Source organism: Pseudomonas taiwanensis DSM 21245 (assembly GCF_000425785.1).
Lineage (GTDB): Bacteria > Pseudomonadota > Gammaproteobacteria > Pseudomonadales > Pseudomonadaceae > Aquipseudomonas > Aquipseudomonas taiwanensis.
In genome coordinates, this window is sequence record NZ_AUEC01000027.1 from 1 (window position 1) to 56,069 (window position 56,069).

At 62.2% G+C, this 56,069-nt stretch carries 53 protein-coding genes and 1 pseudogene; 17 read left to right on the top strand and 37 right to left on the bottom strand.

Translation table 11 applies throughout. The features are described from left to right. Both H620_RS25770 and H620_RS0112990 read right to left on the bottom strand, forming a co-directional pair. The coding region (locus tag H620_RS25770) for a hypothetical protein (protein ID WP_155950784.1) at positions 1 to 215 on the bottom strand (215 nt) is incomplete at its 3' end. 442 nt (positions 216 to 657) lie between these two features. Beyond that, on the bottom strand, positions 658 to 4,944 hold the full coding sequence (locus H620_RS0112990; protein WP_027907469.1) for a DEAD/DEAH box helicase: 4,287 nt from the start codon (positions 4,942 to 4,944) through the stop codon (positions 658 to 660). A 160-nt stretch (positions 4,945 to 5,104) separates the two neighbouring features. On the opposite strand from H620_RS0112990, the gene H620_RS0112995 reads away from it, so the two are divergent. Then, the gene (locus tag H620_RS0112995; RefSeq protein ID WP_023379001.1) at positions 5,105 to 5,518 is read left to right on the top strand and encodes an NUDIX hydrolase; all 414 of its coding nucleotides are present in this window, start codon (positions 5,105 to 5,107) and stop codon (positions 5,516 to 5,518) included. Here the strand turns inward: H620_RS0112995 and metR are convergent. Beyond that, positions 5,502 to 6,419 carry a transcriptional regulator MetR gene (metR, locus tag H620_RS0113000; protein ID WP_023379002.1) on the bottom strand — a complete coding sequence of 306 codons (918 nt, stop codon included), beginning with the start codon at positions 6,417 to 6,419 and terminating at the stop codon, positions 5,502 to 5,504. The two genes, H620_RS0112995 and metR, sit on opposite strands and share 17 nt — an antisense overlap. A 197-nt stretch (positions 6,420 to 6,616) precedes the next feature. Between metR and H620_RS0113005 the strand changes: the two genes are divergently transcribed. Beyond that, positions 6,617 to 7,612, top strand: coding sequence for an alpha/beta fold hydrolase (locus H620_RS0113005; RefSeq protein ID WP_023379003.1), 996 nt, complete (start codon positions 6,617 to 6,619; stop codon positions 7,610 to 7,612). A 21-nt stretch (positions 7,613 to 7,633) separates the two neighbouring features. Here H620_RS0113005 and H620_RS0113010 read toward each other — a convergent pair whose 3' ends face one another. From H620_RS0113010 to H620_RS0113040, 7 genes are all read right to left on the bottom strand, one after another. Next, entirely contained in the window at positions 7,634 to 7,969 is a 336-nt protein-coding gene (locus H620_RS0113010; RefSeq protein WP_023379004.1) for a GlpM family protein, read from the bottom strand. Between the two features lie 25 nt (positions 7,970 to 7,994). Next, positions 7,995 to 9,323, bottom strand: a complete 1,329-nt coding sequence (gene aauR / locus H620_RS0113015) for a two-component response regulator AauR (protein ID WP_023379005.1) — start codon at positions 9,321 to 9,323, stop codon at positions 7,995 to 7,997. Further along, positions 9,320 to 11,224, bottom strand: coding sequence for a two-component sensor histidine kinase AauS (gene aauS / locus H620_RS0113020; RefSeq protein WP_023379006.1), 1,905 nt, complete (start codon positions 11,222 to 11,224; stop codon positions 9,320 to 9,322). Before aauS ends, aauR begins: the two co-directional genes overlap by 4 nt. A gap of 72 nt (positions 11,225 to 11,296) precedes the next feature. Continuing rightward, positions 11,297 to 12,031 carry an amino acid ABC transporter ATP-binding protein gene (locus H620_RS0113025; RefSeq protein WP_023379007.1) on the bottom strand — a complete coding sequence of 245 codons (735 nt, stop codon included), beginning with the start codon at positions 12,029 to 12,031 and terminating at the stop codon, positions 11,297 to 11,299. Beyond that, on the bottom strand, positions 12,028 to 12,699 hold the full coding sequence (locus tag H620_RS0113030; RefSeq protein WP_023379008.1) for an amino acid ABC transporter permease: 672 nt from the start codon (positions 12,697 to 12,699) through the stop codon (positions 12,028 to 12,030). The genes H620_RS0113025 and H620_RS0113030 overlap by 4 nt, the downstream gene beginning before the upstream one ends. Next, on the bottom strand, positions 12,700 to 13,446 hold the full coding sequence (locus H620_RS0113035) for an amino acid ABC transporter permease (protein WP_023379010.1): 747 nt from the start codon (positions 13,444 to 13,446) through the stop codon (positions 12,700 to 12,702). It abuts the gene before it with no gap. Between the two features lie 132 nt (positions 13,447 to 13,578). Further along, a complete protein-coding gene (locus H620_RS0113040) occupies positions 13,579 to 14,496 on the bottom strand; it encodes a glutamate/aspartate ABC transporter substrate-binding protein (RefSeq protein ID WP_023379012.1) in 918 nt (305 codons plus the stop codon). 335 nt (positions 14,497 to 14,831) lie between these two features. Between H620_RS0113040 and H620_RS0113045 the strand changes: the two genes are divergently transcribed. Continuing rightward, complete coding sequence (locus H620_RS0113045) at positions 14,832 to 19,223, top strand: NEL-type E3 ubiquitin ligase domain-containing protein (RefSeq protein WP_027907470.1); 4,392 nt, start codon at positions 14,832 to 14,834, stop codon at positions 19,221 to 19,223. Between the two features lie 54 nt (positions 19,224 to 19,277). Here H620_RS0113045 and glpD read toward each other — a convergent pair whose 3' ends face one another. From glpD to H620_RS0113065, 4 genes are all read right to left on the bottom strand, one after another. Next, complete coding sequence (gene glpD / locus H620_RS0113050) at positions 19,278 to 20,813, bottom strand: glycerol-3-phosphate dehydrogenase (RefSeq protein ID WP_023379015.1); 1,536 nt, start codon at positions 20,811 to 20,813, stop codon at positions 19,278 to 19,280. A gap of 172 nt (positions 20,814 to 20,985) precedes the next feature. Then, the gene (glpR, locus tag H620_RS0113055) at positions 20,986 to 21,741 is read right to left on the bottom strand and encodes a DNA-binding transcriptional repressor GlpR (RefSeq protein ID WP_023379017.1); all 756 of its coding nucleotides are present in this window, start codon (positions 21,739 to 21,741) and stop codon (positions 20,986 to 20,988) included. A 177-nt stretch (positions 21,742 to 21,918) separates the two neighbouring features. Further along, a complete protein-coding gene (gene glpK / locus H620_RS0113060; RefSeq protein WP_023379018.1) occupies positions 21,919 to 23,418 on the bottom strand; it encodes a glycerol kinase GlpK in 1,500 nt (499 codons plus the stop codon). A gap of 64 nt (positions 23,419 to 23,482) precedes the next feature. Next, on the bottom strand, positions 23,483 to 24,334 hold the full coding sequence (locus H620_RS0113065; RefSeq protein WP_023379019.1) for an MIP/aquaporin family protein: 852 nt from the start codon (positions 24,332 to 24,334) through the stop codon (positions 23,483 to 23,485). 303 nt (positions 24,335 to 24,637) lie between these two features. On the opposite strand from H620_RS0113065, the gene ybaK reads away from it, so the two are divergent. Continuing rightward, positions 24,638 to 25,108, top strand: a complete 471-nt coding sequence (gene ybaK / locus H620_RS0113070; RefSeq protein ID WP_023379020.1) for a Cys-tRNA(Pro) deacylase — start codon at positions 24,638 to 24,640, stop codon at positions 25,106 to 25,108. 96 nt (positions 25,109 to 25,204) lie between these two features. Here the strand turns inward: ybaK and H620_RS0113075 are convergent, their stop codons facing one another. Beyond that, complete coding sequence (locus H620_RS0113075) at positions 25,205 to 26,314, bottom strand: ABC transporter ATP-binding protein (RefSeq protein WP_023379021.1); 1,110 nt, start codon at positions 26,312 to 26,314, stop codon at positions 25,205 to 25,207. Beyond that, positions 26,311 to 27,231, bottom strand: coding sequence for an ornithine carbamoyltransferase (gene argF / locus H620_RS0113080; protein ID WP_023379022.1), 921 nt, complete (start codon positions 27,229 to 27,231; stop codon positions 26,311 to 26,313). Before argF ends, H620_RS0113075 begins: the two co-directional genes overlap by 4 nt. Before the next feature lie 362 nt (positions 27,232 to 27,593). Between argF and H620_RS0113085 the strand changes: the two genes are divergently transcribed. Both H620_RS0113085 and grxD read left to right on the top strand, forming a co-directional pair. Continuing rightward, complete coding sequence (locus tag H620_RS0113085) at positions 27,594 to 29,702, top strand: molybdopterin oxidoreductase family protein (RefSeq protein WP_023379023.1); 2,109 nt, start codon at positions 27,594 to 27,596, stop codon at positions 29,700 to 29,702. Positions 29,703 to 29,793: 91 nt separating this feature from the next. Beyond that, the gene (gene grxD, locus H620_RS0113090; RefSeq protein ID WP_010952251.1) at positions 29,794 to 30,129 is read left to right on the top strand and encodes a Grx4 family monothiol glutaredoxin; all 336 of its coding nucleotides are present in this window, start codon (positions 29,794 to 29,796) and stop codon (positions 30,127 to 30,129) included. Between the two features lie 57 nt (positions 30,130 to 30,186). Here grxD and bfr read toward each other — a convergent pair whose 3' ends face one another. Together bfr and H620_RS26485 are read right to left on the bottom strand one after the other, a co-directional pair. Beyond that, positions 30,187 to 30,660 carry a bacterioferritin gene (gene bfr / locus H620_RS0113095; protein WP_023379024.1) on the bottom strand — a complete coding sequence of 158 codons (474 nt, stop codon included), beginning with the start codon at positions 30,658 to 30,660 and terminating at the stop codon, positions 30,187 to 30,189. Positions 30,661 to 30,861: 201 nt separating this feature from the next. Further along, positions 30,862 to 31,083, bottom strand: a complete 222-nt coding sequence (locus tag H620_RS26485) for a bacterioferritin-associated ferredoxin (RefSeq protein WP_023379025.1) — start codon at positions 31,081 to 31,083, stop codon at positions 30,862 to 30,864. 213 nt (positions 31,084 to 31,296) lie between these two features. Here H620_RS26485 and H620_RS0113100 point away from each other — a divergent pair, with 213 nt between their 5' ends. Beyond that, positions 31,297 to 31,899 (top strand): peroxiredoxin, encoded by a 603-nt coding sequence (locus H620_RS0113100; RefSeq protein ID WP_023379026.1) that lies wholly within the window; start codon positions 31,297 to 31,299, stop codon positions 31,897 to 31,899. A gap of 126 nt (positions 31,900 to 32,025) precedes the next feature. On the opposite strand, the gene rnt is transcribed toward H620_RS0113100, so the two are convergent. Next, positions 32,026 to 32,637 carry a ribonuclease T gene (gene rnt / locus H620_RS0113105; protein WP_238346502.1) on the bottom strand — a complete coding sequence of 204 codons (612 nt, stop codon included), beginning with the start codon at positions 32,635 to 32,637 and terminating at the stop codon, positions 32,026 to 32,028. 59 nt (positions 32,638 to 32,696) lie between these two features. Further along, positions 32,697 to 33,743: a dihydroorotase gene (pyrC, locus tag H620_RS0113110; protein ID WP_027907472.1), complete on the bottom strand. Its 1,047-nt coding sequence runs from the start codon at positions 33,741 to 33,743 to the stop codon at positions 32,697 to 32,699. Between the two features lie 130 nt (positions 33,744 to 33,873). Here pyrC and H620_RS0113115 point away from each other — a divergent pair, with 130 nt between their 5' ends. Then, positions 33,874 to 34,839 carry a flagellar protein MotY gene (locus tag H620_RS0113115; protein WP_027907473.1) on the top strand — a complete coding sequence of 322 codons (966 nt, stop codon included), beginning with the start codon at positions 33,874 to 33,876 and terminating at the stop codon, positions 34,837 to 34,839. A 132-nt stretch (positions 34,840 to 34,971) separates the two neighbouring features. Then, positions 34,972 to 36,189 carry an argininosuccinate synthase gene (locus H620_RS0113120; protein WP_023379030.1) on the top strand — a complete coding sequence of 406 codons (1,218 nt, stop codon included), beginning with the start codon at positions 34,972 to 34,974 and terminating at the stop codon, positions 36,187 to 36,189. A 73-nt stretch (positions 36,190 to 36,262) separates the two neighbouring features. On the opposite strand, the gene H620_RS0113125 is transcribed toward H620_RS0113120, so the two are convergent. Beyond that, positions 36,263 to 36,721, bottom strand: coding sequence for a hypothetical protein (locus H620_RS0113125; RefSeq protein WP_023379031.1), 459 nt, complete (start codon positions 36,719 to 36,721; stop codon positions 36,263 to 36,265). Positions 36,722 to 37,077: 356 nt separating this feature from the next. Here H620_RS0113125 and H620_RS0113130 point away from each other — a divergent pair, with 356 nt between their 5' ends. Next, on the top strand, positions 37,078 to 37,704 hold the full coding sequence (locus H620_RS0113130; protein WP_027907474.1) for a response regulator transcription factor: 627 nt from the start codon (positions 37,078 to 37,080) through the stop codon (positions 37,702 to 37,704). 45 nt (positions 37,705 to 37,749) lie between these two features. Here the strand turns inward: H620_RS0113130 and H620_RS0113135 are convergent, their stop codons facing one another. From H620_RS0113135 to metG, 8 genes and pseudogenes are all read right to left on the bottom strand, one after another. Further along, positions 37,750 to 37,929 carry a PA3496 family putative envelope integrity protein gene (locus H620_RS0113135; protein WP_023379033.1) on the bottom strand — a complete coding sequence of 60 codons (180 nt, stop codon included), beginning with the start codon at positions 37,927 to 37,929 and terminating at the stop codon, positions 37,750 to 37,752. A 105-nt stretch (positions 37,930 to 38,034) separates the two neighbouring features. After that, positions 38,035 to 38,673, bottom strand: coding sequence for an endonuclease III (gene nth, locus H620_RS0113140; RefSeq protein ID WP_023379034.1), 639 nt, complete (start codon positions 38,671 to 38,673; stop codon positions 38,035 to 38,037). Continuing rightward, positions 38,670 to 39,197 carry an Rnf-Nqr domain containing protein gene (locus H620_RS0113145; protein WP_023379035.1) on the bottom strand — a complete coding sequence of 176 codons (528 nt, stop codon included), beginning with the start codon at positions 39,195 to 39,197 and terminating at the stop codon, positions 38,670 to 38,672. Before H620_RS0113145 ends, nth begins: the two co-directional genes overlap by 4 nt. After that, complete coding sequence (locus tag H620_RS0113150) at positions 39,190 to 39,792, bottom strand: RnfABCDGE type electron transport complex subunit G (protein ID WP_027907475.1); 603 nt, start codon at positions 39,790 to 39,792, stop codon at positions 39,190 to 39,192. Before H620_RS0113150 ends, H620_RS0113145 begins: the two co-directional genes overlap by 8 nt. After that, positions 39,789 to 40,757, bottom strand: a complete 969-nt coding sequence (locus H620_RS0113155) for an RnfABCDGE type electron transport complex subunit D (protein ID WP_027907476.1) — start codon at positions 40,755 to 40,757, stop codon at positions 39,789 to 39,791. The genes H620_RS0113150 and H620_RS0113155 overlap by 4 nt, the downstream gene beginning before the upstream one ends. Positions 40,758 to 40,767: 10 nt before the next feature. Next, a pseudogene (gene rsxB, locus H620_RS25775) lies at positions 40,768 to 41,589 on the bottom strand (electron transport complex subunit RsxB); the annotation flags it as partial. Further along, a complete protein-coding gene (locus H620_RS0113165) occupies positions 41,586 to 42,134 on the bottom strand; it encodes an Rnf-Nqr domain containing protein (RefSeq protein ID WP_027907477.1) in 549 nt (182 codons plus the stop codon). The pseudogene rsxB and the gene H620_RS0113165, both read right to left, overlap by 4 nt. A gap of 70 nt (positions 42,135 to 42,204) precedes the next feature. Continuing rightward, positions 42,205 to 44,244: a methionine--tRNA ligase gene (metG, locus tag H620_RS0113170; RefSeq protein ID WP_027907478.1), complete on the bottom strand. Its 2,040-nt coding sequence runs from the start codon at positions 44,242 to 44,244 to the stop codon at positions 42,205 to 42,207. Positions 44,245 to 44,399: 155 nt separating this feature from the next. Here metG and apbC point away from each other — a divergent pair, with 155 nt between their 5' ends. Further along, positions 44,400 to 45,494: an iron-sulfur cluster carrier protein ApbC gene (apbC, locus tag H620_RS0113175; protein ID WP_027907479.1), complete on the top strand. Its 1,095-nt coding sequence runs from the start codon at positions 44,400 to 44,402 to the stop codon at positions 45,492 to 45,494. Between the two features lie 189 nt (positions 45,495 to 45,683). Here apbC and H620_RS0113185 read toward each other — a convergent pair whose 3' ends face one another. Next, a complete protein-coding gene (locus tag H620_RS0113185; protein ID WP_003254922.1) occupies positions 45,684 to 45,893 on the bottom strand; it encodes a cold-shock protein in 210 nt (69 codons plus the stop codon). Between the two features lie 329 nt (positions 45,894 to 46,222). Between H620_RS0113185 and dcd the strand changes: the two genes are divergently transcribed. Next, positions 46,223 to 46,789, top strand: a complete 567-nt coding sequence (dcd, locus tag H620_RS0113190) for a dCTP deaminase (RefSeq protein ID WP_008096785.1) — start codon at positions 46,223 to 46,225, stop codon at positions 46,787 to 46,789. 97 nt (positions 46,790 to 46,886) lie between these two features. Next, on the top strand, positions 46,887 to 47,114 hold the full coding sequence (locus tag H620_RS0113195) for a hypothetical protein (RefSeq protein ID WP_023379042.1): 228 nt from the start codon (positions 46,887 to 46,889) through the stop codon (positions 47,112 to 47,114). 21 nt (positions 47,115 to 47,135) lie between these two features. On the opposite strand, the gene H620_RS0113200 is transcribed toward H620_RS0113195, so the two are convergent. From H620_RS0113200 to H620_RS0113225, 6 genes are all read right to left on the bottom strand, one after another. Next, entirely contained in the window at positions 47,136 to 48,251 is a 1,116-nt protein-coding gene (locus H620_RS0113200) for a succinylglutamate desuccinylase/aspartoacylase family protein (protein ID WP_023379043.1), read from the bottom strand. Between the two features lie 107 nt (positions 48,252 to 48,358). Next, positions 48,359 to 50,800, bottom strand: a complete 2,442-nt coding sequence (locus H620_RS0113205; RefSeq protein WP_027907480.1) for a penicillin acylase family protein — start codon at positions 50,798 to 50,800, stop codon at positions 48,359 to 48,361. 231 nt (positions 50,801 to 51,031) lie between these two features. Next, complete coding sequence (locus H620_RS26490; RefSeq protein ID WP_023379046.1) at positions 51,032 to 51,232, bottom strand: SEC-C metal-binding domain-containing protein; 201 nt, start codon at positions 51,230 to 51,232, stop codon at positions 51,032 to 51,034. Positions 51,233 to 51,239: 7 nt separating this feature from the next. Then, entirely contained in the window at positions 51,240 to 51,716 is a 477-nt protein-coding gene (locus tag H620_RS0113215) for an LEA/WHy family protein (protein ID WP_023379047.1), read from the bottom strand. A gap of 2 nt (positions 51,717 to 51,718) precedes the next feature. Further along, positions 51,719 to 52,195: a YchJ family protein gene (locus H620_RS0113220; RefSeq protein WP_027907481.1), complete on the bottom strand. Its 477-nt coding sequence runs from the start codon at positions 52,193 to 52,195 to the stop codon at positions 51,719 to 51,721. Positions 52,196 to 52,197: 2 nt separating this feature from the next. After that, entirely contained in the window at positions 52,198 to 52,692 is a 495-nt protein-coding gene (locus tag H620_RS0113225; RefSeq protein ID WP_027907482.1) for a DUF6231 family protein, read from the bottom strand. A 159-nt stretch (positions 52,693 to 52,851) separates the two neighbouring features. Here H620_RS0113225 and H620_RS0113230 point away from each other — a divergent pair, with 159 nt between their 5' ends. The 4 genes from H620_RS0113230 (at position 52,852) to H620_RS0113245 (ending at position 55,476) form a co-directional block, all read left to right on the top strand. Then, a complete protein-coding gene (locus H620_RS0113230) occupies positions 52,852 to 53,544 on the top strand; it encodes a PA1041 family peptidoglycan-binding anchor lipoprotein (protein ID WP_023379059.1) in 693 nt (230 codons plus the stop codon). 88 nt (positions 53,545 to 53,632) lie between these two features. Next, positions 53,633 to 54,352, top strand: a complete 720-nt coding sequence (locus H620_RS0113235; protein ID WP_027907483.1) for a PA1041 family peptidoglycan-binding anchor lipoprotein — start codon at positions 53,633 to 53,635, stop codon at positions 54,350 to 54,352. Positions 54,353 to 54,449: 97 nt separating this feature from the next. Next, on the top strand, positions 54,450 to 54,725 hold the full coding sequence (locus tag H620_RS0113240; RefSeq protein ID WP_023379061.1) for a DUF1145 domain-containing protein: 276 nt from the start codon (positions 54,450 to 54,452) through the stop codon (positions 54,723 to 54,725). Next, positions 54,718 to 55,476 (top strand): hypothetical protein, encoded by a 759-nt coding sequence (locus tag H620_RS0113245; RefSeq protein WP_023379062.1) that lies wholly within the window; start codon positions 54,718 to 54,720, stop codon positions 55,474 to 55,476. The genes H620_RS0113240 and H620_RS0113245 overlap by 8 nt, the downstream gene beginning before the upstream one ends. Positions 55,477 to 55,535: 59 nt before the next feature. On the opposite strand, the gene H620_RS0113250 is transcribed toward H620_RS0113245, so the two are convergent. Beyond that, positions 55,536 to 56,000, bottom strand: a complete 465-nt coding sequence (locus H620_RS0113250; protein WP_027907484.1) for a CopD family protein — start codon at positions 55,998 to 56,000, stop codon at positions 55,536 to 55,538. Positions 56,001 to 56,069: the final 69 nt, after the last annotated feature.

The window sequence follows — 56,069 nt, forward strand, 5'->3', positions numbered from 1 at the left end:
CCGCGAAGGTTGGCGTGCAGGTGGCCTTCGAGGATTTCCAGGAACACCGCGCCCAAGTTGGCCCGGGGGTTGCGCCGCAGCTTCTGTCGGGTCAGGTGCAGCACCGGCCGCAGCACCATGCGCGCCCGTACCAGCTCGGCGATATCGAGCAGCGCATCCACCAGGGCGAAGGCGTTGGCCACAACCGGCACCGAAGCTTCGAGGTGATAACGCACCGATTGCAGGTCGAGCAGACCGCAGCTGATGTCCTGAAGCCACTGGTCGACGGCGGCGGCAGCGGCACCGAGGTCTTCGCGCAGCAGGGTTTCCAGCGGGGCGATGGCGATCTGGACCTCGCGCTCGGACAGCGCGGACCCGGGGGAACCTTAGGGCATTTGGCAGGCCTTCCTGGTCGGGAAATCCGAGAAGGCCAAAGGGTATGAGTGGGGTTACCTGACTAGGTGCCAGGCAAATTCGACCCGTACTGTAGGAAAGATCGACTTGCACCCATCAGTGCGTGTGTATCAATCTCGGCGGTCGCGCGCGTCTGCCACTGACGTGACTGGCCAAAAACAAACGTAGGAGCGAGCCTTGCTCGCGATGCGCCGCGCGGGCGGCGCTCGATCTCCTAGGCGCAGAAACCTCATCCTGGTGCCCGTAGCCCCCCCTGAATCCCAGTCAACCCCCACCCATGTCACGCAACAGCTTCTGCTTCCAAACCGCCTGCTCCCCTGCTACCCCCTCCACCAGGTAGCTATAACGCCCAGCCACCCGCGCCGCCACCGGCACGCCATCGCGATAAAGTAGACGGTTACCCGCGACCGCGGGCACTTTCACCCCAGGAAGCAACGTCCCGATCAGGTTCAGCGGGTCGCTGGCGCTGATGACGATCAGCGACCCATCCAGTGCTCTACGCCTTACCTGGCGCAGCAAACCGATCGCTTCCGGCAAGGCGAATTGCTCACCCGCCAGCCCGGCAATGAAGCGTCCCCCCCGAATCTCCCCTCGCGCCTCCAGCCGGTGATAGCAACGCAGCAGTTCACGCCAGGGCGGCAGCACATCGCTTTCCCGCTCCAGCAGCCGCCAGCAGATCACCCCATAGCGGCGCAGCAGCGCGCGGGCGACGTGTTCTGTACGCTGGCCTTCGTCCACCGGGCCACTGCCTCTGCGCAGCAACGCCCAACGTCCGGCATGGGCCATGCTGCTGGATAGCGGTGAGTGGCCGCGGCGGCTGTTGCGCGATGCGCGTTTCGCCGCCGGAGTGATAAGGCTGCGCAACCCGGTGAAGCTGTCGGCGCTTACCAGTCCGGCTCCCACCAGCTCCTGCAAGGCAGCTTCCAGCTCGCTGGGCAGCAGATGGGCCTCCACGACCAGTTCGTCGAAGAACAGTGCACCCTGCGCGCGCAGCGCCTCCAAGACCCGTTGCGCCCGCCCGCCCAGTGCTTGCGCTGCAGGCTCGGGGGCCAAGCTGCGCCACAGGTTCATGTGCTCGCGTGGCAGCAGGACCAATGGCGTACTGGACAAGGTGTTGCTCGCCGTTGTCGTGGCCAGTCGGCTCCAGGCGAACTGCCCGCTGCGACAGGCATCGTCGAGCCAGTGCGGGCTGTAATCCTTGATCCGTGCAGGTAGCAGCTCTGCTTCCCATGCCCCGGCAGCGCTGGGGAAACCTTGCAGTTGGGCCAGCACATGGGCCACGGCCTGCGGGCCGCGCAGGCGTTCATCCGCTGCCAGGTGCTGCCAGTCGAACAGAAAACGCATGAAGTCCTGCAAACTGACCGGCTCGATCTCCCGACGCAGGCGTTTGACCGTGTAACGATGGATGCGCGCAAGCAGGTGCCGCTCACACCACTGCGGTTCGTCCACCCCAGGAGTGAAGTGGCCGCGCAATACGTAGCCCTCTCTTTCCAGGCGGGCTAGCGCCTGCTCGACGTCAACAGGGCGCTGGCCCAGCGGCGCGGCGATCTGGGCCACGGTCTGAGGCCCGTAGCCACTCAGGCGGGCACGTAGCAGCTCGCTCAATGCGTTGTCCGGGTCGATGCCCTGGTCGAAGCCCGGCAGCACGTCCAGCGCCGGCTCCAGGGGGGATGCCGGATAGAGCGCCCGCAACAGGCTCAGGCGCTCACGCGCCAGCCAGAGTTTCGCTGCGGTCAGGCGCATGGCTCGTCCGGCCTTGGCGAGCTGGCGCAGCAGCAAATCCCAGCTGGGGTTGGCCTGGACCTCTTCCTGGCCGATGGCGCCCAGGCTCATCAAGGCTTCATGCATCTCGTCGGCATTGCCCGGTCGTGGCCATGCCTCGTCCTGTACGCTGACGATCGCATCGGCGTCCAGCGCGCCGAGGTCATCGCGGCTGTTCACCGCGTTCCAGCGCCGGTTGAGCACCGCCTGGGTGCGCCGCTCTTCCAGCGGGGCATCGTCGAGGAAGGCATACGGCCTGGCATTGAGAATCGCCGAGGCCAGCGGCGAGGGGGTCGGCAGGTCACGGCTGAGCAAGCGTACCTCGCCGCTTTCGATGCGTCGCAGCAAGGCCAACCAACCTTCGCTGTCCATGGCCTCATGCAGGCAATCGTCGAGGGTTTGCTCTACCAGCGGGTGATCGGGTATCTGCCGCTCGCCGACGATGTTCTCCAGGCAAGCGATCTGGTCGGGAAACACCGAGGCAATCAGGTCTTCACTTTTCATCCGCTGGATCTGAGGGGCTACTTTGCGGCCGCCGACAAAGCGCGGCAGGGCCAGGGCCACCGATGCTGTCCAGCGCCAGCGCACGCCGAATAAAGGGGCATCGAGCAAAGCCTGGACCAGCATGTGTTCGGCGCTGCGGCTGGACAGGTAACGCCATACGTCGTCGAGCTCGAAGCTGTGGCTGGTGGACAGCGACAGCACGATAGCGTCTTCGCTGGCCGCTGCCTGCAACTCGAAATTGAAGGTGCGGCAGAAACGCTTGCGCAGGGCCAGGCCCCAGGCGCGGTTGATCCGGCTCCCGTAAGGCGCGTGGATGATCAATTGGGTGCCGCCCGACTCGTCGAAGAAACGCTCCATCACCAGGGTCTGCTGCGAAGGCAGGGCGCCCAGCACCTGACGGGTACGGCCCAGGTAGTCGAGTAGCTGGCTGGCGCAGGCTTCGTCCAGTTCGAAGGTGGACTGCAGCCATTGCAGCACTGGCGGGAAATCGCCACCACTCATTGCCAGGCGTTCGTCGACCCGGGCTTGCAGGCGGGCAACCGCGGCAGACAACTCATCGCTGCGGCCCGGCGCCTCGCCGAGCCAGAATGGAATGGTCGGTGGCAGGCCATGGGCGTCTTCGACACGTACTCGCCCAGGTTCGACCCGCAGAATGCGGTAAGAGGCATTGCCTAACTGGAAGATGTCGCCAGCGATGCTCTCGACGGCGAAGTCTTCGTTGACGCTACCGATGTTCAGCGCCTGAGGTTCGAGCAGCACCGCATAGTCGGCGGTTTCGGGGATGGTGCCGCCACTGGTCAGCGCGGTGAGCTGGCTGCCCCGGCGCCCGCGCACCGTGCCACTGACCGCGTCGCGGTGCAGATAGGCGCTGCGCACGCCCTGTCGGCCGTTGTAGCCATCGGCGAGCATGCGCAACAGTGCTTGGTAATGGCCCTCGTCGAGTTCGGCGTAGGGCGTGGCTTTGCGCAGCATGTCGAACAGCGCGGACTCCGCCCAGGGCTGGTTGCTCACTTCCGCGACGATCTGCTGGGCGAGTACGTCCAGGGGCGCTTTGGGGACTCGCAGTTCATCCAGGTCTCCCCGGCGCACGCCGTCGAGCAGGGCCACGCACTCGATCAGCTCGTCCCGTGACGTGGGAAACAGCCGCCCCTTGGGCACGCCATCGACCTGGTGCCCGGATCGGCCGACGCGCTGCAGGAAGGCGGCGATCGAGCCGGGTGAGGCGATCTGGCACACCAGATCGACGTCGCCGATGTCGATGCCCAGCTCCAGCGAGGCGGTGGCCACCAGCACTTGCAGATCGCCGGCCTTGAGCCGTTGTTCGGCGGCCAGGCGATACTCCTTGGCCAGGCTACCGTGGTGCGCGGCCACCGCATCGTTGCCCAGGCGCTCGCCGAGGTGACGGGTCAGGCGCTCGGCCAGGCGCCGTGTGTTGACGAAGATCAGCGTGGTGCGGTGTTCGCGGGCCAGTTTGGCGAGACGATCGTAGACCAGGCCCCAGGCATCGGTGGACATCACCGCCTCCAGGGGAACCGGTGGTACCTCCAGTGCCAGGTCACGCTGGCGTACGTGGCCGACATCGACGATCGCACAGGGGCGCCCATGCCCGACCAGAAACTGCGCCACCCGCTCGACCGGTCGCTGGGTCGCCGACAAGCCGATCCGCCGCAGCGGTCGCCCGGCCAGCGCCTCCAGTCGCTCCAACGTCAATGCCAGGTGGCTGCCGCGCTTGTTGTCGGCCAAGGCGTGGATTTCATCGACGATCACCGTGTGCACACTGGCCAGGCCTGCGCGGCCCGAGGCCGAGCCCATCAGAACGTACAGCGACTCGGGTGTAGTCACCAGGATGTGCGGCGCCAGCTTGCGCATGGCGGTGCGTTCTTTCTGCGGGGTATCGCCGGTGCGCACGGCGGTGGTGATACGCGGTGCCTTCAGGCCTTGCTCTTCCAGGACTTTGGCGATGCCTTCGAGCGGTGCCTGCAGGTTCAGCTGGATGTCATTGGACAGGGCCTTGAGTGGCGAGACGTAGACGATCTGGGTGTGAGCGGGCAGCGCGCCATCTCGGTCAAGGCCGTCGCGAAAAAGCTCGTCGAGTACGGCCAGGAAGGCACTCAAGGTCTTGCCCGAGCCGGTCGGTGCGGCGAGCAACATCGACCGTCCGGCATGAATCAGCGGCCAGGCTTGAGCCTGGGCATCGGTGACCGTGGCGAAACGGCGGCGGAACCAGGTGCCGACGGCGGGATGGAACAGCTTGAGCACCGGGTGCTGGTGGGCTGGCAGGTTCATGTGTTGGTTATGGAGGGTTAGCGTCGGGTTGGCAAGGGGCCGTTCGTCGTTGATCTTCTGTAGACTGTAGCGCCCCAATCGTCGGCAAGCTGGCTCCTGCGGGTTTGGCAGGGGCTGGCGATCAGGCCCTCCTATGCATTTATTTTCAGCGAGCCCTTCAATGTCCAACACCATCCGCATCGCCGCCGCCCTGCTGATCGACCCGCAAGGCCGTACCCTGTTGGTACGCAAACGGGGAACCCAGGCCTTCATGCAGCCTGGCGGCAAGATCGACGCGGGCGAGTCGCCGGCCCAAGCCCTGGTGCGCGAGCTGCATGAAGAGCTGGGCCTGCGCGTCGATCCCGACGCCGCTGTGCACCTGGGCCGCTTCAGCGCTCCGGCTGCCAACGAGCCTGGATTCGAAGTGCAGGCCGAACTGTTCCGCGTCGACTGCGCCGAGGCTGTGGCCCCGGCGGCGGAAATCGAAGAAGTGATTTGGCTCTCGGCAGAGGAGGCCACGGCGCTTGACCTGGCTCCGCTGACCCGCGACCTGATCCTGCCGCTGTGGCGCGACGGCCTCAACGCACCGCGCTGACCCCATCGAGGGTGGCGAACGAAGTGTCCTTGGCGGTCAGCAGGAAATCGCGCATGTACGGCGCATCGAGCATGTCGGTGCGCACCGCTGCGTAGAGCGTGGCGAACAGGCCTTTCTCGCCCAGGCGCTTGCCCTTCACATAGCCCCGCGAACTGTATTCGTGCAGCGCCCAGTGGGGCATGCCGCACACCCCACGGCCGCTGGCCACCAACTGCATCATCATGACCGTCAGCTCGGACGTGCGAACAGCCGCCGGCTCGATGTCGGCCGGTTCGAGGAAGCGGGTGAAGATGTCCAGGCGGTCGCGCTCGACCGGGTAGGTGATCAGCGTCTGGTCGATCAAGTCCTGGGGCACGATGTACGGCTTGCTGGCCAGCGGATGCTGGTTGGCCACGGCGAGCATGGCCTCGTAGGTAAACAGCGGTACGTAGGTGATACCGGCCAGGTCCACCGGGTCGGATGTCACCACCAGGTCCAGGTCGCCACGGGCCAGTGCCGGCAAAGGGGCAAAGGCAAAGCCCGAGGCCAGGTCCAGCTCCACCTCCGGCCAAGCGTCGCGGAACTGGTCGATGGTCGGCATCAGCCACTGGAAGCAGCTGTGGCATTCGATGGCCATGTGCAGGCGCCCAGCGGTACCGCCGGCCAGGCGGGCGATATCGCGTTCGGCGCCGCGCAGCAAGGGTAGGGTGGCGTCGGCCAGTTGCAGCAGGCGCAGACCGGCGCTGGTGAAGCGAATGGGTTTGGTCTTGCGCACGAACAGCGGCATGCCCAGGCGCTCCTCCAGTTCCTTGAACTGGTGCGACAGCGCCGATTGGGTCAGGTGGAGGCGTTCGGCGGCCTCCACCAGGCTATCGGCCTCGCGCAGGGCATGAAGGGTTTTCAGGTGGCGGATCTCCAGCACGGCTGACTCCGAGGGTGAAACTGGGTTGAGAAGGGATTCAGTTGAGTTTCCCTCATGTTGCCCCTGGCTGTCGACTGGCCTTTGGTACTGACCGCTCAGCAGGGTTCATCAAACTGTCACCGAACTGTGGCAGCGCGCCCGAACAGATTTCATCAGACTCACGCTCTACTGGGGATATGCATTCTGGTGTTTCTTTCATGCGGGCCTTCTTGTTCTTTTTGTGCTTCGTTTTCAGCGTACCGACTACCTTTGCCACCGGGCGCTGCGATGCCCAGGTACCGGTGCAACGGGCTGAGATCGGTGAGTTGAGCCTGGTGTACCAGAGCGTCGGCGCGCCCAGGGACCCGGCTTTGCTGCTGGTGATGGGCCTAGGTGGGCAGTTGATTCATTGGCCCGACGATGTGGTGCAAGCGTTGTGTCGCCAAGGGTTTCGGGTCATTCGCTACGACAACCGCGATGTTGGCCTGTCGCGCTGGAACCAGTTGCCACCCTCGGCCAACCTGACGGTCGAGTTGCTGCGTTACAAGTTTGGCTTGCCGGTGGCCGCGCCTTACACCCTGACCGACATGGCGCGTGATGGCTTGCGGCTGATGGATACACTGGGGATAGGGGATTTCCATGTGCTGGGGGTGAGCATGGGCGGCATGATCGCCCAGCACATGGCGGCCATGGCGCCAGAGCGGGTTCGTAGCCTGACACTGGTGATGTCCAGCTCCGGTGCCGCAGGCTTGCCGGCACCGAACCCTGCCTTGGTCCAGCTGCTGGCCCGTCGCAGTGCGCCGAACCGGCAAGTGGCCATCGAGCAGCAGGCGGACTTGCTGGCTGCGCTGGGCAGCCCCGAAGTCCAGGATGATCGGGCGGTGTTGTTGCAGCAGGCCGCGGCCGCCTATGACCGGGCGTTCAATCCTGAAGGGGCGAAGCGCCAGATCATGGCGATTCTCGCTGAGCCAAGTCGGGTCGAGTTGCTCAACCAACTGCGGGTGCCAACGCTGGTGGTGCATGGCACCGCCGACCCGCTGTTGCCGGTGATGCATGGTGTGCATCTGGCAGCGCACATTCAGGGCAGCCAGTTACGGCTGATACCGGGGTTGGCGCATCGGTTCCAGGAGCCGTTCAAGGCGCCGTTGCTGGGGGCGGTTCTACCCTACCTGCAGTCGCAACGCGAAGGTGTCACGCACATTGCCGGGCTTTGAACCGCAGGCACGCGGGTTCCCTCAGTGCATCCGCACCCAAACCGTCACCAGCACCGTTGCCGCCATCAACCAGGCCACAGTCGCCAGCGCCAGCGATGCTTCAAGGCGCATCCGGTCTACCAGTACGTACAAGGCCGCCAGGTAGACGAAGTAGGGAATGATCGACCACATTCCGAACAGGATCGTGGTCTTCAGGTCCTCGACACCACGCCCTTTGCCCACGATGTAGTGGGCGATCAGGGCGAAGGTGGGAAACAACGGCACCAGCCCGGCGATGTAGTAGTTGCGGGTCTTTGAAAGAATGGCCAGCAGAACGACGACCCCAGCGCCCAGGGCCGCTTTGAATACCAAGTCCACGTCGTATATCCAGATCAGGTTGAATTCAGCCGAGGCCGTACTTTTTCACTTTGTCGAACAGTGTCGTCTTGGCCATGCCCAGTTCCTGGCTGGCCTGGCTGAGGTTGCCGCCAGTGCGCTGAAGGGCATCGCTGAGCAGGTTGCGCTCGAATGCCTCGACGGCCTCGGAGAACCCCAGGCCCTGGGCGGCGCCACCACTGCTGCTTTTCTTGAACGCTGGCAGGCCCAGCGCATAGCGCTCGGCAACGTTGCGTAGCTCACGCACGTTGCCTGGCCAGTCATGGGCCATCAGGCGCGAGAGGGTCTGGCTGTCGAGCGTGGGGACGTCGCGGTCGAAGCGTAATGCAGACTGCTGCAGGAAGTGTTCGAACAACTGCAGGATGTCTTCGCGACGCTCACGCAGTGGCGGCAGTTCCAGGGTGACCACGTTCAAGCGGTAATACAGGTCGCTGCGGAATTGGCCGCTCTGACCCAGCGCGTCGAGGTCGGACTTGGTCGCGGCGATCACCCGACAGTCTACCGGGATGCTCTGGTTCGAGCCCAGGCGTTCCAGTGTGCGTTCCTGTAGGACACGCAGCAGTTTTATCTGCAGGTTGATCGGCATGCTTTCGACTTCGTCAAGGAACAGCGTGCCGCCATTGGCATGCTCGATCTTGCCGATGCGGCGCTTGCCGGCGCCGGTGAAGGCATTGGCTTCGTGGCCGAAAATCTCGCTTTCGAAGAGGTTTTCCGGAAGGCCGCCGCAGTTCAAGGCAACGAATGGTTGGCCGTGGCGGCGGCTGAAATCGTGCAGGCAACGGGCGACCAGCTCCTTGCCGGTACCGGTCTCGCCTTCGATCAGCACGTTGGCCGAAGTGTCGGCGACATTGGCGATCAGCTCGCGCAGGTGCTCCATGGCCGGTGAACGGCCGATGATGCGTCCCTCCAGGCTACTTTGACTCGCCAACTGGCGGCGCAGGGCCACTACCTCGCGCGACAGGCCGCGTTGCTCCAGGGCCCGGCGTACCACATCGACCAATCGTTCTGGCGAGAAGGGCTTTTCCATGAAGTCGTAGGCACCGTTGCGCATTGCGCCCACCGCCATGTCGATGTCGCCGTGGCCAGTGATCAGCACCACGGGCAGGCTGCGGTCGCGGGCCTTGAGCCGGTTCAGCAATTCCAGGCCGTCGATGCCCGGCAGGCGGATATCGCTGACGACGATGCCAGCGAAGTCATCGCCAATACGTTCCAGTGCTTGTTCGGCACTGCCGACGCCTTCGCAGGCGATATCTTCCAGGGCCAGTGCCTGTTGGCAGCCGAGCAGCACATGCGGGTCGTCTTCGACGATCAGGACAGTGAGAGGTGCTTGGTTCATGGGTGCTCTGCCGATTCGCTAGGGGGCGTGGCCAGGGGCAGGGCCAGCACGAAGGCAGTCCCGCCGCTGGCGGGGTGCTCGACGCTCAGGGTGCCCTTGGCGGCGGCGGCAAGGCTCGCCGACAGGGTCAACCCCAGGCCCAGGCCATGTTCGCCCGGTTTTGTGGTGAAGAAAGGTTCGAACAGGTGCTTGCGTGTTTCGGGGTCAATGCCATGGCCATTATCGCGTACTCGCAGCCGGTACTTGTCGTCCTGCAGTTCGCCTTCCAACCAGAGTTCCGGATGCGGTTGGCTGGCCATGGCATCAAGGGCGTTGCCGATCAGGTTGACCAGAATCTGCTCGAGACGGGTCTGGTCGATGGCCAACTGCTGGTCATCGAACTGGCTGTGCAGTCGCAGCTGGCAGCCGGCGATGCGGTTGCCCAGCACCTGCAGGCAGGCTTCCACGGCCTTGGCCAGCGAAGCCTGGCCGCGGTCGTCGCCACGGCGGGCGAACGAGCGCAGGCTGGCGGTGATGCGGCCCATGCGGTCGATCAGGTCGTTCATGGTACGCAAATTGGTGCTGGCGGTCTCCAGCGCACCGCGTTCGAGGAAGCGCACGGTATTGCCTGACAACGTGCGCAGTGCCGCCAGCGGCTGATTCAGTTCGTGGGCGATGCTGGTCGACATTTGCCCGATGGCCGCCAGCTTGCCGGCCTGGACCAGTTCGTCCTGGGCATGGCGAAGCGTCTGTTCCGCGTGGCGACGTTCGCGGATCTGTCCTTTGAGCCGCTCGTTGCTGGCCCGCAGGTCGGCGGTACGGTCGGCGATGCGCCGCTCAAGCTGGCTGTTGGCCTCTTCCAGGGCTTCACGGGCAGCCAGACGGGTGGCGATCACCTTGCGCCGCTCGTTCCAGGCGATCCCCAGAATCGCCAGCAGGGCGAAAGCCACCGCCACCAGGACGCCTTGCACCATGGACTCACGGCGCAGGTCCTGCAGCGGGGTCAGCAGGGTGAAGTGCCAGGGCGTGTCGACCAGTCGGCGGGTCTGGGCCAGGTAGGCCACTTCGTGGACTTTGCCGTGGGCGGTTTCGCTGTTGGCCGGGAAGGTCAGTTTCTCCACGCCATCGGCCAGTGTTTCGCGGGCCAGGGGTTGCAGCTCGTTAAGCGGCCACCAGTAGTACTGCAGACTGCGCGCCAGGCGCTCCTTGATTTGTGGCGTCAGCGGACGAACCGACTTCAGCCGCCGGGCCGGATCGCTGGACAGGATGATGATGCCGTTCTCATCGCTGACGAAGGCTTCGAGTCGCGCGCGCTGCCAGCGCTCTTCGAGGGTATCCAGGCGCACCTTGATGACGGCCACGCCTATGATCTTGCCGTGCTCTTCCAGGCCATGGGCCAGGTAGTAGCCGGCTTCCCCAGTCGTGCTGCCGATGCCGTAGAAGCGCCCCGGTTCACCGCGCACGGCATCCTGGAAATACGCCCGGAACGACAGGTCTTCGCCGAGGAACGAATCGGCATCGCGCCAGTTGCTGGTAGCCTGCACCCGGCCATTGGTGTCGAGCACGAAGATCGCCCGGCTGCGGCTGCGTCGGTTCAGGCCTTCAAGGTATTCGTTGACGGTCTGACGGTATTCGCCATCCGGGTCGGTGAGCAGCTTCGAGACGCTGTCTTCCAGTTCGAGCAGGCTCGGTAGGTAGGTGTACTTGCTGATTTCGCTCTCTACTGTGCGCGCATGCAGTTCCAGCTGACGCTCGCCATTTTCGCTGAGGCTACGGATGCCGTTGCTCTCGCTGATCAGATAGCCAGCCAGGCCCAGGCCGATCATCAGCAGGATGACCAGGGGTGGCAGCAGCAGTTGGCGGATCAGGCGGGATTTCACGGCAGGCTTGGCAGGGAGAAGAAGCGAAGGATCGCATTTCATCACAGTGGCCTTGTCACGACCAGCACCCGCTGCCCGGAGGCAGCGGTGCAGGCCGGCTTGTTTGGCGCAGGATCAGTGTTGCAGGATCTTGCTGAGGAAGTGCTGAGTCCGTTCGTGGCGGGCGCCTGGGTCGCCGAAGAAGTCTTCCTTCTGGCAGTCCTCGATGATGCTGCCCTTGTCCATGAAGATCACCCGGTTGGCTACCTTGCGAGCGAAGCCCATTTCGTGGGTGACGCACATCATGGTCATGCCTTCGTGAGCCAGTTCGACCATGACGTCGAGCACTTCGTTGACCATTTCAGGGTCCAGTGCCGAGGTCGGTTCGTCGAACAGCATGACGATCGGGTCCATCGACAGCGCACGGGCGATCGCCACACGCTGCTGCTGGCCACCGGACAACTGGCCAGGGTGCTTCTTGGCGTGTGCGCCCAGACCTACTCGGTCGAGCAGCGCCAGGCCTTTCTTGGTGGCTTCGGCTTCGCTGCGGCCAAGCACCTTGCGCTGGGCGATGGTCAGGTTCTCGGTGATGGTCAGATGCGGGAACAGCTCGAAGTGCTGGAACACCATGCCCACCCGCGAGCGCAGTTTCGGCAGGTTGGTTTTCGGGTCGGCGATGGAGGTGCCGTCGACCACGATGTCTCCTTTCTGGAACGGCTCAAGGGCGTTGACGCACTTGATCAGGGTGGATTTGCCCGAGCCCGACGGGCCGCAGACCACCACCACTTCACCTTTCTTGACCTCGGTGCTGCAGTCGGTCAGCACCTGGAAGTCCCCGTACCACTTGTTGACGTTCTTGATGGAAATCATACGGTGATCCTTTTTTGCAGGCGCTTGACCAGCCACGAAGCGGAGAAGCTGATGAGGAAGTACACGACACCGGCGAAGATCAGGAACTCATGGGAGCGCCCGATGATGTCGCCGTTGGAGCGTGCCGAGTTGAGGAAGTCGACCAGACCCACGGTGTACACAAGCGAGGTGTCCTGGAACAGGATGATGCTCTGTTGCAGCAGCAGCGGGGTCATCTTGCGAAACGCCTGGGGCAGGATGATCAGGCGCATGGTCTGGCCATAGGTCATGCCCAATGCTTGCGCGGCGCCCATCTGGCCCTTGGAGATCGACTGCACGCCGGCCCGCACGATCTCGCAGAAATAGGCGGCCTCGAACATCATGAACGCGACCACGCAGGAGGTGAAGGCACCCACCGGGGTGTCCTCGCCGGTGATCCAGCGCAGCACGAACGGTACCGCCAGGTAGAACCAGGTGATCACCAGCAGCAGCGGGATCGAGCGGAAGTAGTTGACGTAGGCGCCAGCCAGGTTCGAGAGCAGCTTGTTCGACGACAGGCGCATCAAGGCCAGGATGGTACCGAGCACGATACCGCCGACCACGCCCATGACCATCAGCTTGAGGGTCATCAGCATGCCTTCCCAGAGGGCAGGCAGGGCCGGGATGATTTCGCTGAAATCCATGTCCATTTACTTGCCTCCCACGGAAATCAGGCCAGGCACCGCGACTTTCTTCTCGACCATGCGCATCAGCAGCATCAAGCCCATGTTCAAGGTGAAGTAGATCAGGGTGGCCAGGGTGAACGCCTCGAACAGGTTGGCGGAAAACTCGGCGGTCTGCTTGGTCTGCGCCAGCAGCTCCATCAGGCCGATCAGCGATGCCACCGACGAGTTCTTGAATACGTTGAGGAACTCGGAGGTGAGCGGCGGAATGATGATCCGGTAAGCCTGGGGCAGCAGCACGTTGTTGTAGATCTGCGGCAGGCTGAAGCCCATGGCGCGAGCGGCGGCCTCCTGGCCACGCGGCAGCGCCTGGATGCCGGTACGTACCTGCTCGCAGACACGCGCGGCGGTGAACAGGCCCAGGCAGATGACCACGCTGATCAGCGCCGAAGTGGTCGGGTTGAGGTCTTGCTTGAACCATTCCTGCAGGCCTTCAGGCAGCAGATCCGGTACCAGGAAGTACCAGATGAACAGCTGCACCAGCAGCGGCACGTTGCGGAACAGCTCCACATAGGCGGTGGCGATGCCGGATACCAGGCGGTTCGGCACGGTACGCATGACGCCGAGCACCGAGCCCAGCAGCAATGCGATGATCCAGGCGGAGATGGCGATGGCGATGGTCCAGCCCAGGCCGGTGATGTACCAGTCCAGATAGGTTTCGCTGCCCACGCCGGTGGACTTGAAGAATACGCCCCAGTCCCAGTTGTAATTCATCGGGATTTCCCCTCAGACGGTTGTTTCACGGGCACCTTCGAGCATCCAAGGGCGTTGAACGCCCTCGGATGAAAGGGTAGACACTTAACGGTGGCCCGCACGGCAAAAGTGCGGCGGGCCACTAACCGGGGATCAGGACTTCTTCTCGTCCGCCGCCTTGTCGGTCGGCTCGGCGATCAGTTTCTTCAGCTCGTCGCTCATCGGGAACTGCAGGTTCAGGCCTTTTGGCGGGATCGGCTGCTGGAACCACTTGTCGTAGCTCTTGTTGACTTCGCCCGACTTGAAGTAAGCCACGATGGCATCGTCGACCGCTTTCTTGAACGCGGCGTCATCCTTGCGCACCATGCAGCCGTAGATTTCGAACGACTGTGGCGTGCCGGTGATGACCCAGTCGGTCGGCTTGCGAGCCTTGGCCATTTCACCGGCCAGCAGAGCGTCGTCCATCATGAAGGCCACGGCGCGGCCGCTTTCGAGCATGTTGAAGGCTTCACCGTGGTCCTTGGCGGAAATCACGTTCATCTTCATCTGCTTGTCGGCGTTCATCGCCTTGAGGAGGCGTTCGGAGGTAGTACCGGCGGTGGTCACCACGTTCTTGCCGGCCAGGTCAGGGAAGTCCTTGTATGCCGGTTGACCGTCCTTGACCTTGGTCAGAAGGCGAGTGCCGACTTCGAAGATGCCCACCGAGAAGCCAACTTGCTGCTGGCGCTCGACGTTGTTGGTGGTGGAGCCGCACTCCAGGTCGACGGTGCCGTTCTGCACCAGCGGGATACGGGTTTGGGAAGTGACGAGGTTGTAGCGGACCTTGATGTCGGTGCCCAGCTGTTTTTTCAGGGCCTCGACGACAGCCAGTTGGATGTCGTGGGAGTAACCCACGGGTTCCGGCTTGCCAGCCAGGTAGGAAAACGGAATCGACGAGTCGCGGTGACCCAGGGTGATGGTGCCCGAGTCCTTGATCTTCTTCAGGGTGCCGGTCAGCTCCTCGGCCATGACAGGCGAAGCGATGACTGCAGCCGCGATGGCGGCGCCCAGCAATTGACGAACGATACGCATCAAATTTTCCTCGACGTGTTTGTTTTTTTTATGGAGCCGTTGGCGGACTCTTCGTTCAACGAATACATCATCAAGTTGGTGTGCATTCGGCTACCAAGTGTAGAGCATGACTCGTGCCAAGCTGTTGTTCTTGTGTACAAGCCCCGAAAATTCAAGCCATTGCACGTTTCGGGGCCTGTTGCAGGAACGCCAATGTACGGACTTCCGAACGCGCGGCGAATTAGTGTTCGGTAATCCGAACGTGCGTTTAGCCTCAGGTGACTAGAACTAACTAATTAACACCTTGGGTATGACGGACGGGGGTTTCTTGTTTCCTTTTAACCGAGGAAGCAGACATGACCCCCTTGATAGAAGATGAAGGAGCGTCCCACTCCATCGATACCCTGATTGCCGCGCAGTTGCCGGCCTGGGCGAAGAATGCCTCCGTCGAGGCGCTGCGATCCCTGCGAGCGGCCTTGATCAGTGAGCAGCATAGCGCCGAACAGGTCAGGCTGTTGTTGGGCCGTGTTCCTGACCTGGCGGATTTCTGCGCGCCCCTGCTGGAGAAGGCCATTCTCAGGAAGCATGGCGTGCGGGTTAACGCCAGAACCGCGAAACTGTCCACGGTCGTACGCAAGACGGTGGCTTTCGTATTTCCCCACGTTCCGGTGGAAAGGGTCGTAAGGATGGGCTCGCTGCCTTTACTGGCTGCGGCGCTGCATAATTTTGCCGAGGACGAATTGCAGCACCGGTCTCGCATTCGACGAAGGCTGGAAACTCACACTGGCGCTGCGTTGCCTATTTCGTTCGTGCAGTTCGCCAGGCTGTGCCGTGAGCTGGATCTGGGCGGTCGCTATCAAGCTGCCCTGCGTGAGCTGCTGTTGCCCGCGGATGCTGAAGGTGATGCTTCGGGGCAAGCTCGACAGGCGGTTGAGCGTGTGCTGGAAGAGGCCCAGCGGACAGCCATGGAAGCAGCCGTGCGGCTTGCCACCCTCCAGGGGCAGCTCGACGAGCGCAGCTATCTGCAGATGCTCAGGGTGTTTTCGCCCAAGGCAATCGTACCGGCCGATACCCGCGTGCTCGTGATGCGTCAGCTGCTGTTGCTAGGCAAACGGGTACGAGGTGTGGTCGTCGTCGAAGCGCGGGATAGCGACGGCGGCGCCCTGAGAAACCTCATCGTCTGGGTACCGGGCGATCCTGTCAGGGCTGTGCAGTCATGCCGAAACTGGGAAGCGGTATACCAGCTCTTTGGACTGCGCTTGCGCGAGTCGAGCTATGCGCAGTTTTTCATGCGATTCATCACGGAACGCGATCGCATGGTGTTCTCGGCGAGCCTACGCCGTCTGCATGCCGATACCGCAAAAGGTGTCGCGCTGCAGTTGGATGGCCGGAACCTGCCAATCGACCAGCCCATCTTTGCCTATCTACGCGCCCAGCGCATCGAAAAGATTCTCGACGATGCCAGAGTCCTCGCGGTTCCCACCGGCGATGAAGACGCCGCGACGCGAAGCGCTCGGCTGGCCGCCTACGAGAGTACCGGCCTGACCCTTCTGGGTCTGGCTGGCCTGTTCGTACCGGTGCTGGGAGAGGTCATGCTGGGCGTTGCGGCTGTACAGATGGCCGATGAAGTGTACGAAGGCTACCAGGACTGGAAGTTGGGTGACCGTGAAGCGGCCATGGGGCATCTGTTCGCAGTGGCGGAAAACCTGGTGGTCGGCGCAGCGATTGGTGTTGGCGTCTCGGCAGCGGCTCAGGTGGTCAAACGCGTGGCTTTCGTCGATGAATTGGTGCCGGTCTGGTCGGGTGCCAAGCGCCTGAAACTCTGCTCGGGCGACATGCAGCCCTACCGGGTCGAGGCAAAGCAAGCGCACCTCGCCGGTCAGCCACCGGAGCCGTTGCCCTGGCCAGAGCACGCCTTTGAACTTGCGCATGCCGAGGATAAACAGGGTCTGGTGATCAAGCATCCGACGCGTGCCAGCGCCTATCGGCCGCAGATCGAACGCAATGGCAGTGGGGGCTGGCGCCATTCCCTGGAGCAGCCTCAGGAATGGGCCGGTGAAGTGCACCTGTTGCGAAGGTTGGCCGCTAACTTCATCGACTTGAGCGACGAACAAGCAAGGGCGCTGATCGACTGCACCGGCTTCGATGAGGCGCAGCTGCGCCGCTTGCATGTGGAAAACGCGCCTGCACCTGCGCGGCTTCAGGATGCGCTGGAACGCCACCGGTTGCACACCTTGTATCCGAAGGTGGCGGACGAAGTGTTCGAGTTACTGATTGCCCAGGCCCAGGACGCAGAGGAGGTGGAGGACCGGGTATTGCGTCGAGACTTTCCCGGGTTGTCGGTGCGAGGCGCGAAGGAAATTCGCCGGCAAGCCGATGGACAGGATCTGGAGCAGCTTGCATCGACCGGGCGTGTGCCTTTGGCCGTGGCGGAAAGGGTACGCTGGTTCATCCGCGACAGCCGCCTTGATCGAGCCTGTGCCGGGCTCCGACAACCCCAGGCCCTCAACGCCGACAGCGAAAAACTGGCGCTTGGCTTGGTCCATGAACTGGCGCCATGGCCTGCGTCGCTCCGTGTCGAGTTGCGGGCATTCTTTTCCGAAGGACCACTGCTGAGCCACGTGGGTGCCGATACGGCAGAGGACGTCATCAGCATCATCAGCGACGAAAACGGTTACAGCGTGCAGGATCGGTCCCTCCATCCGCACGTTGCCGGATCAAGCACCGACAGCTTCATGCACGCATTGTTGCTGAGCATGGATGAAAGCCAGAAAAGCGTGTTGGGCGATGCCTCGCTCAACGAACAGCAACTGGTCGACATTCTGGCAGGCTGCGCCCGGGAGCGCCGCGACCTGGCTGCCAAGCTCATCGGGCTGGCGGATATCAGTGCCGGAGTCAGGCCGCCCGTTCGCTTCGCCGACGGTCGCCTCGGCTACCCGCTCAGCGGTCGCGGTGGGAGTCGCGGCCAGGCCAGCAGGCGCGGCATTAGGCAGATATTTCCGACCATCGACGACGTGGAGTTGCAGCAATACCTGCTGGGTCTGATTTCCGATGGCGTCGACCCCTGGACCCACTATCAGTCGTTGCACGGCCAGTGGACGGCTCTGCGCCAGGCGCTGGTCAATTGGCGAGCCGAGTATGGTTCGATGCTCGACTTGTTGCGACGCAGCAGGGTGGCCAACACGATTCGGCGCTGCTGGCGTCGTAAACTGGGGCGGCGAGGCGATGGTACTTATGCATTGGAAGTCCGGGGCGAGCGGTTGAGCGAGTTGCCTGAATTGCCCCTTGGGATCATGTTCGAGCATGTTTCACGCCTGGCGCTGCGAAACATGGAGCTGACGGAAGTCGGCGCTGACTTCCTCGGTCACTTCCCCAATCTCAGGGAGCTCGACCTGCGCCACAATCGCTTGCTCGCGGTTCCGGCAGGTATCGAGCGGTTGACCGAGCTCCGCCTGTTGCGCCTGGACCATAATCATATCGTCCTGACGCCGGCAGACAGTCAGCGCCTGAACGCCTTGCTCAACCTGGAGCGGTTGGAAATCGGTTTCAATCCGCTGGGCAGCGTGCCTGAGGTCCGGCGGTTGCTGAATGTTCGCCAAGTAGGGCTGCGTGCTGCCCAGATAGCCGATGTGCCGGCGCAGATTCAGCAACTGCCTTGGCAGGGGATTGTCGACCTGCGGGAGAACCAGATCCGCCAGGTGCGTCAGGAGGTGCATGGAATGCGCATGCGTGTGCAGCAAATGGCGCTGCACGACAACCCGCTTGATGCCCCCAGCGAACGTTACCTGAATGAGTTGCGCACCCCTGCCTCTCCAGAACAAGTCGTCGCGCACAATCCTTATTACCGGCACCATCTGGTTCGTCAGGCCGAGTTGTCCGAATGGTTGGTTGGTTCGGCCGGTGCGCAACGAACCGAGCGCGAGGTGCTGTGGAGCAACCTTCGCAACGAGCCGGGGGCGGATGATTTCTTCAACTTCCTGGGCGATTTCTCGCGTTCGCCGGACTACCTCAAGCACCCCGCGTATTATCGGGCGCGGGCTTGGAACATTATCGAGGCCTGCGAGCAGGACAGCGAGCTGCGGGAAGTGTTGTTTGAGCAGGCCGGTGGCGTGGCGACCTGCGAAGATCGCTTGCTGTGGCTGTTCAGTGAAATGGAAGTACGCGTCTTGGTGCATCGGCAGACGGCGGGACTGTCGCAGATTCAGAGTGAGTCGGCCCTGATCAAACTGGGGCGTTCACTGTTCAGGCTGCAGGAAGTCAACAGAATTGCCGCCCGTAAGCTCGAGCGACTGCGCCTTACGTACGCAAACGAACCGGACGTCCTGGAACGCATCGACGATATCGAAACCTATCTTGCGTACCGAACTCGCTTGGCAGGCCCGCTCCAGCTACCGGGACAGCCTGTCCGTATGCACTATGAGTCCGAATCATTAGTGACCGCCGAGGACATCAACGTCGCCAGGGCTGAAGTGCTTTCGCTGGAAAACAACGAGACGCTGTCGCGCGCCTTGGCCGATCAGTCGTTTTGGCAAGCATTCCTGCGCGCCACCTATTACCGCAGTTTCAGGGAGCAGGTGGATGCCAGGCGGGCGGCGCTAGAGCTATTGGAGACGCAGGTGGAAAGCGGTGCGATCGACGAGCAAACTTACCTGGAACGCTGCGAAGAGCTCAAGGTCGACCTGCAAGTGCAAGAGCGGGTGCTGGTCCAACGCCTGACAGAGCAGGCCATTGCACGTTGGCCAGTTTGATGTGCCTGTGAAGCCCCCTTGCAGCGCTCGGCGCTGACAAGGGGGCGCTGGGGTTCATGCCGCTTGGGTAGCGTCTGGACGTTCAGTCTTGCGTAGGTAGTCGGCGAGCGCGTGTTGCTCGGCCTGCGTGGTGAACAGGCCAAGTTTGGTTCGACGCCACAGAATGTCCTCGGCGTCCACAGCCCATTCCTGGCTGCGCAGGTAATCGACTTCTCGACCGAACAACCCGCCGCCGATCGCCTGGCCCAGGTCATCCGGCCCTGTTACCCCTTCCAGCAATTGCCAGGTGCGGCTGCCATAGGTCACTGCCCAGCGTTTGGCGATATCCACTGGCAACCAGCCATGGCGGGCGAGTAGGGCATCGACCAGTGCTTGCACGCTGGTCATCTGCTCGCCACCAGGCAACGGCCCGCTGGCGGTCCAGCTGCCGCGCATCTGGCTGAAGAATGGCTTGAGTTCGGCCATGGCCGACTCGGCCAGCTTGCGGTAAGTGGTCAGCTTGCCGCCGAACACCGACAGCAGTGGCGCCTGGCCTTCGGCGCAGGACAATGCCAGGGTGTAGTCGCGGGTGACCGCCGACGGATTGTCCGATTCATCGTTGCACAGCGGGCGCACGCCCGAGTAGGTATGCAGGATGTCGGCGCGGCTAAGCTGATGATTGAAGTGCTGGTTGACCACATTGAGCAGGTAGTCGGTTTCCTGCTCGGTAATGGCAACCTTGGCCGGGTCGCCGCTGTACTCGCGGTCGGTGGTGCCGATCAGGGTAAAGCGGTCGAGATAAGGGATGCAGAACACGATGCGCTGATCTTCGTTCTGCAGGATGTAGGCATGTTCACCTTCGTACAGCCGCGGCACGATCAGATGGCTGCCCTGGATCAGGCGGATGCCGTACGGGGCATCCAGCTTGAGGTCATTCTTGATGAAACTGGCTACCCACGGCCCGGCGGCGTTGACCAGGGCGCGAGCGCGGAGGGTCTGCTGGCTGCCGTCGGCGTGTTGCAGCTCGACTTCCCACACGCCGTCGATACGCTCGGCGCGCAGGCAGCGGGTGCGGGTGCGGATGTGTGCGCCGTTCTCGCGCGCAGCCATGGCGTTGAGCACCACCAGGCGAGCGTCGTCCACGGCGCAATCGGCGTATTCGAAACCACGGGTGATGGAGGGTTTGAGCGGGTAGCCAGGTCCGAAGCGCAGGCTGCGCGAGGCGCCCAGGCGCTTGCGTTTGCCCAGGTGGTCATACAGGAACAGGCCGGCGCGGATCATCCAGGCCGGGCGCAGGTGCGGACGGTGGGGCAGCACGAAGCGCATTGGTTTGACGATGTGTGGGGCCTTGGCCAGCAGGACCTCGCGTTCGGCCAGTGCCTCACGCACCAGCCGGAACTCGTAGTGTTCCAGGTAGCGCAGGCCGCCGTGAATCAGCTTGCTGCTAGCCGAGGAGGTGTGTTGGGCCAAGTCGTCCTTCTCGCAAAGGAACACCTTGAGGCCGCGCCCGGCGGCGTCGGCAGCAATGCCTACGCCATTGATGCCGCCGCCGATCACGGCGAGGTCATAGCAGTCGGCGAGTGCGGGCTGGGACGGAACGGGTTGGGACACGGGCAAGGCCTCCTGAAGCTGCTCACATCGAATATGAACATTAATGTTCGTTTCCGAAAATACTAGCGCAACACAACGCCGGTCGCCAGTCAGTCTTTATAGAAAAAACTGATCAGATGACAGTAAGTGAACAATTTCGAAAATGCAGGGCCGCTGGGCGACCCTGCACGGCTCAGACCACGTCTAGGCGAATCTTGTATTGGTTGAGCAGTTGGGTCAGCGCGGGGGAGGGCGCCTGGTCGGTCACCAGGCAATCGACCAGGCTTATCGAGCCCAGGCGAACCATGGCATTGCGCCCGAACTTGCTGGAGTCGGCGGCGAGGATGACTTGGCGGGCGTTGGCGATTATCGCCTGCGAGACGCGCACTTCCTGGTAGTCGAAGTCCAGCAGGCTGCCGTCTTCATCGATGCCGCTGATACCGACCAGAGCAAAGTCGACCTTGAACTGGTTGATGAAATCGACGCTGGCCTGGCCCACCACGCCGCCATCGCGACGCACCGTACCGCCGGCGACCAGCACCTCGAAATCGTCCTTGGCAGCCAGGATTGCCGCCACATGCAGGTTGTTGGTGATCACCTTCAGGTGATTGTGGTTCAGCAGTGCCCGGGCGATGGATTCGGTCGTGGTGCCGATGTTGATGAACAAGGACGCATGGTCGGGAATCTGCCGCGCCACAGCTTCGGCGATGCGTTGCTTCTCGTCGCGCATCTGGTCGGCGCGCATGGCGTAGGCGGTGTTCTCGACGCTCGAATCGTAGGCCGCTCCACCGTGATAGCGGCGCAGCAGGTTGAGCTCGGCGAGCTGGTTGATGTCGCGACGGATGGTTTGCGGGGTCACGACGTACAACTGCGCCATTTCCTCGATGCTGACATAGCCACGTTCGCGTACCAGCTCGAGAATTTGTTGTTGGCGAGGGGGCAGATTCATGGGCGGTCCTTATGGGCTGCCGGACAAATTCTGCAATGATGCCGTAGGAAGGGGATGACGGCCAGTGGCTGCACGTTACGGCTCATCGACGGTAAGCCGACGTCTACAGGCGTGCGTGCGTTTTCTGTAGGCGTCGGCTTGCCGGCGATGGCTGCGCTGCAGCGTTCTCTGCTGCGATCAGGCGTCGTGGTCTTCCCAGTCACGGGTGCGCTCGACCGCTTTTTTCCACCCTGCGTACAGCGTCTCTTTCTGCGTCTCGTCAAGCTGAGGGCTGAACTCGCGCTCGATGATGGCCTTGTCGCGCAACTCGTCCAGACCACTCCAGAAACCACATGCCAGCCCTGCTAGGTAGGCAGCGCCGAGCGCGGTGGTTTCGCGCATTTTCGGACGTTCGACGCAGGTGCCGAGGATGTCTGCCTGGAACTGCATCAGGAAGTTGTTGGCCACTGCACCGCCGTCCACGCGCAGCTCGGAAAGGCGCTGGCCGCAATCCTGCTGCATGGCGTCGAGCACATCGCGGGTCTGGTACGCGATCGACTCGAGTGCGGCACGAATGATGTGGTCGACTTTCACGCCACGGGTCAGGCCGAACAGCGCGCCGCGGGCGTAAGGGTCCCAGTACGGGGCGCCCAGGCCTGTGAATGCGGGTACCAGGTAAACGCCGTTGCTGTCCTTGACCTTGCTGGCGAAGTACTCGGTATCCAGCGCATCGTTGACGATCTTCAACTCGTCACGCAGCCACTGCACGGTGGAGCCGCCATTGAACACGGCGCCCTCCAGCGCGTAGGCCACTTCACCTTTCGGCCCACAGGCGATGGTGGTCAGCAGGCCATGGGACGACTTGACGGCCTGGCTGCCAGTGTTCATCAGCAGGAAGCAACCGGTGCCATAGGTATTCTTCGCTTGGCCCGGCTCCACGCACATCTGGCCGAACAGCGCCGATTGCTGGTCACCGGCGATACCGGCGATGGCGATACCGCTCTTGGTCTGGCCGTAGACCTCCGAAGAAGGACGTACCTCAGGCAGCATTTGGCGCGGGATGCCGAGAATATCCAGCAGTTTGTCGTCCCACTGCAGCGTGTGGATGTTGAACATCAGGGTGCGCGAGGCGTTGGTGTAGTCGGTGACGTGCACCTTGCCACCGGAGAATTTCCAGATCAGCCAGGTGTCGACGGTACCGAACAACAGTTCGCCACGCTCGGCCCGTTCGCGGACGCCTTCGACATTGTCCAGAATCCACTTCAGTTTAGTGCCGGAGAAGTACGGGTCGGTCACCAGGCCTGTGGTGTCGCGAATGTACGTTTCATGGCCATCACGCTTGAGCTGGGCACAGATTTCAGTGCTGCGGCGGCACTGCCAGACGATGGCGTTGTAAACCGGGCGACCGGTTTCCTTGTCCCAGACCACCGTGGTTTCACGCTGGTTGGTGATGCCCAGTGCGGCGACCTGCGCATGGCTGATTCCAGCCTGTGCCAGTGCCTCGACCATGGTCGCGCTCTGGGTGGCGAAGATTTCCATGGGGTCGTGCTCGACCCACCCGGCTTGCGGGTAGTGTTGGGCGAACTCTCGCTGTGAGGTGCCGACCACGTTGGCATCGCGGTCGAAAATGATAGCCCGCGAACTGGTAGTGCCCTGGTCCAGGGCGATGATGTAGTTCTTATCCTGGGTGTCTGTCATGGTCGTAGGCCTTGCAAATGGGTTAGGTCAGGGCTCGGGCGGGCGAAATCGCGCGGCGCCGGTATCAGTTGACTTGAGTATCGCCCTGGGGATTGTCGTTTGTCTCCGAGGTCACGGTTTGCGCCGCTGGCAGGTTGCGGGCGATCAGGCCACGGTACAGCGCAGCGCCCAGGCAAGCACCGAAGATCGGGGCGAATACCGGAACCAGGAAATAAGGGATGTCACGTCCGCCAGTGAAGGCGATTTCGCCCCAGCCGGCCAGGAAGGTCATCAGCTTGGGCCCGAAATCACGGGCTGGGTTCATCGCGAAACCGGTCAGTGGGCCCATGGCACTGCCGATCACGGCAATCAGCAGGCCGATCAGCAGTGGGGCCATGGCGCCACGGGGCAGGCCGTTGTTGTCGTCGGTCAGGGCCATGATCACGGCCATCAGGATGGCGGTGATCACCACTTCGACCAGAAAGGCCTGGCCGATGGACAGCGAAGGATGCGGGTAGGTCGAGAACACCGACGCCAGTTCAAGACTGGCCTGGCTGCCACGCAACATTGCGTGAGCCTGTTCGAAATCGAAGAACAGGTTGCTGTAGAGGGTATACACCAGCGCCGCACCACAGAACGCGCCGCACACCTGGGCGAGCATGTAGAACGGCAACTTGCGTTTGTCGAAGGCGGCGAACAGGGTGAGGGCGATGCTCACGGCCGGGTTCAGGTGCGCACCGGAAATACCGGCGGTGAGGTAGATCGCCATGCTCACGCCGACGCCCCAGATGATGCTGATTTCCCAGAGCCCGAAGCTGGCGCCCGCGACTTTCAGGGCTGCAACGCAGCCAGTGCCGAAGAAGATGAGTAGCGCCGTTCCGAGGAATTCGGCCAGGCATTGGCTGGACAGTGTGGGTTCGCGAAGAGCAGTCGTCATGTATGACCTCGTTTTTTTTGTTGTGAGGCGCTTGGCGCTCGACAGCAAAGCCCGGCGTCTATCCCCATTGACGACGGGCGGGTACAGGAAAATGCACCTTATAAGTGCACCATTTATTCACAAACGAAAAAATATAGACAAGAAACGCTGATGTCAAAGGTCGAAAGTGAACGGTCAGTCACGAATTGGCCGACTATTACAGGCGTGACTCCGCATGCTAGAGAGGCGCGTCCGCTCTGCGCTGGCTGGCTTGTGGGATTTATCCTAAAGTAGCCGCCGACCTGTCCCAGACCGGAGTGCTGCATGACCCCCGCCCTCGACTTGCTTAAAAAAGTGCGTGCCGAACATCGTGTGCACAGTTATGAACATGACCCCAAATCAGCCTCTTACGGGCTTGAAGCCGCCGAGAAGCTGGGGCTCGACCCGCAGCAGGTGTTCAAGACCCTATTGGCCAGCAGTGAGAAGGGGGAATTGCTGGTGGCCGTGGTGCCGGTGGTCGGTACCCTGGACTTGAAGGCCCTGGCCCAAGCGGCGGGGGTGAAGAAGTGCGAGATGGCCGACCCGGCGGTGGCCCAGCGCGCTACCGGCTACCTGGTCGGCGGTATCAGCCCTCTCGGGCAGAAGAAGCGGTTGCGCACATTCATCGACGAATCCGCGCAGCAGTTCCCAAGCATTCATGTCAGCGCCGGGCGGCGGGGGCTCGAGGTGGAGTTGGCGGCGGCAGTGTTGGCCGAGCATACCCAGGGCAAGTTCGCTGGGATTGGTCGAGGCTGAAGCTGGGCTGGTTCCCTGGCGGGCGGCGTGGTCCGCTCGGGCGTGCCGGAGGATCGCAGGTGATGGGCCGCAAGGCGGCCCTTCCAGGCTGTGAAATCAGGTTGCGGAACTGTACCGGCGAACCCCGTTTTCCTGACGCAGCAGCTGCGCCGCCACGCTACCAGGTACCGCGAAGAGCACCAGGTGGTCTGCCTTCACGGCAATGCCGACATCCTGGCCGACCTGATGATCGATATGGCTGGGGAAGATCGCCTCGAGCTGGCTGCCCGTGGGCAGTTGCAGACGGTACAGGGTCGAAGCGCCCAGGAAACTCTTGCCGACGATATTGGCGCGCAGCTCGCTGTCCGGGTCCGGCACGATATCGTCAGGACGCAGCAGCACGTCTACCGAGCTGCCTATGGCCATGGTGTAGGCCCGATTGCCACGCAGCTCGCCCAATTCGGTGTTGACCGACTCATGGCTACTCATCTGGCCACGGATGAAATAGCCCTGGCCAATGAAGCTGGCCACGAACGGGGTCTGCGGTTCGTGGTAAAGGTTGTACGGTGTATCCCACTGCTCCAGGCGGCCTTCCTTGAACACGCCTACGTGGTCACTGACGGCAAAGGCTTCTTCCTGGTCGTGGGTGACCAGAATGGCGCTGGTACCACGGCTCTTGAGAATGTCACGGACCTCGTGGCTCAACCGGCGACGCAATTCCACGTCGAGGTTGGAGAAAGGTTCGTCGAGCAGCAATAGCTGAGGCTCGGGTGCCAGGGCGCGCGCCAAGGCTACACGCTGTTGCTGGCCACCGGACAGCTCATGGGGGTAACGACCGCCCAGGCCGCCCAGCTTGACCAGATCGAGCATCTCCTCGATCACGTCGCCCTGGCGCGGGTGCTTGGCAATGCCGAAAGCGATGTTCTGCGCCACGGTCAGGTGTGGGAACAGGGCGTAGTCCTGGAACACCATGCCAATGCGGCGTTTCTCGGGTGCCAGGGTGAACCCAGCACGGGATATGACCTCGCCAGCCAACTGGATCTCGCCTTCATGGACCGGCTCGAAGCCGGCGATGGCGCGCAAGGTGGTGGTCTTGCCGCAACCGGATGAACCCAGCAGGCAACCGATGTCGCCTGCGTTCAGGTGCAGGTTGAGGTTTTGAACGATGCGCTGCTCGCCATAGCCGCAGGCGAGGTCGCGCAGGTTGAGCAGTAGGGGTTGACTCATGCGTGGTGGTAAGCCGGTTCTACAAGGAATTCGAGAAGCGCCTTCTGTGCATGCAGCCGGTTTTCAGCTTCGTCCCAGGCGACCGAACGAGGGTCGTCGAGCAGGTCCTGGCTGATTTCCTCGCCACGGTGGGCAGGCAGGCAGTGCATGAAGAGGACATCGGGTGCCGCCAGGTCGAGCAGTTCGCGGGTGACCTGGTAAGGCGCGAAATGCGCCAGGCGCCGTGCAGTTTCCTCCTCCTGCCCCATGGAAGTCCAGACATCGGTGGTCACCAGGTGCGCGCCACGCACCGCTTCCTTCGGATCGCGGACGATCTGTATGCGGTCGCCGCCCAGGTCGAGGAAACGCTGCTCGGGCTCGTAGCCTTCCGGGCAGGCGATACGCAGTTGGAAATCGAACTGCACTGCAGCCTCGATGTAGGAGTTGCACATGTTGAAACCATCGCCGACCCAGGCCACGGTCTTACCCTGGATCGCGCCACGGTGCTCAAGGAAAGTTTGCATGTCGGCCAGCAGCTGGCACGGGTGCGATTCATCTGACAGACCGTTGATCACCGGAACACGGGAGTTGGCGGCGAACTCGGTGAGGGTGCTGTGGGCATGGGTACGGATCATCACCGCATCGAGCATGCGCGACATGACGATGGCGCTGTCGGCGATCGGTTCGCCACGGCCCAGCTGGGTATCACGCGGCGACAGGAAGATGGCCTGGCCGCCAAGCTGGATCATGCCGGCTTCGAACGACAGGCGGGTACGGGTCGAGGACTTCTCGAAGATCATCCCCAGCACGCGGTTTTTCAGCGGTTCGAACAGCACGCCTCGGTTACGCAGGTCCTTCAGCTCGATGCCTCGACGGATCACGCCGAGCAATTCGTCAGCTGTGAAATCCATCAGGGAGAGAAAGTGCCTAGCGCTCATGATTGACTACCTTATCTGCAACGGTATGCAGGTCGACCGTATGGTTTTTTTGACAACGGGAGTGACCTGCGGCGTAAGCCGCACGGGGCGGACGAAATAGGGAAAGGCGCAATACTATAATTAAATGTCGCCTGAAACCAAGAGGGAGAACAGCAGCTCTGTTGCAAAGGGTGTCGTAACCCGCTGAGCCTGTGCTGTTTTTTATTTGCTACACAGGTTGTACACGGCTTGCTGGCAATTTGGCAAATGGATGTCGCGAATCGTGCGCTTGATGTCGGGGGATTCATGGGACGAAGCGCGCTGGCCGCCGGCTCGGGCTGGGCGCATAGTCGTGCCTGGACAACTACAAGGCAGAGGCGGCCATGACCAAGACCCTGCATCACCGTGCCTGTCACCTGTGCGAGGCCATTTGCGGCCTGAGCATCGAAATTAGCCATGAGGCCGACGGGCGGGCGCGAATCAGTTCGATCAAGGGCGACGCCCAAGACCCATTCAGCCGGGGTCATATCTGCCCCAAGGCGGTGGCGCTGCAGGACATCCAGGACGACCCCGACCGGTTGCGCGTGCCTCATCGGCGCATCGGCGACCGTTGGCAGCCGATCAGTTGGCAGGAGGCCTTCGCCCTTGCCGCGGACAAGCTCTGGTCGGTGCAGCAGGCCCATGGTCGTAACGCCGTGGCGGTCTACCAAGGCAACCCCAGCGTGCACAACTATGGGTTGATGACCCACAGCAACTACTTCCTGGGCTTGCTCAAGACCCGCAACCGCTATTCCGCCACCTCGGTGGACCAGCTTCCACAGCACCTCACCAGCCACTTGATGTACGGCCACGGCTTGCTCCTGCCGATCCCGGACATCGACCACACAGACTTCATGCTGATCCTGGGTGGCAACCCGTTGGCATCGAACGGCAGCATCATGACCGTGCCGGATGTGGAAAAACGTCTGAAGACGCTGCGCGCCAGGGGGGGAAGGCTGGTGGTGGTCGACCCTCGGCGTAGCGAGACGGCCGCCATGGCGGATCGTCATCTGTTCGTGCGCCCCGGTGGCGACGCCGCGTTGTTGTGCGGCTTGCTCAACACTTTGTTCGATGAAGGGTTGGCCCGGGGCTCGCATCTGCCGGTCAATGGTTTGGAACAGGTCATTGAAGCGATCTCACCCTTCACCGCAGAGAAGATGAGCGCCGTCTGTGGCATCCCTGCCACTGACATCCGCCAACTGGCGCGTGATTTCGCCGCTGCGGACACGGCCGTGTGCTATGGCCGCATGGGCGTATCGACCCAGGCCTTCGGCAGTCTCTGCCATTGGCTGGTGCAATTGATCAACCTGGTCACCGGCAACCTCGACCGTGTCGGAGGGGCGTTGTGTACCGAGCCTGCGGTCGATCTGGTGGCCAGCACCTCGGGCGGTCACTTCAATGCATGGCAGAGTCGCGTATCGGGCCTGCCTGAGTATGGCGGAGAGTTGCCGGTGGCGGCGTTGGCCGAGGAAATGCTCACGCCTGGGGAGGGACAGATCCGGGCGTTGATAACCGTAGCTGGCAACCCGGTGCTGTCCACGCCCAATGGCCGACAGCTGGATTCGGCGCTGGACAGGCTCGAGTTCATGCTTAGCATCGACCTTTACATCAACGAGACCACCCGCCATGCCGATCTGATCCTGCCATCGACCTCGGCGCTGGAAAATGATCACTACGACACCACCTTCAACCTACTGGCAGTGCGCAACGTCACCCGCTTCAACCGGGCGATCCTGCCCAAGCCAGAGGGGGCGCTGCATGACTGGGAGATTTTTGTCGGCCTGGCTCGCGCCTTCGCCGAACGCGCAGGCCTGGAGCTCAAGCCGACCCTTGCCCCGGCGCAGATGATCGACATGGCGCTGCGCAAAGGGCGCTATGGCGAGGCGTCGTCCTGGGGGCTTTCTTTGGACGCGCTTTTGGAGTACCCCCATGGCCTGGACCTGGGGCCGCTGCGGGCCAACCTTGGGACGCGCCTGCGCACCGAGAGCCAGGCCGTCGAGGCGGCGCCCCAGGTGTTGCTGGACGATTTGCACCGGCTTGCCTTGCAAGCGCCGCCACCGGCGGGGGAGCTGCTGCTGATCGGGCGGCGCCATGTCCGCAGCAACAACTCGTGGATGCACAATTACCAGCGCCTGGTCAAAGGCAAGCCACGCCATCATTTGCTGATGCACCCAGAGGACCTGCAGCAGCGGCAGTTGGAGAGTGGGCAGCGTGTGCGTATCCGATCGCGCACCGGCACGCTCGAAGTCGAAGTACTGGCCTGCGAGGACATGATGCCGGGCGTCGTCAGCCTGCCCCATGGCTATGGCCATGGCCGCCAGGGCGTGCAACTGCAGATCGCCCATGGACAACCCGGGGTCAGCGCCAACGACCTGACCGACGAGCATTTGCGCGATCAGGTTTCGGGTAACGCAGCTCTCAATGGCGTGCCGGTACAAGTGGAGGCCGCTTGAGCAATGGTAAGGCCGAGCACGCCGCTCGGCTTTCCGTTACAATGCGTCACCGTGCCGACGACCGTGTCGGAAAGTTCAGCCGAGGTGCTACATGGATATCATCGAAACGATCAAAGAGCAGATTGCCAACAACACCATTCTGCTTTACATGAAAGGCTCGCCGAATGCCCCGCAGTGTGGCTTCTCTGCGCGTGCCTCGCAGGCTGTGATGGGTTGCGGCGAGAAGTTCGCCTACGTCGACATCCTGCAGAACCCGGAAATCCGCGCCAACCTGCCTAAATACGCCAACTGGCCAACCTTCCCGCAACTGTGGGTGGCCGGCGAGCTGGTCGGCGGTAGCGACATCATGCTGGAAATGTTCGAAAAGGGTGAGCTGCAGACCCTGATCAAGGACGCGGCTGCCAAGGCCAAGGCTTCCGAAGCCTGATTGCTCCCAGGCATAAAAAAACCCGCTTGATGCGGGTTTTTTTATGGGGGTAGAAATTTATTCTTCGCCCATCTGCGATTGCAGGTAGTTCTCGATGCCGATCTTGTCGATCAGGCCCAGCTGAGTTTCCAGCCAGTCGATGTGTTCTTCCTCGGCTTCGAGGATGTCTTCAAGCAGATCGCGCGAACCGAAGTCGCCGGCCGTTTCGCAATGAGCGATGGCTGCCTTCAGGTCGATAAGACCTTTCTGCTCGATCTTCAGGTCGCACTCGAGCATTTCCTTGGTGTGTTCGCCGATCAGCAGCTTGCCGAGGTCCTGGACGTTGGGGATGCCTTCGAGGAAGAGAATCCGCTTGATCAGCTTGTCTGCATGCTTCATCTCGTCGATGGATTCTTTGTACTCGTGCTTGCCGAGCTTGTTCAGACCCCAATCTTCGTACATGCGCGCGTGCAGGAAGTACTGGTTGATTGCGACCAGCTCGTTTCCGAGGATCTTGTTGAGATGCTGGATGACGCTTACGTCGCCTTTCATGTCGGGTTCCTGCCCTGTAGAAGTGTGCCAATACTGCGAAGTTTGAGCCTGATGCCGGGGGCTGTCAAACCTAAGTTATTGAATAATAAATAAAAATTAATAGGAATAAGAATGTTTGTGAACCGCGTTAGAGCGCTAACTTATTGAATTGCGGGCATAAAAAAACCGGACGCAAGGTCCGGTTCTTCGAATTCGGGCAAATCAGGCAGCGGTAAATTCAACGGGGTAGGGCAGGGCGGCGTGTTGGCTTGCCTGGATTTCGGTCAGGGTCTCACGGACGACCTGTTTGGCTAGGCAAGCGCATTTGCCACATTGGCTGGCGACGTTGGTCGCGGTTCGCACTTCCTTGTAGCTGCAGCATCCTTCATAGATCGCATCGCGGATCTGTCCGTCGGTAACGCCGACACAAAGACACACATACATAGAGGCTGACCATCGCTGGTTGGGTCGATGGGGGGAGCTTAATGTTAATGAGAATGCTTGTCAAAGGACTTTCGGAAAGGTGCGCGCTTGAGCGACCGGCGGTTGGATTCGGACTGTCACCGCAAGCCGTGTATGATGGACGGCCTTTGTTGGATGTCGGGCAAGCCAGCCTTGCACCGGCAAACGATTCTTCACCCTCATCAGGAGATAGCAATGAGCGTACTCGTTGGTAAAAAAGCCCCCGACTTCACCGTCCCCGCCGTACTGGGCAACGGCGAGATCGTCGACAGCTTCAACCTGGCTTCGGCCATCAAGGGCAAGTACGGCCTGGTGTTCTTCTACCCGCTGGACTTCACCTTCGTCTGCCCGTCCGAGCTGATCGCCCTGGACAACCGCATTCCTGACTTCCAGGCACGTAACGTTGAAGTGATCGGCGTGTCGATCGACTCGCACTTCACCCACAACGCCTGGCGTAACACCCCGGTGAACAGCGGCGGTATCGGTCAAGTCAAGTACACCCTGGCCGCTGACATCACTCACGAAATCTGCAAAGCCTACGACGTCGAGTCCGAAGGCGGCGTGGCCTTCCGTGGCGCCTTCCTGATCGACACCAACGGTGTGGTTCGTTCGCAGATCGTCAACGACCTGCCACTGGGCCGCAACATGGACGAACTGCTGCGTCTGGTCGACGCTCTGCAATTCCACGAAGAGCACGGCGAAGTCTGCCCTGCCAACTGGAAAAAAGGCGACCAGGGCATGACCGCTTCGCCGGAAGGCGTTGCTGCCTACCTGAGCGAGAACGCTGGCAAGCTGTAATTGCCGCGTGCATGAAAAAACCGGCCTAAGTGGCCGGTTTTTTTTGCTGCACTTTTCGGGAGTGCCGTGCGCTCGCGACACAAGGTCGCTCCCACACTGGGTGTGGAAACGACCCTGGCATTCGACTCAATCGTTGAAATCCCGCCAGCCGCCCATTTCCTTCCAGCGGTTGACGATGCCGCAGAACAGCTCGGCCGTCTTCTCGGTGTCGTAACGCGCCGAGTGCGCTTCACGGCCGTCGAAGTCGATGTCAGCGCTCTGGCAGGCACGTGCCAGCACGGTCTGACCATAGGCCAGGCCCGCCAGGGTGGCCGTGTCGAAGCTGGAGAACGGGTGGAATGGATTGCGCTTGATGTCGTTGCGCGCCACGGCAGCGTTGAGGAAGCCCAGGTCGAAGCTGCTGTTGTGCCCGACCAGGATCGCCCGTTTGCAGCCGTTAGCCTTGAGCGCCTTGCGCACGCCTCGGAAAATGTCCGTCAGCGCGCTGTCCTCGCTGACCGCCATGCGCAGCGGGTGGTCCAGCTTGATGCCAGTGAACTCCAGGGCCGCCGGCTCGATGTTGGCGCCTTCAAAGGGCTCCACGCGGTGAAAATAGGTGTGCTCGGGGAAGAGGAAGCCTTTCTCGTCCATGCCGATGGTGACAGCGGCGATTTCCAGCAACGCGTCGGTGGCGCTGTTGAAGCCACCGGTCTCGACATCCACCACCACGGGCAGGTAGCCACGGAAGCGTTCGGCCATCGGATGACGTGGGCCGCCGCTGACCTGACCGTCCTGGTCGTCTTCGTAGAGGTCTTCGCTCACGCGTTGTCCTCCAGCAGGCGCCAGCGCAGCTTTTCACCGGCGCGCAGCGGAACCACGGTCTGCTCGCCAAAAGGCAGGCTGTCCGGGGCGGTCCATTCCTCACGGACCAGGGTAATGGTGTCGGTATTCGCTGGCAGCCCATAGAAGGCCGGGCCATGCAGGCTGGCGAAGCCTTCCAGCTTGTCGAGCGCGTTACGCTGCTCGAAAGCCTCGGCGTACATCTCGATGGCCGCATAGGCGGTGTAGCAACCGGCGCAGCCGCAGGCAGCTTCCTTGGCATGCTTGGCATGAGGTGCCGAGTCGGTGCCGAGGAAGAACTTCGGATTGCCGCTGGTGGCGGCGTCCAGCAAGGCGACCTGGTGGGTGTTGCGCTTGAGGATCGGCAGGCAGTAGAAGTGCGGGCGAATACCGCCGACCAGCATGTGGTTACGGTTGTACAGCAGGTGCTGCGCGGTGATGGTGGCGCCGACGTTGGCCGGAGCCTCGGTGACGAACTGCGCGGCATCGCTGGTGGTGATGTGTTCGAACACCACCTTCAGGGTCGGGAAACGTTCGACGACGCGGCGCATGTGCTCGTCGATGAAGCGCTTCTCGCGGTCGAATACATCGATCTCGCTACGGGTCACCTCACCGTGTACCAGCAGAGGCATGCCAACTTCAGCCAGCGCCTCGATGGCGGGGAAGATGTTGTCGATGCTGGTCACGCCGGAATCGGAGTTGGTGGTCGCGCCAGCGGGGTATAGCTTGGCGGCGTAAACGAAGCCGCTGGCCTTGGCCGCGCGGATGTCCTCGGGGCTGGTGCGGTCGGTGAGGTACAGCACCATCAGCGGCTCGAAGCGGCTGCCGGCCGGACGTGCGGCCAGGATGCGCTCACGGTAGGCGCCCGCCTCGACGGCGTTGCGTACCGGCGGAACCAGGTTGGGCATGATGATAGCGCGGGCGAAAGTGCGCGCCACGTCGCCAACGGTATGGGGCAGGACGGCACCATCGCGCAGATGGATGTGCCAGTCGTCGGGGCGCAGGAGGGTCAGGCGATCGGACATTGGGGATTCCAGGCGGGTCGAACTCAAGCCCCAATGCTACCGGAAAACCCAGGGACGAGCACGGCTATCAAGTTTTCCGGTCGGCGCCCGATAGCCTCAAGGTAAGCCGTCAGAAATAGTGGAGCCGCCCGTGCGCCAGCGTTACCTAGCCCTGTTGACCCTGTTCGCCAGCCTGCCGGCTGGTGCGCTGACCTTCCAGACCCGCATGGAGAACATCGCCTGGAAAGTCGAGGGTGATCAGTTCGAATGCCGTCTTGTCCAGCCGATCGACGGTTTTGGCAGCGGTGAGTTCGTGCGCCGGGCTGGCGAGCAACCGGTCTTCAGGTTGCGTTCGGACACCAATGCCCTGGGCGCAGGTTCCGCGACGCTGCTGGCAGCGGCGGCGCCATGGCAGCCTGGACGGGCCGACATCAACCTGGGGGCGGTCCGTATGGCGCGCACCGGCGTGCTGTTCAGTTCTTCCCAGGGCCAAGCCAGCCGCTTGATCAACGGTCTGCTCGACGGACGTAGCACGGTGGTGCGCGCATACACGGGCGAGGGCGGGCGAGCCATGGAGGTGCGTGTGCTGCCGGTGAGCTTTGCCAAAGCCTACGGCGACTACCAGGCGTGTGCGGGCAAGCTGTTGGCAATGAACTTCGATCAGGTCCGCCAGACCCAGGTGGGTTTCCCAGGGGGTGGCATCGAGCTGGATGCCTCGGCCAAGGCACGTCTGGATGTGATTCTCGAGTATCTGAAGGCCGATCCGACGGTCAACCATATCGAGCTCAACGGCCACTCCGACAACAGCGGCAACCGCCTGACCAATCGTGACAGCTCGCGCCGCCGGGCGCTGGCCGTGGCCGACTACCTCAAGGCCAACGGTATACCGGAGGAGCAGATCGTCGTGCGCTTCCACGGCGAACGCTACCCGCTGGTGAAAAACAACACCCCTGCCAACCGTGCGCGCAACCGCCGGGTCAATATCGAACTGGACCGCGTCGCGGCAGTCGAGAAGCCTGTGGAGGCGCCCGTCGAGCAGCCGGCCGCGCAACCTGCCGCGGCACCGGCCGCCACAGCACCGGCCCCGGCCGCCCGGGCACCCGCGGCAAAATCCTGATTCCCCGCGACAGGGAGTCGCGCTATCGACAGTTCCTGTCGCTTTGTCATCACAAGCTGTCGCCCCACTGTAAATTTGGCCACAACACCGTTAGAATCGGTGGCTTTCCGTACAACCCCGTGGAGTGATGGCATGGCGGACGTAAAAAAGGTCGTACTGGCGTATTCCGGCGGCCTTGATACTTCGGTGATTCTCAAGTGGCTGCAGGACACCTACAACTGCGAAGTGGTGACCTTCACCGCTGACCTCGGTCAGGGCGAAGAGGTCGAACCGGCTCGTGCCAAGGCCCAGGCAATGGGCGTTAAAGAGATCTACATCGACGATCTGCGCGAAGAGTTCGTGCGTGATTTCGTCTTCCCGATGTTCCGCGCCAACACCGTCTATGAAGGCGAGTACCTGCTGGGTACTTCCATCGCCCGTCCGCTGATCGCCAAGCGTTTGATCGAAATCGCCAACGAAACTGGCGCCGATGCCATTTCCCATGGCGCGACCGGCAAGGGTAACGACCAGGTTCGTTTCGAGCTGGGTGCCTACGCACTCAAGCCGGGCGTCAAGGTCATCGCCCCGTGGCGCGAATGGGACCTGCTGTCCCGCGAAAAACTGATGGACTACGCCGAGAAGCACGGTATTCCGATCGAGCGTCACGGCAAGAAGAAATCGCCGTACTCGATGGATGCCAACCTGCTGCACATCTCCTATGAAGGCGGCGTACTGGAAGATACCTGGACCGAGCACGAAGAAGACATGTGGCGTTGGAGCGTCTCTCCGGAGAAAGCCCCCGACACCCCGACCTACATCGAGCTGACCTACCGCAACGGTGACATCGTCGCCATCGACGGCGTCGAGAAGTCCCCGGCCACCGTCCTGGCAGACCTGAACCGCATCGGCGGCGCCAACGGTATCGGCCGTCTGGACATCGTCGAGAACCGTTACGTCGGCATGAAGTCCCGTGGCTGCTACGAGACCCCGGGCGGCACCATCATGCTCAAGGCTCACCGCGCCATCGAGTCGATCACCCTGGACCGCGAAGTTGCCCACCTCAAAGACGAGCTGATGCCGAAGTATGCCAGCCTGATCTACACCGGCTACTGGTGGAGCCCGGAGCGTCTGATGCTGCAGCAGATGATCGACGCTTCCCAGGTCAACGTGAACGGCGTCGTACGCCTGAAACTGTACAAGGGCAACGTCATCGTTGTCGGCCGCAAGTCGGATGACTCGCTGTTCGATGCCAACATCGCGACCTTCGAGGAAGATGGCGGCGCCTACAACCAGGCCGATGCTGCGGGCTTCATCAAGCTCAATGCGCTGCGCATGCGCATTGCTGCCAACAAAGGCCGTTCGATGCTTTAACTGCTGCCTTGAGCTGCACCAAAACCTCGGCTTCGGCCGGGGTTTTTTTTTGCGTTAATCGCGCCGCAGCACTTCAAGGCGCAAGTGCCGCCGTGTGCTTAGGAAGTGGTCCTAGAGTCAGGTTGATGGACTGATGTTTTTCCAGGTCCAGAAACAACCAGCTGCGCTCGGTGTCGTTGGGATACTCCAGCGCTTCGAGCACTTGCTGGCGTAGCGTCGACTGCGCATGGGGTCCATGGAACATCACTGTTACTGGAGTGGGCGTGAAAACCTGGCTCGGGCTCAGTGGGCTCATCGCATGAGTGGCTGTTTCGCCAAGGGCGGTGTCGGGCACGTAGAAGGACTTGTAGTTGAAGTTCAACGTGAGAAAGAACAACGCGGTGAGGAAGAACGGAAAGGCGACGAGGAACCAGGTGTACAGGGTTTGACTGTCCTCGCTGAGGAAGGGCAGGGTGGCCAGCGCGGAGGCTTCGATGATGCCCGCGAAGACAGCGATTATGGTCAGCGGCGCGACAGGTTGAGCGTTGGGCATGAGGGTGGTCTCCTGCTGTTTTCTTCTCAATACCGCACTAAGTCAATCAACTAAAGAGTGGGGCTTTCCACGCTTGAAGCCACCTGCCGTTCAACCTGACGACGATAAGTTTTCGCTTGCATCCGCGCAGCGAAGTTTCACTCAAGTCGTGCGGATAGTTTCAACTGTTCAATTCCGAAGCAGCGCAGGTAATTTGTGATACGAAGAAGTTGAGTGAAAGTACAACCAACTTGTAGGAAATTTCTCCAATTGCTGTAAGTTCCATCTATTCGCGTATTCGAGCGGAAAATCGTAACGCAAGAGTTGTTCTGCTCGGTTATCTTGGCGCGTCAACGAAAATAATGAATGGATTTCGCATGAATAAAGTGCTTATCGTGGATGACCATCCGGTCATACGTTTGGCCGTACGCATGCTGATGGAGCGGCACGGCTACGATGTGGTCGCCGAAACCGATAACGGCGTGGCCGCCTTGCAACTGACGCGAGAACACCTACCGGACATCGTGGTGCTGGATATCGGTATCCCGAAACTCGATGGGCTCGAGGTGATCGCCCGCATGGCCTCGGCCAGTCCGGGAAGCCGAGTTCTGGTGCTGACCTCACAGACACCAGGCCACTTCTCGATGCGTTGCATGCAGGCGGGGGCTTCGGGGTACGTGTGCAAACAGCAGGAGCTCACCGAGTTGCTCAGTGCGATCAAGGCCGTGCTGTCGGGTTACAGTTATTTCCCGAACCAAGCGTTGCACCCGTCGCGAGGAAGGGGAGGCGGCGCGACCGAGAGCGAAATGGTCGAGCGTTTATCCGCCCGGGAAATGATGGTGCTGCAGCAACTGACACGCGGCAAGTCAAACAAGGAGATTGCCGAAAGCATGTTCCTCAGCAACAAGACGGTCAGTACCTACAAGACTCGATTGTTGCTCAAGCTCAATGCCCGGTCGTTGGTTGACCTGATCGAGCTTGCCCAACGGCATGGCTTGACCTGAGTGCCATGAAGCGGAAGGCCTCCACCAGGGAGGCCTTCCGGGGGACTACAGGTCGTAGTCGAAATCGGCCAACTGCTTTTGCAGGCGTCGCTCTTCCAGCAGGTTGTCAATGGTGCGGCGTTTGCTCAGGTTGGTCTTCGCGGTTTCTACCTGAGGTTCCGCTTCGTCGTCGGCGGTAGCAAATTCATCTTCGATGGACAGGTCGTCGTCTTTATCGGTGCTCATTGAGTCGCTCCAAGCCAAAGGGCCATTGGCGGTCCTTATAACGAGAAAGCTGAGCCCGGTAAAAAAGATTTTTTCAATCGTCAGCCCCCGTTTTTTGCTATCGACTCAATCGTCCGAAGTCTTGTGCTTGTACTCGCAAAGGTCTTCGATCCGACAGCTTCCGCAACGCGGCTTGCGCGCCTGACACACATAGCGCCCATGCAGAATGAGCCAGTGGTGGGCATCGAGCAGGTAATCCTTGGGCACGAACTTGATCAGTTTCTTTTCCACTTCCAGCACTGTCTTGCCGGGCGCGATGCCGGTGCGGTTGCTGACCCGGAAAATATGCGTATCGACCGCCATGGTGGGTTGCCGGAAGGCGGTATTGAGGACCACGTTGGCTGTCTTGCGGCCCACACCCGGCAGGGCTTCCAGGGCCTCGCGCGTTTCCGGGACCTGGCTGCCGTGGCGCTCGATCAACAGGCGGCAGGCTTCGATGACGTTCTTGGCCTTGCTGTTGTAGAGCCCGATGGTCTTGATGTATTCGCTCAGCCCCTCAACGCCCAGGGCATAGATGGCTTCTGGCGTGTTGGCCACGGGAAATAGCCGCGCCGTGGCCTTGTTGACGCCAACGTCGGTGGCTTGAGCCGAGAGGGTCACGGCTACCAGCAGTTCGAACGGTGTGGTGTAGGCCAGCTCGGTCTTCGGGTCCGGATTGTCTTCGTGCAGCCTGCGGAAGATTTCCAGGCGTTTTGCGGCATTCATGGGGCGACGCTTTCCTTCGGCGTTAAGGGCAGGGTTGGGCGAAGGCGATTGTACAAGGCCAACAGCATGCCGAGTATCAGCAGGGCGCCTGGGGCAAGGCTGGCCAGATGCAGGTTCAGGCCTTCACTCAGCCATTGGCGGGTGGCGCCCAAGAGTGTGCAGATCATAACCATACCGCTCAGTTGCCATACCCACTGTCGCCAACGCCCCTCCATTGGCAACAAGTTGTCCCACGCGATGCACGCAAGGCACAACAGCACCGGGTAGAAGCCCAGCGACTGGGCAATCGGCAAGGCCCAGGCACGCAGGCCAAGCTGCAGGCAACTGGTAAGGGCAGCGATCAGTAGCAGGCTTGCCAGCTGGTACGCCGCTGCGCTGAGCCGGCAGCGCAGAGGCGCCAGCAATGCCTGGTGAGCGAGCGTCAAGCCCAGCATACACAGCGCGATGCAGGCGCCTTGGGTCAACGTGCGGGTAGCCCCGAGCACGGGGAGCAGGCTGGCAGCCAGCCAGAAATAGTTATTCATGAACAGCGTCCTCGAGCAGCGTTTGCCGATGCTTGTCGAAGTAACTTAAGGCGTCCTGCAACGCTGCGATCACTGCCCGCGAGGTGACCGTGGCGCCCGCCAACTGGTCGAAATCTCCGTGGTCGCGCTTGAGCGCCCAGCGGTCCTTCAACTGCCGGTTGGCAAACTGTGCCAGCCAATCCACTTGCGGGTCGATGATTCGCGCGCCCAGTCCAGGGCTTTCCTGTTGTTCGAGTACCTGGCTGCCAATCAAGCGCCCGTCGGGGGCGATGGCGATGCTCAGCTGGATGACGCCGGAATAGCCTTGGGTCTCGCTGAGCAAGATGATAGCCGTCAACCTCGTGCCGAGCGTCGCCCGGTAGGCCGCGATGATACGGCTGTGCGGCTGCTCGGCTTCGGGTACCTGCAACGCGGCGGCCAGCGGACGGTTGTCATAGCTGCCTGCGGGCAGGATGACGAGCAGTTGACGTTCCTTCAATGCTTGCTCGGCTTGGGTGATCGCGGGTTGAGTCCAGTGGTGCCAGGCCAGTGTGGCTGACACGGCCAGTCCCCCAATGGCGATCAGCCAGGCTGTCGAGGCGTTGAGGCGGTTCACGGCGAGGCCTGCGTGCGTCGCAAGGCAAGACGCTCAAGGCAGGGGACGGTAAGGTTCATCAGCAGGATGGCAAAGGCGGTGCCATCAGGGTAACTGCCCCACGTGCGGATAAGGTAGATCAACAGGCCCGCACCGAACCCGAACAGCAACTTGGCCAAGTCGCTCTTGGGGCCGGAGACAGGTTCGGTGGCAATGAAGAAAGCCGCCAGCATGGTCGACCCGGAGAACAGGTGAAGCAAGGGTGAGCCATGGGAGTCCGAGCCCGAGCCGTTCCAGCCCAGCAAGCTGAACAGCGCAAGCCCCGCGAGCAACCCCGTCGGCGTCTGCCAGCCGAACACCTTGCGCTGCATGAGCACGAGGCCTGTGAGCAGGAACGTCAGGTTGACCCACTCGATGCCGCGCCCGCCAAGGGTGCCGAAACCTGGATGTTGGGCGAACAGTTCGTCGATGGTCAGGCTGCGGTTGTGGCGCAGGCCGTCGAGGATGGTCGGTTGTGCCCAGGCATCGATGGGCTCGTTGGCCAACACCTGTTGCAGGCTGTCCAGAAGGCCGGGCGACTGCCCCGGCCAATGGTTCATGTGCAGCGGGAAGCACAGCAGTACCAAGGCGTAGCCGACCATGGCCGGGTTGAACAGATTGCGGCCCACACCCCCAAAGGCTTGCTTGCCAATACCAATGGCGGCGCTGGCGGCGATCACCGGAATCCACCAGGGCGCGTGGGTCGGCAGGGCGGCAGTCAGCAGCACTGCGGTCACCAGTGCACTGCCATCGGCCAGCGTTTCGGCGACGGGCTGGCCGCGCAATGCCAGCAGCGATGCTTCACAGGCCAGGGCTGCGCCGCAGCACAACAGCAAGCTCAACAATAGGCCCCAGCCGTGCAGCCAGAACAGTGCCAACAGGCCAGGCACGCAGGCCAGCAGCACCAGCCCCATGGCGTTGCGCATTCGCGGCTCAGGCGCTGCCATTTTCAGGGCCTGCCTGAAGCGCATCGAGGTGTTGCTGGGCCTGGTCAGCGGCAGCTTGCAACGTTTGCAGTTGAGCGAGCTGGTCGTCGCTGGGCGTTGCGCCAAGCGCGGTTCGGGCCTTGCTCAGCTGCGCCCGGCTCATGGCTGCGGCAATCTTGGCCTGTTTGAGTGCCGCATCATTGTTGGAGGCTTGCTGGGCTTGTACCCGTTCCATGGCCGCCTTGATCGGGTCGGACGCCCTTAGTGTGCTGTCAGGTGCGCTCGCGGCTTTGGCTGTATGGCGTGCCGCACGCTGGGCTTCGCGGCGGGCTTCATCGCGCAGCAGGCGGATCGCGCGCTGTTCATGGCGATGACGCGCCTGATCGCGACGCCGCTGGCGGTCCTGCAATTGCCTGGGGGTATGGGCCAAGCCACCGACTACCGGTACGACATCGGGCGGTACGGGGAGCATGTCGATGCAGTCGACCGGGCAAGGGGCCAGGCACAGGTCGCAGCCGGTGCACTCGGCGGCGATCACGGTGTGCATCAGCTTGGCCGCCCCGACTATGGCATCGACTGGACAGGCCTGGATGCACTTGGTGCAGCCGATGCACTCCGCTTCGCGTATGAACGCCACCTGCGGTGGCGCGCTGCCACGCTGTGGGTCAGGCGCGATCACCGGGAGGTCCAGCAAGGAGGCCAGGGCCTGGATGGTTTCGCTGCCGCCTGGCGGACATTTATTGATCGCTTCGCCCGCGGCAAGACCTTCGGCATAGGGCCGACAGCCTGGGTGGCCGCATTTACCGCATTGGGTTTGCGGTAGCAGGGCGTCGATGCGTTGTATCAGACTCATTGTGTGAATAATCCGTTCAGGCCGGAGAACGCCATCGCCATGATCCCGGCGCCGAGCAAGTCGATGGGCAAGCCCCGCAGGCTGACCGGGATGTCGGCCTGTTCGGTGCGCTGGCGCAGGTCGTTGAACAGCGCCAGTGCCAGCCAGAAGCCAAGGCCAGTCAGTAGCGCACTGGTGGTGACCACCAGTGCGCCCTGGCCTTCGGCCGTCGCTTGTACCGACAAGCCTAGCAGTGGAGCCCCGGCTGGCATGAGCGCCGTTAGCGCGGTAACAGGCCAGTCTGGCCGTAACTTTGCCAGTACCCATTGCACCGCCCAACTCACCAGCGCGAGCCATGGAAGTAGCAGCAACAGTTGCAGATCCTGCAGTTGCCAGGGCACCAGCAGTACGCGCACCAGCAATTGCCCGCCAGTCACTCCCAGTAAGATCGCCAATGCGCACGCCATGCCAAGCACATGCACGTGCAGCCGCGAAGCGGGCTGGCGTTGAAGGGTCAGGAAGCTGATCAGTGCAGCGCTGACCAGAACCAGCATGTAGTCGTTCATGGGATGACGATAGCCGGGAAATGTCGGCCGTGGATGCAAATGCCCCGGCGGTTGAGCCGGGGCTGGGGCGTTACTTGATGCGTTGGCCTGGCTTGGCACCACTGTCGGGGCTGAGCAGGTAGATTTCTTCACCACCAGGGCCTGCCGCCATGACCATGCCTTCGGAAACGCCGAAGCGCATTTTGCGCGGCTTGAGGTTGGCAACCATCATGGTCAGGCGGCCTTCCAGCTTCGATGGGTCAGGGTAGGCCGACTTGATGCCCGAGAACACGTTGCGTTGTTCGTCACCGATGTCCAGTGTCAGGCGCAGCAGCTTGTCTGCGCCTTCAACCGATTCGGCCTTGACGATCAGCGCCACGCGCAGGTCGACGGCGGCGAAGGTGTCGAACTCGATTTCGGCCGACAGTGGGTCCTTGGCCAGTTCGCCGTTGCCAGCAGGGGCCTTGGCTTCGGCGGCCAGCAGGTCTTCCTTGCTGGCGGCGACCATGGCTTCGACCTTGGCAGGTTCGATGCGGCTCATCAGCGCCTTGAATGGGTTGAGCTTGTGATTTTCCAGGCGCAACAGGTGGTCATTCCAGGACAGCGGGGCGACGTTGAGGAACGCCTCGGCATCGGCGGCCAGTACCGGCAGTACCGGTTTGAGGAAGATCACCAACTGACGGAACAGGTTGATGCCCTGGGCGCAGATAGCCTGGACTTCATCCTGCTTGCCTTCCTGCTTGGCCAGCGACCACGGCGCCTTGTCGGCGATCCAGGCGTTGGCGCGGTCGGCCAGTGCCATGATTTCGCGCATGGCCCGACCAAAGTCGCGACCTTCGTAGGCTTCGGCGATCGATGGCGCCGCCGCCAGGAACGCTTCGGTCAGCTCGGGTGCGGCGTCGCCGGCAACCATCACGCCGTCATTGCCCTTGTGAATGAAGCCTGCGCAACGGCTGGCGATGTTGACCACCTTGCCGACCAGGTCGGAGTTGACCTTCTGCACGAAGTCTTCGAGGTTCAGGTCCAGGTCGTCGACGCCACGTCCCAGCTTGGAGGCATAGTAGTAGCGCAGGTATTCGGGCTGCAGGTGGTCCAGATAGGTGCGCGCCTTGATGAAGGTGCCGCGCGACTTGGACATTTTCGCGCCGTTGACGGTCAGGTAGCCGTGCACGTTGATGCCGGTTGGCTTGCGGAACCCCGAACCTTCGAGCATCGCTGGCCAGAACAGGGCGTGGAAGTTGACGATGTCCTTGCCGATGAAGTGGTACAGCTCGGCCTTGGAGTCTTCTTTCCAGAATGCGTCGAAGTCAAGCTCCGGACGGCGTGCGCAGAGGTTCTTGAAGCTGGCCATGTAGCCGATCGGCGCGTCCAGCCAGACATAGAAGTACTTGCCCGGCTCGCCTGGGATCTCGAAGCCGAAGTACGGCGCATCACGAGAGATGTCCCACTCCTGCAGGCCGGCGTCCAGCCATTCGGCGAGCTTGTTGGCCACTGCGTCCTGCAAGGTGCCGCTGCGGGTCCACTGCTGCAGCATGGCCTGGAAGTCGGGGAGCTTGAAGAAGAAGTGCTGCGAGTCGCGCAAGACCGGGGTCGCCCCCGAGATGGCCGACTTGGGGTTCTTCAACTCGGTCGGCGCGTAGGTGGCACCGCACTTCTCGCAGTTGTCACCGTACTGATCTTCGGCCGCGCACTTGGGGCAGGTGCCCTTGATGAAGCGGTCAGCCAGGAACATGCCCTTCTCTGGGTCGAAGTACTGGGTGACCGAACGGGTGGCAATGTGTCCGGCATCACGCAGGCGCGTGTAGATCATGCTGGACAGCTCGCGGTTTTCTTCGCAGTGGGTGGAGTGGAAGTTATCGAAGTCCACCAGGAAATCGGCGAAGTCGCTGCTGTGTTCGGCCTGGACGTTGGCGATCAGTTGCTCAGGCGTGATGCCTTCCTTCTCGGCGCGCAACATGATGGCCGAGCCGTGGGCGTCGTCGGCGCAGACATAGATGCACTGGTTGCCACGCAGTTTCTGGAAGCGAACCCACATGTCCGTCTGGATGTACTCGAGCATATGGCCAAGGTGGATGGATCCATTGGCATAGGGCAGGGCGCTGGTGACGAGAATCTGGCGTGGCTCGGACATGTTGGCTCGGCTACTTATCTGGCTCGGGTAAAAACAAGGGTGATCGGCAACTATAAAGGGCTGGGAAATATATTTCACCCTAAGGACGCATCTACTGACGATTGACGGGTTAGGATAAGCGCCTGTTTCACTTTCGTTTGCCAATGGGAGCCTCCATGAGTGCCGTCACCCGTGCCGCCGTCGAAGGCGTGCTTCGCCAGTACACCGACCCGTATCTGAACCTGGACCCCGTGAGCGCCGGCTGCGTGCGGGCCATCGACATCCAGGGCGGCCAGGTCAGCGTGCAGTTGCAGTTGGGGTATGCCGCTGGCCTGTTCAAGAATGGCTGGGCCCAGGTGCTGCAGACAGCGATTGAGAACCTCGACGGCGTCACCTCGGCCCAAGTGTCGATCGACTGCGTGGTGGCTGCGCACAAAGCCCAGGCCCAGGTGCCGGCCATGGCCAATGTCAAGAACATCATCGCCGTGGCGTCCGGCAAGGGCGGGGTAGGCAAGTCGACCACCGCGGCCAACCTGGCCCTGGCACTGGCCCGTGAAGGCGCCCGAGTGGGCATTCTGGATGCCGACATCTATGGCCCGAGCCAAGGTGTGATGTTCGGTATCGCCGAAGGTACGCGCCCGCAGATCCGCGAGCAGAAGTGGTTCGTACCGATCAAGGCCCATGGTGTGGAAGTCATGTCCATGGCGTTCCTGACCGACGACAACACACCGATGGTCTGGCGTGGCCCGATGGTCTCCGGCGCGCTGTTGCAACTGGTGACCCAGACCGCCTGGGACGACCTTGACTACCTGGTGATCGACATGCCGCCCGGCACGGGCGACATCCAGCTGACCCTGGCTCAGAAGGTGCCGGTGGCCGGTTCAGTGATCGTCACCACACCTCAGGACCTGGCGTTGCTGGACGCCAAGAAAGGCGTGGAAATGTTCCGCAAGGTGAACATCCCGGTATTGGGTGTGGTGGAAAACATGGCCGTGCACATTTGCTCGAACTGCGGCCACGCCGAGCACCTGTTCGGTGAGGGCGGCGGTGAGAAACTGGCTGCGCAGTACGGTGTCGACCTGCTGGCCTCGTTGCCGTTGTCGATGCTGATTCGCGAACAGGCAGACAACGGCAAGCCGACGGCCATCGCCGAGCCGGAAAGCCAGATCGCCATGGTTTATCAAGAGCTGGCTCGCCAGGTGGGCGCGCGGATCGTGCTGCAGGAAGCGGCTGCACCGGCGATGCCGAGCATCACCATCAGCGAAGACTGAGGTTCGCTCAGGAGGCTGCGCGGCAGGCGCCGGTTTGCCGGCGATCACCGACGCGGCCACCACCAAGCAGCGCGCCAGCGCCTGCAAGCACCGTGACGATTTTCCGATCACTGCAGTAGCAGTGTGATCCAGGCATAAAAAAACCCGCCAGATGGCGGGTTTTTTTGAAAGCGAGGAAGCGAGATCGACTTAGGCGATCTGAACTTCTTCAGCCTGCATGCCTTTCTGGCCGCGGGTAGCGACGAAAGTAACAGCCTGGCCTTCTTTCAGGGTTTTGAAGCCGTCAGCTTGGATGGCTTTGAAGTGCACGAACAGGTCGTCGCCCGACTGAGGGGTGATGAAGCCGTAGCCCTTCTCATCGTTGAACCACTTAACAACACCGGATTGACGGTTGGACATGTTTCTGTCTCCTTGGACAAAGTTGATTACGGTCAGGAAAAACCCTGGCCGGGACTGAGCGCAAAGAGAGCAGAAAATTCAGCGATGGGTCGATAGGAATCGTGCATCAAACTAGAGATTCTCGGTGTCACGTGCAGCACAGTGGCGTCACCTTAACCCACTTTCCACGACCTGCCAATCACCAAGATGGCCTTTGTCGAAATTCAGATCGACGGCCACCGTAGGCCCCGTCTGGCGCGGGGTGCGGCATGGAACTTTAACCTGAGCGCGTGGACCGGTAAGATGCGCATCTCGATTTTCACCTCGCAACCCTTCAGGACACCCCCGCCATGAGCATCAAATCGGACAAGTGGATTCGCCGCATGGCGCAGGAACACGGCATGATCGAACCGTTCGTCGAGCGCCAGGTGCGCGGCGAGCAGGACAGCCGGGTGATTTCCTTCGGCGTCTCCAGCTACGGCTACGACGTGCGCTGTGCCGACGAATTCAAGGTGTTCACCAACATCAACTCGGCCACGGTCGACCCGAAGAACTTCGATGCCGGTAGCTTCGTCGACGTCAAGAGCGATGTCTGCATCATCCCGCCAAACTCCTTTGCCCTGGCGCGCACGGTCGAGTATTTCCGTATTCCACGCAACGTACTGACCATCTGCCTGGGCAAAAGCACCTATGCCCGTTGCGGCATCATCGTCAACGTCACCCCGCTCGAGCCTGAGTGGGAAGGGCACGTGACCCTGGAATTCTCCAACACCACCACCCTGCCGGCGAAAATCTATGCCAACGAGGGTGTGGCGCAGATGCTGTTCCTCGAGTCCGACGAAGAATGTGAAGTGTCCTACAAGGACCGCGGCGGCAAATACCAAGGTCAGCGCGGCGTCACCCTGCCGCGTACCTGAGTCGACGAGCGCGGGGAATTCCTTGCGCCTTTGGCACTCCAACGAGGTAACCGTGCCGATGCGCGTGAGGCGCATCGGCTCTGCTCAGGAGCTGTCAATGAAACTCCATCCCGCGATCAGTGCGAAGCTGGCTGTGCTTGAGCCTAATCAGATCGGCCTGCTGGCGTGGTCATTGCTGGCGCACCCGCTGCCGATGCAGGCGGGCGGTGTGCCGCATCAGCCCGACCCTGATACTCCGCAGCCGCCCGACCCTGGTGAAGGCCAACCCATGGAGCCCGGCGAGCCAACCTTGCCCGACGAGCCACCGCCTTCCCCCGTGGCCTGACACCCGGCTGCCTGAGCGTGCTCAGTTGGCCAGCAGGTAGCCGCTGCGCACCACCTGTTCCCCCGCGACATGGGCGATAACCATGCCGGCGGTTGCCATACGCCGCACACTGCGGGCGTACAGCAGCCCCGGCTGACTGTTGCGGATCGGCGTGACCCGGTCATTGAGCGGGTCGATGACTTCTGCGATCAATTGGCCCGCTTGCACATGCTCTCCCGGTTTGGCGTGGTACACCAGTAGCCCGCCCAGCGGGGTGTGTACCGGTTCAACGGCCGCCAGGGGAGTGGCCGGGCGGGGCAAGGCCGGCAGCGGCGCGCAGGCACCTTCGACAACCCCTTTGTAGGTCAGGTAGTCGAGAATGGCCTGGCAATCCTTGCTGGCCAGTTCATGGCTGACGTCGGCTTGCCCGCGCAATTCGACGGTGACCGAGCAATTGCCCAGTGGAATCGGATAGCGCTTGCCGAAGCGTTGTTGCAATTGCCACCAGACCAGGCTGAAGCATTCATCGAATGACTGGCCCCCGGAGTCGGTTGCCAGCAGGCTGGCCTGCGCTCCCAGGTAACGGGCCAGAGGCTCGACCTGCGGCCAGGCTTCCGGGGTGGTGTACAAATGTTCGACCGCTTCGAAGTCGCAATGCAGGTCCAGCACCAGATCGGCATCGCAGGCCAGGCGCTGCAGGGTCAGTCGCAATGACTGCAGGGGCGTTTGCGCCGGATGTGCGTCCAAACCCCGGCGCAGGTATTCGCGGATCAGCGCGACATTGTGCGCAGGATCCTGGCTCAGGTGTTGTTCGACCTGGTCGCCGATGCTGTCCGACAGGTCGACGAACTTGCGGTTGAAATTCTCGCCACTTTGCAGCTCGAAGCGCCCCAGCGGGGCGTCCAGCAGCACCTGTTCCAGGCCGACCGGGTTGGCCACCGGCACCAGAATGATCTCGCTGCGCAGGCGGCCTTGCTGTTCCAGTTCGGCCAGCCGACGCTTGAGGTGCCAGGCCACCAACATGCCCGGCAGCTCGTCGGCATGCAGCGAGGCCTGGATATACACCTTGGTGCCACCGCGGGGGCCGAAGTGGAAACTGTGCAACTGGCGAGTGATCCCCGGCACCGGGGAAAGCAGGTCATGGGTCGAGTGGTGCATGGTGGTCCTGGCTACGTGGCGAAAACGGTCTGCGACACGGGTCGGCACAAAAATAGAAGCATAAACTGCGCGGTTGCGCCTGTCCTGGACGCCACCGCGTGATCCATCTACTTGCCAGGGACCAGCGTCAGACGTTGGTTGCCGTACACCCGGGCGAAGTTCTGCGGTTGCATTGGCAGGCTGGTGAATCGACCTTTGAACCAAGCGTCCAGGCCGTCACTGTAATGCCTGCTGGCCGGGTTGCCGGATTGCCCATTGCTGGTCAGCACCTGCAGCGGTTCGGCCTGGCCAAAGTCGACGATCAGGCGGGCAGACGCCGGAAGCCGGGTATCGAAGTCGTTACCCCAGGCGTAAGGCGTCAGCGCCAAGGTGCTGAAGTCGCCTCCGGCGGCCAGCGGCGGGCGGCTGAGAGCATCGCCCAGGCCATGGTAGGCCGTGCCTGGCCAGCGATACTGGTGCAGTTTGCCCCACTGCCAGGCGCGACGGTCCGCACCCAGTTGCGCTATACCGGCATCCACCGCCGCCGCCAGGCTGCGCGCGAGAATGGCCGGTTTGTCTTCTTTTTGCGGGGTGTTGCGATCGTCCCAGAACGGGCTGTCTTCGCGTCCCAAGAGGTGATCGGCCTGGGCCGAGTAAGACAACCGCGCATTGCCGACGAAGGCGTGCCAGACGGCGCTGGATTCCGGGCCGAGGTCGTCGAGGAAGGTCTGCCGGGCAGCTTCCTGAAGGAACAGTTCATACAGCGCCGCATCGGCCGATACCGGGCTCAGGCGGCCATCGAATGCCTTGAGCCGCGCCAGGGCATCGCGGGCTTTCTCGCGCTGACCAGCGGGCAGGGCGTCGATGGCCTGCTTGAGTGGTTGGGCCATGCCTGGCGCGTCGAACATCTGCTTGAGCTTGTCGGCCAGCAGCGTGACTTGGTCGTTTTGCAGCGCCATCAGGCTGCGGCTGTCATGGCGACCATTGCCGGCCAGCTGAGCGAGGCGTTCGGCGCGCTCTGGGTAATACCAGGTGTTGGACAGTTGCATGCCATAACCGCGTGGCTGACTGCGCTGGTTGGCGTGGCCAAGCCAGCCGGCGGGTGGGTCCTGGTCGTAGGGGTGCAGCATCGGATCGGCGAAGCCGTCCCAGTCGTAGCGTCCGTCCCAGCCGGGCGATGGCAGCAGGCCCTGACCTTCGCGGCGGTTCGGGTATCGACCGCTGACCTGCCAGCCGATGTGCTCCGCTTCGGCGAAGACGAAGTTCAGAGCGACGGCTGTGACCTCGCGGGTGTTGTCGAAGGCGCGTTCCACCGAAGGCGCGCGGGTCAGGTCGAACAGCGCGTCGAGACTGCGGTCGCCCTTGAGCTGTGGCAGATTCAATGCCAAGCCCAGCGTAGCGTTGCCAGGTTGGGCGAGCAGGGTACCGTGGCGGGTGTCATACATGATTTCGCGCAGCGGGCGTTGGCCACGGACGAAGAAGGTTTCGCTGCGCGCGCGGGCAGCTTGCCACTTGCCATCGGCCAGGTAGTTCAGTTGGTTGCCCTGGCGGCGCAGCTGCTCTATGTACAGGTCCTGGTTGTCGGCCATGACCGCGCTGCTGCTCCAGGCCAGTTTGCCGTTGTAGCCTGCCAGCACGATGGGCAGGCCGGGCAGCGACAGGCCGGCGACTTGATACTTGCCAGTGTGGATCTGCACTGGGGTCAATGCCCAGGCTGCGCGGCTATCGCTGGCCAGCAGGCTCTTGCCACTGCGGCTGCGTTGCGGCCCCAGGGCCAGGTTGGCCGAGCCTGGGCTGCCGAGCAAGTCAAGGTCGGCAAGCTTTTGACTGGCCGCGGTCAGGGGCGCCAGGCCCGGTAGCTGACTGGAAATGTTCAGGCCTTTGAGCTTGTCGAGTTCGGCCTCGGCCAATGGTTCGTCCGCAGCGCCAGGCAACAGCCAGTGCAGCTTGTCGTTGCCGACCTTCTGCGCCAGGGTCAGGGCGCTCAGTTCTTCCTGCAGGTTCACGGACTGGCTGAAGGCGTACAGGCTGAAGATCAGGGCTGAGTCTTCGGGTTTCCAGTACTCCGGCCGGTAGCCGCTGTTGGCCAGGTTGGCAGGAAGTTTGTCGCGGTAGCGGAAAAGATAGGCATTGACCCCGCGTGCATAGACTTCGAAGAAGCGTTTCAGACGTGGTGAGGCGTCTGCATACAGTTGGGCCGAGCTTTGCTTGAGGTTGGCGGCCCGCATCAGGCGGTCGATGTCCAGCGCATCGCTGCCGGCCAGTTCGGCAAGGCGGCCTTGGGCGAGCAGGCGCATGGCCAGCATCTGTTCGATACGATCGCCAGCGTGAAGGTAGCCCAGGCTGAACAGTGCGTCGTGGAAGTTGCTGCTTTCGATCAGTGGCGCGCCCATGGCGTTGCGTCGAACCGTGACATTCTGTGCCAAGCCTTTGAGCGGCTGGACGCCAGTGGTCGGTGGGACACTGTCTTGGTAGCCGCCCATCTGGCAACCGGCGAGTCCGAGCATGCCGAGCAGGGTGGCAGCCATCGTGAGCCGCGGGCGGAAGGGTGGAAAGGCGGGGGCGGCCATGACAAGGCTCCTGCTAGGTATGGCGGGGGGTTGGAAGGCGCTTAAGGTAGCATGCCGGTAGATTTTTCAGCGGGTTCGAGATCGAAAGGTGCCGGCGCGACGCATCGCGAGCAAGGCGCGCTCCTACAATCCCTTCGCACCTCGTTCACGGTCGAATGACTGTAGTGCGCGCCTCGCTCGCGATGCCGCCGTTCTAGGCGGCGCTAGAAAACCCAAGACCTGCTTGGTACTTCACGCACCGTGGCACTTCTTGAACTTCTTCTGGCTACCGCATGGGCATGGGTCGTTGCGACCGACGTCCTTGAGCGCATTGCGCACCGGCTCCTGGTGGCCATGGTTGCAGTGCGGACCGTGTACATGGCCGTGATCGTGGTCATGATGATCGTGACCGTGGTTGCAGTCCGGGCCATGAACATGGGGTTGTTGAGTCATTGCAGGGTTACTCCGGTTTGAGATCGCCGGGCATTATCTCACCACTGCGCGACAAGTGCAGGCTTCGGAAGATGAGCAGCCCGGTATTGAGCTCGCCCTGCAGGGTGTAATGCAGCGGCTCACCACTCTTGAGCAGCTTGGACAAGGGTTTGAGGTGTTCCCACAGGTTGGTGCGAGCCGTGATCTTGAAGGTCCGCCGGGCATGGCCGCCGACGCTGCGCCACAAACTGGCCTCATCTTCGACCAGCAGCAAGTTGTTGAGCCGCACCGAGTAATCGAGGTTGCGGATGAACAGCCGGCTGTCATTCGGGTTGTCGATGCGCACATGCAGCACGAACTCCTGTTGAAGCAACCTGGCCTTCACGGTCTCGACCTTGACCAGATGCACTTGAGGATCGCGCCAATCGCTGCGCCACCAGCCGGCACAGCCCGCCAGCAACATCAGCAACGCACTGAGTACGGACAGGCGGGCCAGGGCGAGCATGTTCAGCTACCCACGTAACTGGCGCAGCATTTCTTGAATTTCTGCCCGCTGGCGCAGGGGCAGGGGTCGTTGCGTCCGGCCTTGAGCCCGACGGTCGGGTCGATGAAGTACCACCGTCCGTCATGCTGTACGAACGCCGAACGCTCGCGATGCTGGTGGTCACCCTCCTGGTCATGCCAGCGCGCCGTGAAGGTGACGAAGCCGTGCTCGGGCTGGCCACCCAATACCTCGGCACTTTCCACCTCCAGACCCAGCCAGGTGCTCTGGGCGCTCCAGGCAGCCATGGCCGTGCGGTCCAGGCCCGCCTGCTGGGCAGGCAGGGTGGTGGCCACCAGGTAGTCGATCAGGCCCAGCACATAGGCGCTGTAGCGCGAACGCATCAGCGTCTGTGCATCCGGCGCCGGGGTGCCGGCATGGTAATGCCCGCAGCAGGCATCGAGCAGGTTGCCGCTGCCGCAAGGGCAAACCGAGACACTCATCATCACCACCAGTACTTGCCAAAGTTTTCAGGGTTGGCCCAGAACTTGGCGTTGAGCCAGTCGGGGACCTGCTTGTAGTCATGTAGATCATAGGTGAACAGGCTCAATACCTGTTCATCGCGGCGGAATTTCTCGCTTGCCGACAGCGCCAAGGCAAAGAAGTCGGTGTCTTGCCAGCCACATACCGACAGGTCGGCCAGCACTGCCACTCGACTGGCATTGAGGTTGCGAATACCGCCCAGCAACTCCAGACCGACACGCTTGGGCAGGTGCTCCAGGCAGTCCACCAGCACAGCCAGGTCGAAACGTTGGGCCGCAAGTTCGGCAGGTAGCGGGCCGGCGGCAGCGGTTTCTATCCGTACCTGGGGATGCGCCTGGGCAAAGGCCTCCAAGGCCGGGAAACGCGTGCCGACCAGCAGCAGACGTTGCGGGGTGAAGCGCTCTAGCAGGGCCGCCAGGGCTTGTTGCGGGGTGCGTTGGGAAAAACCGTCGGTCATTGCCAATCCTCATTCTGGTCGTCCAAGACTAGCGGGCTGTCGGCTGTGGGCAAAGAGGCATGTGGCCGCGTCGTGGCTTATCGCTGGCAGGGATGGATTGCGCGGTCTTTACTCCCAAGGATCGGCCATATGCCGATTCCCCCTAGGAGACGCAACAAAATGAGCATAGTACGCACAGCGATACCCCTGGTACTGCTCACCAGTGTGTTGACTGGTTGTGCAGGTTTGCAGAAAACCGACTGGCCGAAGTGTGCTGCCGTCGGGGGCGTGGGCGGCGCCGCTTTGGGCGCCATAGAAAGCTCCAGCTGGGCTGGCTGGGGCGCGTTGGTGGGCGGTACCATGGCGGCCGGCTATTGCTGGGTTCATGGCGATGGTGACGAAGATGGCGATGGTGTGCCGGATAGCCGCGACAAATGTCCAGGCACGCCGCGCGGCGTGCAGGTCGATGCCAATGGTTGCCCACCTGAACCGGCTCCGGTGGTGCAGGAGGCCGTGGTCCAGAAAGAAGAAGTCATCGTCATTCGCGATGTACGCTTCGAGTTCGACTCCGCTCGCCTGACGACAGCGGACAAAGAGCGACTCAATACCATCGCCGCGCGGCTGAAGCAGGAAGCGCCGAGCGCTCGGCTGAGTGTCACTGGCCACACCGACAGCGTAGGCTCGGACAGCTACAACCAGAAATTGTCCGAGCGTCGTGCTCACTCGGTGACGGATTACCTGGTCGAGCAAGGCGTACCGCGCAGCAGCTTCGTCTCTGTGGTTGGTGCCGGCGAGACCCAGCCGGTGGCCGATAATGCCACGGCCGATGGCCGCGCCATGAACCGTCGCACTGAGATCAAGATCCAGCGTTGACAGCCAGCGCCCGCGTCTTGAGAAGTGGCGCGGGCGCGTCTTTACTCCTGTGTAGCCGGTTGCGGCCAATGACACAGGAGCATTCACCATGAGTGTTATGTCGAAGGCGGCACTGCCGCTGTTGCTGGCATCGAGCCTGCTCGCAGGCTGCGCTACGCACAGTGATGGCAGTGCGCCGCTCAATCAAAGGACTTGGCCTGTCTGCAGCCTGCTGGGTGGCTTGGCAGGCGGTGGTCTGGGGGCGATCGAGAGCTCTGGCTGGGCCGCGGGAGGTGGAGCCTTGGGCGCAATCGCCGGAGGCCTGATCTGCTATGCCCAGGATGGCGACGAGGATGAAGACGGCGTGTTCGATCGCCGCGACCGCTGCCCCGATACCCCGGCGAACACGCCCGTCAACCACATGGGTTGCCCATTACCGCAGTATCCAGCGTCCGCACCGGCCAGCGAAGCTGCGCCCACGCCCGAGGTGATCACCCTGGATGATCAGGGGCAGGTCATGTTCGCTTTCGACTCCGCCGAGCTCACCAGCGCCGCCCAACAGCGCCTGCAAAGCCTGGTGCCCCGGCTCATCGAACCGGCGGTGAACCGCATCAAGGTGGTTGGCCATACCGACAGCGTGGGTGCGGACAGCTACAACCAGGCATTGTCCGAGCGCCGCGCCAGCAGCGTGGCCGAATACCTGATTGGCCAGGGTGTTGCACCCGCCAAAGTCACCAGCCAGGGCAGTGGAGAAAGTGAACCGGTGACTGAGAACGACACCGAGGAGGGACGCGCGCTCAACAGACGGGTGGAACTGCACCTCAATTGATGCCGCTGGCGCAAACCTTGGCATTGACGCTACTGTTAGCTGCGCAGCCCGCTCGAACGGGATGCGACGGCATAACAATAAATAAGTAGGGGCGGGTATGAAATTCATCCTGGGCCTTGGCAAGGCCCTGACGGTCCTTTTCTGGTGGGTGGTGTTGTTCAATCTGTTGAAGCCGCAACCGCTGCCACTCAATTTGCTGATCAACGCAGTCGGCATCACGTTGCTGACTCTGCATTTCCTTGAAATGCTGTTCTTCAATGGCAGCCTGCGCGGGCGTAGCCATCGCTGGTTCGACCGTCTGCAGATTCTGCTGACGGGTATCTTCCATGTCATGTCCATTCCGCGTCCGCAGGAGGCACCGCGCCATGCATAAATTGATGTTGCTGGCCGCATTGGTCGCTCCCCTGGCCCAGGCCGAAAGCCTGCAAGTCGCTGCCAACTCCATGTTGCGTCTGCCGAACAAGTCGGCAACCGTGCACCTGGAGCGCCTGCAACTGGCCAACTCGGCCACCTTGATGCTGCCCGCGTCGCTGAAAGCATTGAACATCGATCAATTGGAACTGGGGCGCGATGCCCGGATCGCCATCGCCCCATCGGAAAGCCCACTGCTGATTCAGGCGCGCGCCGCTCGATTGGAGGAAGGCAGCGAATTCAGCGCTACAGGGGCGGCCGGCACCTATGAACGGGCCGCCCGCGCCGGTCGCAACCTGGATTTGAGACTCGATGCGATCACGGCTGAACGTCTGGCCATCGACGCCCGAGGCGGTGCCGGTGCGCCGGGGTACGTCGGCTTGGATGGCGCCAATGGTCAGGCTGGTGGCTGCACTTGGGGGCAGGCCACCCGGGGGGGCAATGGCGATGACGGCGGCAATGGCCATGACGGCGCACCGGGAGGGCGAATCCGCCTGAGCGTCCCGCAGAGCTTCCCGCAGGAGCGCATCGTGGTCCGCCTCGATGGCGGCGCACCCGGTAAACCCGGGGCTGCCGGCAAGGCCGGCAAAGGCGGGGCGAGCAAGGGCTGCCTGGTCTACCGCACCGATGCCGGGGCCAATGGTCGTCCAGGGCAGCCAGGGCAACCTGGCCTGGCAGGGGCCACTGGTGAGCTGATTCTGCAGCCGCTGTGATCTAGGCTCTCAGGACGTTTCATGCAGGCCCTAACGGCATGGCCGTGGCCGCTCTGCGTCTACAGCACCAGACGCGAGCTGGCCACCGCCACCACCGCCAGGCCCAGCAGCAGGTTGATACCCACCATCCGGCGAACCCGCGCCAGTACCGCAGCGCCTGTCGACCAATCCTCGTCCTGCACGGCAGTCCTGAGCTCTGGCAGCAGCAGCGCCTGGATACGCATGAACAAGGCGAACATGGCAATGCCACCGCCGATCATCACATGCACGTAGCGCGGTGCGGTTTCGAAACCGTTGAAGCGCATGTGCAACATGCCGATACCACTTATCGCCAAAATGGCTACGGCCAGCCAGACCCATCCGAAGAAACGTCGGAAAACTTCCACCCACAAGCGCAGGCGGGCAGGCCCTTCAAGGGTCGCAACCGTGGCCGGGCGGAGCACCAGCCAGGCGAAGAACATGCCACCGACCCAGACCAGGGCCGCTAGAACGTGCAGTGTGTAGGGCAAGGCAAAGGCTAGCATCCGGATCTCCATGCGGCACAAAGGGCAATAGCGGGGTATGATAGCCGCCCCATGCGAAACACTGAAAAT

Excerpts from the sequence above, each read along its gene's own strand:
- metG (WP_027907478.1), bottom strand. The coding sequence starts at position 44,244 with ATGTCCGAGCCACGCCAGATTCTCGTCACCAGCGCCCTGCCCTATGCC.
- H620_RS0113125 (WP_023379031.1), bottom strand. The coding sequence starts at position 36,721 with ATGCCCAACGCTCAACCTGTCGCGCCGCTGACCATAATCGCTGTCTTC.
- H620_RS0113135 (WP_023379033.1), bottom strand. The coding sequence starts at position 37,929 with ATGAGCACCGATAAAGACGACGACCTGTCCATCGAAGATGAATTTGCT.
- H620_RS0113185 (WP_003254922.1), bottom strand. The coding sequence starts at position 45,893 with ATGTCCAACCGTCAATCCGGTGTTGTTAAGTGGTTCAACGATGAGAAG.
- H620_RS0113145 (WP_023379035.1), bottom strand. The coding sequence starts at position 39,197 with ATGAATAACTATTTCTGGCTGGCTGCCAGCCTGCTCCCCGTGCTCGGG.
- H620_RS0113200 (WP_023379043.1), bottom strand. The coding sequence starts at position 48,251 with ATGCACCACTCGACCCATGACCTGCTTTCCCCGGTGCCGGGGATCACT.
- H620_RS0113025 (WP_023379007.1), bottom strand. The coding sequence starts at position 12,031 with ATGATTTCCATCAAGAACGTCAACAAGTGGTACGGGGACTTCCAGGTG.
- H620_RS0113005 (WP_023379003.1), top strand. The coding sequence starts at position 6,617 with ATGCGGGCCTTCTTGTTCTTTTTGTGCTTCGTTTTCAGCGTACCGACT.
- H620_RS0113205 (WP_027907480.1), bottom strand. The coding sequence starts at position 50,800 with ATGGCCGCCCCCGCCTTTCCACCCTTCCGCCCGCGGCTCACGATGGCT.
- H620_RS0113245 (WP_023379062.1), top strand. The coding sequence starts at position 54,718 with ATGCATAAATTGATGTTGCTGGCCGCATTGGTCGCTCCCCTGGCCCAG.
- ybaK (WP_023379020.1), top strand. The coding sequence starts at position 24,638 with ATGACCCCCGCCCTCGACTTGCTTAAAAAAGTGCGTGCCGAACATCGT.
- aauS (WP_023379006.1), bottom strand. The coding sequence starts at position 11,224 with ATGAAATGCGATCCTTCGCTTCTTCTCCCTGCCAAGCCTGCCGTGAAA.
- H620_RS26490 (WP_023379046.1), bottom strand. The coding sequence starts at position 51,232 with ATGACTCAACAACCCCATGTTCATGGCCCGGACTGCAACCACGGTCAC.
- H620_RS0113085 (WP_023379023.1), top strand. The coding sequence starts at position 27,594 with ATGACCAAGACCCTGCATCACCGTGCCTGTCACCTGTGCGAGGCCATT.
- H620_RS0113235 (WP_027907483.1), top strand. The coding sequence starts at position 53,633 with ATGAGTGTTATGTCGAAGGCGGCACTGCCGCTGTTGCTGGCATCGAGC.
- H620_RS26485 (WP_023379025.1), bottom strand. The coding sequence starts at position 31,083 with ATGTATGTGTGTCTTTGTGTCGGCGTTACCGACGGACAGATCCGCGAT.
- glpK (WP_023379018.1), bottom strand. The coding sequence starts at position 23,418 with ATGACAGACACCCAGGATAAGAACTACATCATCGCCCTGGACCAGGGC.
- H620_RS0113120 (WP_023379030.1), top strand. The coding sequence starts at position 34,972 with ATGGCGGACGTAAAAAAGGTCGTACTGGCGTATTCCGGCGGCCTTGAT.
- H620_RS0113075 (WP_023379021.1), bottom strand. The coding sequence starts at position 26,314 with ATGAGTCAACCCCTACTGCTCAACCTGCGCGACCTCGCCTGCGGCTAT.
- H620_RS0113240 (WP_023379061.1), top strand. The coding sequence starts at position 54,450 with ATGAAATTCATCCTGGGCCTTGGCAAGGCCCTGACGGTCCTTTTCTGG.
- H620_RS0113100 (WP_023379026.1), top strand. The coding sequence starts at position 31,297 with ATGAGCGTACTCGTTGGTAAAAAAGCCCCCGACTTCACCGTCCCCGCC.
- argF (WP_023379022.1), bottom strand. The coding sequence starts at position 27,231 with ATGAGCGCTAGGCACTTTCTCTCCCTGATGGATTTCACAGCTGACGAA.
- H620_RS0113195 (WP_023379042.1), top strand. The coding sequence starts at position 46,887 with ATGAAACTCCATCCCGCGATCAGTGCGAAGCTGGCTGTGCTTGAGCCT.
- bfr (WP_023379024.1), bottom strand. The coding sequence starts at position 30,660 with ATGAAAGGCGACGTAAGCGTCATCCAGCATCTCAACAAGATCCTCGGA.
- H620_RS0113225 (WP_027907482.1), bottom strand. The coding sequence starts at position 52,692 with ATGACCGACGGTTTTTCCCAACGCACCCCGCAACAAGCCCTGGCGGCC.
- grxD (WP_010952251.1), top strand. The coding sequence starts at position 29,794 with ATGGATATCATCGAAACGATCAAAGAGCAGATTGCCAACAACACCATT.
- H620_RS0113040 (WP_023379012.1), bottom strand. The coding sequence starts at position 14,496 with ATGCGTATCGTTCGTCAATTGCTGGGCGCCGCCATCGCGGCTGCAGTC.
- H620_RS0113165 (WP_027907477.1), bottom strand. The coding sequence starts at position 42,134 with ATGAACGACTACATGCTGGTTCTGGTCAGCGCTGCACTGATCAGCTTC.
- H620_RS0112995 (WP_023379001.1), top strand. The coding sequence starts at position 5,105 with ATGTCCAACACCATCCGCATCGCCGCCGCCCTGCTGATCGACCCGCAA.
- H620_RS0113065 (WP_023379019.1), bottom strand. The coding sequence starts at position 24,334 with ATGACGACTGCTCTTCGCGAACCCACACTGTCCAGCCAATGCCTGGCC.
- nth (WP_023379034.1), bottom strand. The coding sequence starts at position 38,673 with ATGAATGCCGCAAAACGCCTGGAAATCTTCCGCAGGCTGCACGAAGAC.
- H620_RS0113130 (WP_027907474.1), top strand. The coding sequence starts at position 37,078 with ATGAATAAAGTGCTTATCGTGGATGACCATCCGGTCATACGTTTGGCC.
- pyrC (WP_027907472.1), bottom strand. The coding sequence starts at position 33,743 with ATGTCCGATCGCCTGACCCTCCTGCGCCCCGACGACTGGCACATCCAT.
- H620_RS0113035 (WP_023379010.1), bottom strand. The coding sequence starts at position 13,446 with ATGAATTACAACTGGGACTGGGGCGTATTCTTCAAGTCCACCGGCGTG.
- H620_RS0113230 (WP_023379059.1), top strand. The coding sequence starts at position 52,852 with ATGAGCATAGTACGCACAGCGATACCCCTGGTACTGCTCACCAGTGTG.
- glpR (WP_023379017.1), bottom strand. The coding sequence starts at position 21,741 with ATGAATCTGCCCCCTCGCCAACAACAAATTCTCGAGCTGGTACGCGAA.
- H620_RS0113155 (WP_027907476.1), bottom strand. The coding sequence starts at position 40,757 with ATGGCAGCGCCTGAGCCGCGAATGCGCAACGCCATGGGGCTGGTGCTG.
- aauR (WP_023379005.1), bottom strand. The coding sequence starts at position 9,323 with ATGAACCAAGCACCTCTCACTGTCCTGATCGTCGAAGACGACCCGCAT.
- H620_RS0113220 (WP_027907481.1), bottom strand. The coding sequence starts at position 52,195 with ATGAGTGTCTCGGTTTGCCCTTGCGGCAGCGGCAACCTGCTCGATGCC.
- H620_RS0113030 (WP_023379008.1), bottom strand. The coding sequence starts at position 12,699 with ATGGACATGGATTTCAGCGAAATCATCCCGGCCCTGCCTGCCCTCTGG.
- H620_RS0112990 (WP_027907469.1), bottom strand. The coding sequence starts at position 4,944 with ATGAACCTGCCAGCCCACCAGCACCCGGTGCTCAAGCTGTTCCATCCC.
- H620_RS0113250 (WP_027907484.1), bottom strand. The coding sequence starts at position 56,000 with ATGCTAGCCTTTGCCTTGCCCTACACACTGCACGTTCTAGCGGCCCTG.
- H620_RS0113215 (WP_023379047.1), bottom strand. The coding sequence starts at position 51,716 with ATGCTCGCCCTGGCCCGCCTGTCCGTACTCAGTGCGTTGCTGATGTTG.
- rnt (WP_238346502.1), bottom strand. The coding sequence starts at position 32,637 with ATGGCCGAACGCTTCCGTGGCTACCTGCCCGTGGTGGTGGATGTCGAG.
- dcd (WP_008096785.1), top strand. The coding sequence starts at position 46,223 with ATGAGCATCAAATCGGACAAGTGGATTCGCCGCATGGCGCAGGAACAC.
- apbC (WP_027907479.1), top strand. The coding sequence starts at position 44,400 with ATGAGTGCCGTCACCCGTGCCGCCGTCGAAGGCGTGCTTCGCCAGTAC.
- H620_RS0113045 (WP_027907470.1), top strand. The coding sequence starts at position 14,832 with ATGACCCCCTTGATAGAAGATGAAGGAGCGTCCCACTCCATCGATACC.